At 36.3% G+C, this 57671-nt stretch carries 63 protein-coding genes and 1 riboswitch (2 of these 64 running past the window's edge); of the genes, 49 read left to right on the top strand and 14 right to left on the bottom strand.

What is annotated here, in order from left to right; all coding sequences use genetic code 11:
* From ACFQ4X_RS14805 to ACFQ4X_RS14790, 4 genes are all read left to right on the top strand, one after another.
* On the top strand, nt 1-400 hold the 3' portion of the coding sequence (locus ACFQ4X_RS14805; RefSeq protein ID WP_379836391.1) for a hypothetical protein. 92 nt of this gene lie to the left of the window's left edge; only the last 400 of its 492 coding nucleotides appear in the window; its start codon lies off the left edge, out of view; its stop codon occupies nt 398-400.
* Between the two features lie 87 nt (nt 401-487).
* On the top strand, nt 488-1222 hold the full coding sequence (locus ACFQ4X_RS14800; RefSeq protein ID WP_379836389.1) for a YdcF family protein: 735 nt from the start codon (nt 488-490) through the stop codon (nt 1220-1222).
* Nucleotides 1223-1561: 339 nt separating this feature from the next.
* A complete protein-coding gene (locus ACFQ4X_RS14795; RefSeq protein WP_379836387.1) occupies nt 1562-2446 on the top strand; it encodes an ATP-binding protein in 885 nt (294 codons plus the stop codon).
* Between the two features lie 65 nt (nt 2447-2511).
* Nucleotides 2512-4440 (top strand): nitric oxide reductase activation protein NorD, encoded by a 1929-nt coding sequence (locus tag ACFQ4X_RS14790; RefSeq protein ID WP_379836385.1) that lies wholly within the window; start codon nt 2512-2514, stop codon nt 4438-4440.
* A gap of 54 nt (nt 4441-4494) precedes the next feature.
* On the opposite strand, the gene ACFQ4X_RS14785 is transcribed toward ACFQ4X_RS14790, so the two are convergent.
* Complete coding sequence (locus ACFQ4X_RS14785) at nt 4495-4686, bottom strand: hypothetical protein (RefSeq protein ID WP_379836383.1); 192 nt, start codon at nt 4684-4686, stop codon at nt 4495-4497.
* A 179-nt stretch (nt 4687-4865) separates the two neighbouring features.
* Here ACFQ4X_RS14785 and ACFQ4X_RS14780 point away from each other — a divergent pair, with 179 nt between their 5' ends.
* The gene (locus ACFQ4X_RS14780) at nt 4866-5153 is read left to right on the top strand and encodes a hypothetical protein (protein ID WP_379836379.1); all 288 of its coding nucleotides are present in this window, start codon (nt 4866-4868) and stop codon (nt 5151-5153) included.
* Nucleotides 5154-5313: 160 nt separating this feature from the next.
* Here the strand turns inward: ACFQ4X_RS14780 and ACFQ4X_RS14775 are convergent, their stop codons facing one another.
* The gene (locus tag ACFQ4X_RS14775; protein WP_379836377.1) at nt 5314-5502 is read right to left on the bottom strand and encodes a DUF3899 domain-containing protein; all 189 of its coding nucleotides are present in this window, start codon (nt 5500-5502) and stop codon (nt 5314-5316) included.
* Between the two features lie 120 nt (nt 5503-5622).
* Nucleotides 5623-6798 (bottom strand): S8 family peptidase, encoded by a 1176-nt coding sequence (locus ACFQ4X_RS14770; RefSeq protein ID WP_379836375.1) that lies wholly within the window; start codon nt 6796-6798, stop codon nt 5623-5625.
* Between the two features lie 327 nt (nt 6799-7125).
* On the opposite strand from ACFQ4X_RS14770, the gene ACFQ4X_RS14765 reads away from it, so the two are divergent.
* The 3 genes from ACFQ4X_RS14765 (at nt 7126) to ACFQ4X_RS14755 (ending at nt 8184) form a co-directional block, all read left to right on the top strand.
* Nucleotides 7126-7305 (top strand): hypothetical protein, encoded by a 180-nt coding sequence (locus tag ACFQ4X_RS14765; RefSeq protein WP_379836373.1) that lies wholly within the window; start codon nt 7126-7128, stop codon nt 7303-7305.
* Nucleotides 7306-7374: 69 nt separating this feature from the next.
* Nucleotides 7375-7569 (top strand): hypothetical protein, encoded by a 195-nt coding sequence (locus ACFQ4X_RS14760; RefSeq protein ID WP_379836371.1) that lies wholly within the window; start codon nt 7375-7377, stop codon nt 7567-7569.
* Between the two features lie 114 nt (nt 7570-7683).
* Nucleotides 7684-8184, top strand: coding sequence for a DUF1648 domain-containing protein (locus ACFQ4X_RS14755; protein ID WP_379836369.1), 501 nt, complete (start codon nt 7684-7686; stop codon nt 8182-8184).
* A 42-nt stretch (nt 8185-8226) separates the two neighbouring features.
* Here the strand turns inward: ACFQ4X_RS14755 and ACFQ4X_RS14750 are convergent, their stop codons facing one another.
* Nucleotides 8227-8367 carry a YpzI family protein gene (locus tag ACFQ4X_RS14750; RefSeq protein ID WP_066293612.1) on the bottom strand — a complete coding sequence of 47 codons (141 nt, stop codon included), beginning with the start codon at nt 8365-8367 and terminating at the stop codon, nt 8227-8229.
* A 205-nt stretch (nt 8368-8572) separates the two neighbouring features.
* Between ACFQ4X_RS14750 and ACFQ4X_RS14745 the strand changes: the two genes are divergently transcribed.
* Complete coding sequence (locus tag ACFQ4X_RS14745; protein WP_379836367.1) at nt 8573-9169, top strand: hypothetical protein; 597 nt, start codon at nt 8573-8575, stop codon at nt 9167-9169.
* A 61-nt stretch (nt 9170-9230) separates the two neighbouring features.
* On the opposite strand, the gene ACFQ4X_RS14740 is transcribed toward ACFQ4X_RS14745, so the two are convergent.
* Entirely contained in the window at nt 9231-9410 is a 180-nt protein-coding gene (locus tag ACFQ4X_RS14740) for a DUF2187 domain-containing protein (RefSeq protein WP_077360435.1), read from the bottom strand.
* 189 nt (nt 9411-9599) lie between these two features.
* Between ACFQ4X_RS14740 and ACFQ4X_RS14735 the strand changes: the two genes are divergently transcribed.
* The 5 genes from ACFQ4X_RS14735 to ACFQ4X_RS14715 are packed head-to-tail and all read left to right on the top strand — an operon-like array spanning nt 9600 to nt 13571.
* Nucleotides 9600-10172 carry a biotin transporter BioY gene (locus ACFQ4X_RS14735; protein WP_379836365.1) on the top strand — a complete coding sequence of 191 codons (573 nt, stop codon included), beginning with the start codon at nt 9600-9602 and terminating at the stop codon, nt 10170-10172.
* 40 nt (nt 10173-10212) lie between these two features.
* Nucleotides 10213-11691, top strand: a complete 1479-nt coding sequence (locus ACFQ4X_RS14730) for an AMP-binding protein (RefSeq protein ID WP_379836363.1) — start codon at nt 10213-10215, stop codon at nt 11689-11691.
* Complete coding sequence (locus ACFQ4X_RS14725; protein WP_379836361.1) at nt 11688-12800, top strand: acetyl-CoA C-acyltransferase; 1113 nt, start codon at nt 11688-11690, stop codon at nt 12798-12800. Before ACFQ4X_RS14730 ends, ACFQ4X_RS14725 begins: the two co-directional genes overlap by 4 nt.
* The gene (locus ACFQ4X_RS14720) at nt 12790-13167 is read left to right on the top strand and encodes a hypothetical protein (RefSeq protein WP_379836359.1); all 378 of its coding nucleotides are present in this window, start codon (nt 12790-12792) and stop codon (nt 13165-13167) included. The genes ACFQ4X_RS14725 and ACFQ4X_RS14720 overlap by 11 nt, the downstream gene beginning before the upstream one ends.
* A 2-nt stretch (nt 13168-13169) precedes the next feature.
* Nucleotides 13170-13571, top strand: a complete 402-nt coding sequence (locus ACFQ4X_RS14715; RefSeq protein ID WP_379836357.1) for a MaoC family dehydratase — start codon at nt 13170-13172, stop codon at nt 13569-13571.
* A 110-nt stretch (nt 13572-13681) separates the two neighbouring features.
* Here the strand turns inward: ACFQ4X_RS14715 and ACFQ4X_RS14710 are convergent, their stop codons facing one another.
* Both ACFQ4X_RS14710 and ACFQ4X_RS14705 read right to left on the bottom strand, forming a co-directional pair.
* Nucleotides 13682-13900 carry a DUF2922 domain-containing protein gene (locus ACFQ4X_RS14710; RefSeq protein ID WP_130293295.1) on the bottom strand — a complete coding sequence of 73 codons (219 nt, stop codon included), beginning with the start codon at nt 13898-13900 and terminating at the stop codon, nt 13682-13684.
* A gap of 43 nt (nt 13901-13943) precedes the next feature.
* A complete protein-coding gene (locus ACFQ4X_RS14705; protein ID WP_130293297.1) occupies nt 13944-14162 on the bottom strand; it encodes a DUF1659 domain-containing protein in 219 nt (72 codons plus the stop codon).
* Between the two features lie 352 nt (nt 14163-14514).
* Here ACFQ4X_RS14705 and ACFQ4X_RS14700 point away from each other — a divergent pair, with 352 nt between their 5' ends.
* The 6 genes from ACFQ4X_RS14700 (at nt 14515) to ACFQ4X_RS14675 (ending at nt 21037) form a co-directional block, all read left to right on the top strand.
* Nucleotides 14515-15015: a sigma-70 family RNA polymerase sigma factor gene (locus tag ACFQ4X_RS14700; RefSeq protein ID WP_379836354.1), complete on the top strand. Its 501-nt coding sequence runs from the start codon at nt 14515-14517 to the stop codon at nt 15013-15015.
* Between the two features lie 194 nt (nt 15016-15209).
* Nucleotides 15210-16835, top strand: coding sequence for a hypothetical protein (locus ACFQ4X_RS14695; protein ID WP_379836352.1), 1626 nt, complete (start codon nt 15210-15212; stop codon nt 16833-16835).
* A 286-nt stretch (nt 16836-17121) separates the two neighbouring features.
* The gene (locus tag ACFQ4X_RS14690; RefSeq protein ID WP_379836350.1) at nt 17122-18351 is read left to right on the top strand and encodes an ABC transporter permease; all 1230 of its coding nucleotides are present in this window, start codon (nt 17122-17124) and stop codon (nt 18349-18351) included.
* Nucleotides 18321-19484: an ABC transporter permease gene (locus ACFQ4X_RS14685; RefSeq protein WP_379836348.1), complete on the top strand. Its 1164-nt coding sequence runs from the start codon at nt 18321-18323 to the stop codon at nt 19482-19484. The genes ACFQ4X_RS14690 and ACFQ4X_RS14685 overlap by 31 nt, the downstream gene beginning before the upstream one ends.
* Nucleotides 19481-20194: an ABC transporter ATP-binding protein gene (locus ACFQ4X_RS14680; RefSeq protein WP_379836346.1), complete on the top strand. Its 714-nt coding sequence runs from the start codon at nt 19481-19483 to the stop codon at nt 20192-20194. Before ACFQ4X_RS14685 ends, ACFQ4X_RS14680 begins: the two co-directional genes overlap by 4 nt.
* 189 nt (nt 20195-20383) lie before the next feature.
* Nucleotides 20384-21037, top strand: coding sequence for an NlpC/P60 family protein (locus ACFQ4X_RS14675; RefSeq protein ID WP_379836344.1), 654 nt, complete (start codon nt 20384-20386; stop codon nt 21035-21037).
* Between the two features lie 526 nt (nt 21038-21563).
* Here ACFQ4X_RS14675 and ACFQ4X_RS14670 read toward each other — a convergent pair.
* The 3 genes from ACFQ4X_RS14670 to sinI all read right to left on the bottom strand — a co-directional run bounded on the left by ACFQ4X_RS14670 (nt 21564) and on the right by sinI (nt 23367).
* Nucleotides 21564-22610 (bottom strand): STAS domain-containing protein, encoded by a 1047-nt coding sequence (locus ACFQ4X_RS14670; RefSeq protein WP_379836342.1) that lies wholly within the window; start codon nt 22608-22610, stop codon nt 21564-21566.
* Between the two features lie 203 nt (nt 22611-22813).
* Nucleotides 22814-23134 carry a helix-turn-helix domain-containing protein gene (locus ACFQ4X_RS14665; protein WP_077360406.1) on the bottom strand — a complete coding sequence of 107 codons (321 nt, stop codon included), beginning with the start codon at nt 23132-23134 and terminating at the stop codon, nt 22814-22816.
* Nucleotides 23135-23223: 89 nt separating this feature from the next.
* Entirely contained in the window at nt 23224-23367 is a 144-nt protein-coding gene (gene sinI, locus ACFQ4X_RS14660; RefSeq protein ID WP_245801964.1) for a DNA-binding anti-repressor SinI, read from the bottom strand.
* 31 nt (nt 23368-23398) lie between these two features.
* A riboswitch (cyclic di-GMP riboswitch) is annotated at nt 23399-23485 on the bottom strand.
* Between the two features lie 186 nt (nt 23486-23671).
* Between sinI and ACFQ4X_RS14655 the strand changes: the two genes are divergently transcribed.
* Nucleotides 23672-24643: an NAD(P)H-dependent flavin oxidoreductase gene (locus tag ACFQ4X_RS14655; RefSeq protein ID WP_379836339.1), complete on the top strand. Its 972-nt coding sequence runs from the start codon at nt 23672-23674 to the stop codon at nt 24641-24643.
* An 85-nt stretch (nt 24644-24728) separates the two neighbouring features.
* Here ACFQ4X_RS14655 and ACFQ4X_RS14650 read toward each other — a convergent pair whose 3' ends face one another.
* The 4 genes from ACFQ4X_RS14650 to ACFQ4X_RS14635 all read right to left on the bottom strand — a co-directional run bounded on the left by ACFQ4X_RS14650 (nt 24729) and on the right by ACFQ4X_RS14635 (nt 28360).
* Nucleotides 24729-25967 carry a hypothetical protein gene (locus ACFQ4X_RS14650; protein ID WP_379836337.1) on the bottom strand — a complete coding sequence of 413 codons (1239 nt, stop codon included), beginning with the start codon at nt 25965-25967 and terminating at the stop codon, nt 24729-24731.
* Nucleotides 25967-26524: a sigma-70 family RNA polymerase sigma factor gene (locus tag ACFQ4X_RS14645; RefSeq protein WP_379836335.1), complete on the bottom strand. Its 558-nt coding sequence runs from the start codon at nt 26522-26524 to the stop codon at nt 25967-25969. The genes ACFQ4X_RS14650 and ACFQ4X_RS14645 overlap by 1 nt, the downstream gene beginning before the upstream one ends.
* Nucleotides 26525-26729: 205 nt before the next feature.
* Nucleotides 26730-27827: a hypothetical protein gene (locus ACFQ4X_RS14640; protein WP_379836333.1), complete on the bottom strand. Its 1098-nt coding sequence runs from the start codon at nt 27825-27827 to the stop codon at nt 26730-26732.
* Complete coding sequence (locus ACFQ4X_RS14635; RefSeq protein ID WP_379836331.1) at nt 27812-28360, bottom strand: sigma-70 family RNA polymerase sigma factor; 549 nt, start codon at nt 28358-28360, stop codon at nt 27812-27814. Before ACFQ4X_RS14635 ends, ACFQ4X_RS14640 begins: the two co-directional genes overlap by 16 nt.
* 332 nt (nt 28361-28692) lie before the next feature.
* Between ACFQ4X_RS14635 and ACFQ4X_RS14630 the strand changes: the two genes are divergently transcribed.
* The 28 genes from ACFQ4X_RS14630 to ACFQ4X_RS14495 all read left to right on the top strand — a co-directional run.
* Nucleotides 28693-30663, top strand: a complete 1971-nt coding sequence (locus ACFQ4X_RS14630) for an asparagine synthase-related protein (RefSeq protein ID WP_379836329.1) — start codon at nt 28693-28695, stop codon at nt 30661-30663.
* The gene (locus ACFQ4X_RS14625) at nt 30623-30748 is read left to right on the top strand and encodes a paeninodin family lasso peptide (protein ID WP_379836327.1); all 126 of its coding nucleotides are present in this window, start codon (nt 30623-30625) and stop codon (nt 30746-30748) included. The genes ACFQ4X_RS14630 and ACFQ4X_RS14625 overlap by 41 nt, the downstream gene beginning before the upstream one ends.
* A gap of 90 nt (nt 30749-30838) precedes the next feature.
* A complete protein-coding gene (locus ACFQ4X_RS14620) occupies nt 30839-31756 on the top strand; it encodes an aldolase (RefSeq protein WP_379836325.1) in 918 nt (305 codons plus the stop codon).
* Nucleotides 31757-31769: 13 nt separating this feature from the next.
* On the top strand, nt 31770-32060 hold the full coding sequence (locus ACFQ4X_RS14615) for a lasso peptide biosynthesis PqqD family chaperone (RefSeq protein WP_379836323.1): 291 nt from the start codon (nt 31770-31772) through the stop codon (nt 32058-32060).
* 25 nt (nt 32061-32085) lie between these two features.
* Nucleotides 32086-32538: a lasso peptide biosynthesis B2 protein gene (locus ACFQ4X_RS14610; RefSeq protein WP_379836321.1), complete on the top strand. Its 453-nt coding sequence runs from the start codon at nt 32086-32088 to the stop codon at nt 32536-32538.
* 15 nt (nt 32539-32553) lie between these two features.
* A complete protein-coding gene (locus tag ACFQ4X_RS14605) occupies nt 32554-33744 on the top strand; it encodes a nucleotidyltransferase domain-containing protein (RefSeq protein WP_379836319.1) in 1191 nt (396 codons plus the stop codon).
* Nucleotides 33745-33756: 12 nt separating this feature from the next.
* Entirely contained in the window at nt 33757-35550 is a 1794-nt protein-coding gene (locus tag ACFQ4X_RS14600) for an ABC transporter ATP-binding protein (RefSeq protein WP_379836317.1), read from the top strand.
* Nucleotides 35551-35747: 197 nt separating this feature from the next.
* On the top strand, nt 35748-36482 hold the full coding sequence (locus tag ACFQ4X_RS14595; RefSeq protein WP_379836315.1) for a YveK family protein: 735 nt from the start codon (nt 35748-35750) through the stop codon (nt 36480-36482).
* Nucleotides 36469-37155, top strand: coding sequence for a CpsD/CapB family tyrosine-protein kinase (locus tag ACFQ4X_RS14590; protein WP_379836313.1), 687 nt, complete (start codon nt 36469-36471; stop codon nt 37153-37155). The genes ACFQ4X_RS14595 and ACFQ4X_RS14590 overlap by 14 nt, the downstream gene beginning before the upstream one ends.
* Before the next feature lie 257 nt (nt 37156-37412).
* On the top strand, nt 37413-39239 hold the full coding sequence (locus tag ACFQ4X_RS14585; RefSeq protein ID WP_379836311.1) for a polysaccharide biosynthesis protein: 1827 nt from the start codon (nt 37413-37415) through the stop codon (nt 39237-39239).
* A gap of 15 nt (nt 39240-39254) precedes the next feature.
* Nucleotides 39255-40145 carry a UTP--glucose-1-phosphate uridylyltransferase GalU gene (galU, locus tag ACFQ4X_RS14580; RefSeq protein ID WP_379836309.1) on the top strand — a complete coding sequence of 297 codons (891 nt, stop codon included), beginning with the start codon at nt 39255-39257 and terminating at the stop codon, nt 40143-40145.
* Between the two features lie 56 nt (nt 40146-40201).
* Entirely contained in the window at nt 40202-41362 is a 1161-nt protein-coding gene (locus tag ACFQ4X_RS14575; protein WP_379836307.1) for a glycosyltransferase family 4 protein, read from the top strand.
* Nucleotides 41325-42398: a glycosyltransferase family 2 protein gene (locus ACFQ4X_RS14570; RefSeq protein ID WP_379836305.1), complete on the top strand. Its 1074-nt coding sequence runs from the start codon at nt 41325-41327 to the stop codon at nt 42396-42398. Before ACFQ4X_RS14575 ends, ACFQ4X_RS14570 begins: the two co-directional genes overlap by 38 nt.
* 6 nt (nt 42399-42404) lie before the next feature.
* Complete coding sequence (locus ACFQ4X_RS14565) at nt 42405-43520, top strand: glycosyltransferase family 1 protein (protein WP_379836303.1); 1116 nt, start codon at nt 42405-42407, stop codon at nt 43518-43520.
* A complete protein-coding gene (locus ACFQ4X_RS14560) occupies nt 43517-44422 on the top strand; it encodes a glycosyltransferase family 2 protein (RefSeq protein ID WP_379836301.1) in 906 nt (301 codons plus the stop codon). The genes ACFQ4X_RS14565 and ACFQ4X_RS14560 overlap by 4 nt, the downstream gene beginning before the upstream one ends.
* A 39-nt stretch (nt 44423-44461) precedes the next feature.
* A complete protein-coding gene (locus tag ACFQ4X_RS14555) occupies nt 44462-45523 on the top strand; it encodes an EpsG family protein (protein WP_379836299.1) in 1062 nt (353 codons plus the stop codon).
* A gap of 13 nt (nt 45524-45536) precedes the next feature.
* The gene (locus tag ACFQ4X_RS14550) at nt 45537-46655 is read left to right on the top strand and encodes an acyltransferase family protein (RefSeq protein ID WP_379836297.1); all 1119 of its coding nucleotides are present in this window, start codon (nt 45537-45539) and stop codon (nt 46653-46655) included.
* Nucleotides 46656-46680: 25 nt separating this feature from the next.
* Nucleotides 46681-47838, top strand: a complete 1158-nt coding sequence (locus ACFQ4X_RS14545; protein ID WP_379836295.1) for a glycosyltransferase family 1 protein — start codon at nt 46681-46683, stop codon at nt 47836-47838.
* A complete protein-coding gene (locus ACFQ4X_RS14540; protein WP_379836293.1) occupies nt 47810-48991 on the top strand; it encodes a glycosyltransferase in 1182 nt (393 codons plus the stop codon). The genes ACFQ4X_RS14545 and ACFQ4X_RS14540 overlap by 29 nt, the downstream gene beginning before the upstream one ends.
* A 22-nt stretch (nt 48992-49013) precedes the next feature.
* Entirely contained in the window at nt 49014-50144 is a 1131-nt protein-coding gene (locus tag ACFQ4X_RS14535) for a polysaccharide pyruvyl transferase family protein (RefSeq protein ID WP_379836291.1), read from the top strand.
* Nucleotides 50141-51340 (top strand): glycosyltransferase, encoded by a 1200-nt coding sequence (locus ACFQ4X_RS14530; RefSeq protein WP_379836289.1) that lies wholly within the window; start codon nt 50141-50143, stop codon nt 51338-51340. The genes ACFQ4X_RS14535 and ACFQ4X_RS14530 overlap by 4 nt, the downstream gene beginning before the upstream one ends.
* A gap of 96 nt (nt 51341-51436) precedes the next feature.
* Nucleotides 51437-53221: an ABC transporter ATP-binding protein gene (locus ACFQ4X_RS14525; protein WP_379836287.1), complete on the top strand. Its 1785-nt coding sequence runs from the start codon at nt 51437-51439 to the stop codon at nt 53219-53221.
* A 78-nt stretch (nt 53222-53299) separates the two neighbouring features.
* On the top strand, nt 53300-54349 hold the full coding sequence (galE, locus tag ACFQ4X_RS14520; protein WP_379836285.1) for a UDP-glucose 4-epimerase GalE: 1050 nt from the start codon (nt 53300-53302) through the stop codon (nt 54347-54349).
* A 22-nt stretch (nt 54350-54371) separates the two neighbouring features.
* Nucleotides 54372-54554, top strand: coding sequence for a hypothetical protein (locus tag ACFQ4X_RS14515; RefSeq protein ID WP_379836283.1), 183 nt, complete (start codon nt 54372-54374; stop codon nt 54552-54554).
* Entirely contained in the window at nt 54538-55146 is a 609-nt protein-coding gene (locus ACFQ4X_RS14510) for a sugar transferase (RefSeq protein ID WP_379836281.1), read from the top strand. The genes ACFQ4X_RS14515 and ACFQ4X_RS14510 overlap by 17 nt, the downstream gene beginning before the upstream one ends.
* The gene (locus ACFQ4X_RS14505) at nt 55133-56122 is read left to right on the top strand and encodes an ATP-grasp domain-containing protein (protein WP_379836279.1); all 990 of its coding nucleotides are present in this window, start codon (nt 55133-55135) and stop codon (nt 56120-56122) included. The genes ACFQ4X_RS14510 and ACFQ4X_RS14505 overlap by 14 nt, the downstream gene beginning before the upstream one ends.
* Entirely contained in the window at nt 56112-56813 is a 702-nt protein-coding gene (locus ACFQ4X_RS14500; protein WP_379836277.1) for an HAD family hydrolase, read from the top strand. Before ACFQ4X_RS14505 ends, ACFQ4X_RS14500 begins: the two co-directional genes overlap by 11 nt.
* Nucleotides 56814-56826: 13 nt before the next feature.
* Nucleotides 56827-57671, top strand: partial view of a DegT/DnrJ/EryC1/StrS family aminotransferase gene (locus ACFQ4X_RS14495; protein ID WP_379836275.1) — the 5' portion only. The gene runs 337 nt beyond the window's last position; the window shows 845 of its 1182 coding nt (coding positions 1-845); it begins with the start codon at nt 56827-56829; its stop codon lies beyond the right edge, outside the window.

Raw genomic sequence — 57671 nt, 5'->3', positions numbered from 1 at the left:
TATCGGAACAACTTCGGTATTCGCTGCAAAGCCAGAGCTTGCGGATGCTTTATACACGAAGATTCTTGAATACACGTTTAAAACAGAGATTGATAGTGAGCTTAATAAAGAGAAAGATTCACTATTAAAAAATGTAAGTGCAACGATTAGTGGGATTATTAATAGTACTAACAAAGAGCTAGAAGACAAAAAAGACAAGATTGTTAATGACAAAAAAGCAGAACTTCAACAGCATTACACTGATGAGATTACTAATATTACGGCTAGAAAAAACGAAGCTGTAGAAAAAAAGACAGCTGAAATGGAACTAGACGCAACTAAAACAACAGGTGCGATCAAAACTGATATCACAAATGAAATTGAACAAGAAATTAAAAAAGCCGATATTAATAAAAAATAGTTTTAAAAAGAGCGGAAACTCAAAACTCCGCTCTTTTTCTTTTTCCTTTATACTAGAAATTAGAAACTGACAAACGGAGCCGAATCTATGAAAAAAATTTTTCTATCACTTAGCATTATTTTCTTTGTATATGCCGTTGCGATGCTCGTTCAGACTACCAACATGGACATGGGTCTCGCGGTTTTCTTCTTATTGGGTGCTATGTTTTTTGTCCTTTTTTACAAATATGAACCGGCAATCTATCTTTTTAAAAAGTACAAGAAGACGACTCTAACAACTGTACTAACTCTTTTGCTCTTTGCAGCAACCTTAGAAACTCTTATTCTTGCATCAGCAAACACGGATCCACAGAAGGTTTCTGGAAAAATCGATACCATCCTTGTACTTGGAGGCGGCACGAAGAACAATCGTCCAGGCGCTGTGTTAAAAGGAAGGCTTGATCAAGCTTTAGCATACGCGGAGAACCATCCTGACGTTGCTTTTATCGTAAGCGGCGGTCTTGGGTTCGGTAAAACGACGAGTGAAGGCACCATTATGAAAAATTACTTAATAGAGAACGGAATCCAGCCGGAACGTATAACAATTGAAGAAAAAGCGACGAGTACATACGAAAATCTTTTATATACGAAAGAGATGATACAGCCTGACGATCAAGTGCTGATCGTGACAAGTGATTTTCATCTTTTTCGGACAAAGATGATCGCCAAGCGTGTCGGGATTGAAGCGGAAGGGCTCGGGTCACCGCTTAGGATTTCATCCGTTCCCCAAGCTCATGTGAGAGAATATATGGCGATCATCAAAAGCTACTTCACGGACCGGTAAAAGGAAGTGACTCTTATGAAGACAAATAAGTACCATTGCTGCGCTACATGCGTGAATTTCAAACCTCAGAAAACAGAGCAAGGTATGTACTACTTTTGCTCACGTCTTGGTTATGAAACCAAACCGGATTATAAGTTTAATTGCTGGGAGCCGAAACCACATATTATTAATCTTATGAAAAAGGATGAAGACGTTTAGTTCGTTATAGCGATCTAAGCGTTTTTTAATGAAATTCTGCAGGCTTGCCTTGAAAAAGCTTACAATGTTACATTGTGTAAGGATTTATGTAACGGAATTACTGGAAATACTGTTGATAGATGAAAGAAAGGATTTTTTATAATGAACCTTCAAATCCCGATTGAGATAAAAGAAAAGCTGCAGAATGAGGCGGCTCAAAGAATAGAAAAATTACCGAATGTATATAAAGAATTAATCGGAAAGCCAGGATACACTGCCCCTGACGCTTCGCTCGTGGAAGACGCGGTTATCGCACTTGCATTAGGTAAAAATGTATTGCTGAAAGGGCCGACAGGATCAGGTAAAACAAAGCTTGCAGAATTGCTATCGAATTTATTCGGACAGCCGCTGCACCAGGTAAATGCTTCTGTTGATCTCGATGCTGAAGCCCTTCTTGGCCATAAAACGTTAAGCTACAAAGACGGCAAACAAGAGATTGAGTTCATCCCTGGCCCTGTAACAAAAGCTGCGAACAACGGTCACTTTTTGTACATCGATGAAATCAACATTGCAAAGCCTGAAACACTGCCGATTCTAAACGGTATGCTGGACTACCGCCGTACAATCGCAAATCCGTTTACTGGTGAAGTGGTAAAAGCTGAACCTGGTTTCAATGTGATCGCTGCTATTAACGAAGGATATATCGGAACGGTGCCGTTAAATGAAGCGCTGAAAAATCGTTTCGTTGTAATCGAGGTGCCTTATATCCAAGGAGATACATTGAAAGAAATGCTGAAGAGCCAGTCTCAGCAAAAAGACGAAGAGGTGCTTGAGAAGTTTGTACAGCTTTCGTCAGACCTGATCGGTCAGGCGAAAGCTGGCCATCTGTCTGAGGACGCTGCATCCATCCGCGCATTGCTTGATGCTGCCGACCTCTCTGTCTACTTGCCGGCGAAACGCGCCATCCAGCGTGCCATCGCTGACAAGCTTGAAGACGCCCGCGAACGCGTCCTCGTTTCCAATGTGGCTGCGACGCTGTTTGTGTAAGCTGGGAAATGGGGTCAGACCCCCTACAATTTATTTCCCACGATGATTTTGGAGGTTTCGCCTAGATGAAATTCCTAGTTTTTGCGGATACAAAGATCGATTCTTTTGTTCATATGCAACTGATAGACCTTGCACGTTCCCTTTCAAAGGTGGAAAAGATGGACGTTTCTTTCTCATACCATTCTAACCTTGAGAGAAAGAAGGGCATCACACATGTCAGTCAGTTTTGGAACCCATACCCGCGGGAGATTCAGCTTGAAGGCTGGAAATCCGACGTTTATTTGCGCAGCTATGGCACACAGTTTCATTCTGATGATATCGTGATCTGGGACACGCTCGATGAACTGAAATCACATCCGCACCGTGAGTTCTTAAAACAGATTCTGCTCTTTGCCGAAGACTTCCGTTTAGAACAGATTTGCATAACGGACCGGCCCGGAATGACTCACGCGTTCAAGCTCCGGAAAGAAACGTTCCAGGTGCATTACAACCGTGAATACCGAAAACATATACAGCAAAAGCGCATTCTTGACGCATTATTTTGCCATGTTATTCTTTTAGCGAATAAACGTTTTGTTGCTGTGCCGCCTGATACACAAGCACTTTATCAAGAACTGCGTCCATTGTTTGCACAACTTACAACTGCTGAGTCAACACAAGATATAGCAGCAATCGTAATTCAAATGGGTGATATCACAAAGCAACACCCAGAATTAACAGACATGAAAACGGCATACCGCAGTTTTAGTGATAAACCGAAAATATCGGATATAGAAAATGAGAGCGAAACGTTCGACGACCTAACCCGCAACACGGAAACCAAAACGAAAAAAACGATCAAAAAAGACGACGATAAGGAAGAGAAAAAAGATGAGCAGGAGAAAGAAGAGTATTCCTCCTGGCATGATGAAACGTCTGACCCGCAGGATTCATTTTTACAAATGGACCTTGATCAAGGGACAAATACGGATCTTTTAGGAGAAGCGGCAAGGGAAGCGGATAGTGGTGACGCTGTATTTGGCTCTGTTCAAACGAGCGCTCAAACGACAGATAATAACGACTTCAACAGTCAAAACGAACACGAAGCAGAAACCGACAGCAACCAGACCGGCTCTGATTCTGCGAATCACTACCGATATGGAGAAGTAAACAAAAACGTTACAGAGTATACCCTGCCTGCTAAACCGGCAACACCTGAAGAATTCGCAAAATACCAGCTCTTTGAACAAGAAATCTCACCATTCGTCACACAGCTCAAACAGAATTTCCTAAAAACAATGGAGCATAAACGAACAGCACCAAGGGAAGATCTGCACTTTGGACGACTAGGAAAGAAGCTTACAAGACTTGCAACAGACAAAAACCCGAGAATTTTTAGAAAAAAACAAGAGTCGCAGCATGAACTGGATACGACTTTCACGCTTCTTGTCGACTGTTCAGCATCGATGTTCAACAAGATGGAAGAGACGCAAAAAGGGATCGTTCTTTTTCATGAAACGTTAAAAGCTCTCAGAATTCCACATTCAGTCGTAGGTTTCTGGGAAGATGCAGCTGAAGCGACAACAGACGATCAGCCGAACTATTTTCATGAGGTAATCTCATATAGAAATTCGCTTCATCAGCCAGGGGCATCCATCATGCAGCTCGAGCCTCAGGAAGACAACCGTGACGGATACTCAATCCGCCGGATGGGTGAAGAACTCGCAAAACGCCCGGAGCAGCAAAAAATCCTGCTCGTTTTCTCTGACGGTGAACCAGCAGCTTTTGATTACGAATCCCACGGAGTTCTCGATACGCACGAAGCCGTTACCCGTACACGAAAGCTTGGAATCGAAACAATCGGCATGTTCATCGCGAATGGTGAAATTTCGGAGGAAGAAGAGAAGCTCATGCAGAATATCTACGGTCCGCAAAACGTTGTCGTGCCAAGTGCTGCTGAACTCGTCGACTACCTCATGCCGGTTCTCAGAAAACTTCTTTTCAAATCTATATAAACGTGAAAACGCCCGGTGGTCATCAAGACCAAGGGCGTTTCCTTTATGTAAATATCAATATTCCAAAAGCTTTAACCAAGCAAAAACGACTCCCAAAAATCCTGCATAACTAAAGATTTTGACTGACCACTCTGGTAAGGCTGTTCGAAGCAGGCCTGAAAAAATTCCGACTACAATAAAAGCTGCAAGCAAGATATAGATCGAATAAATATCAAACGGAATTCGAAAAGAAAGCCACTGTTCCATCGCCAAACCTCCCCCTATTCACTTTTATATCGGTCAAAATGCCTATACTTCAAGAAACAATGACGAAAAAACGAAATTATTTTGCTATTAAAAACAGGTATGAAAACTAAATAGGCTATAGCACCGCAACTGGGTAATACGCATATTATATAAAAACCAGTAATGAAGGAGTGAGTGCCTTGAACCAACGTGTTGTTGACGTCATATTAGAAGCTGCAGAAGAAGATTATTTAGCAGGCGTAAAAGACGCAGATACTTTTGCCGCTGAACTCGCATTGTTCGGCTCCACACTGGTTACAGCAGGTGACTTTCTTTCAACGATAAGTGCCGCGATCACACTCAGACAAATTTATATCAACAAAATTCAAAACCAAAAAGAGCAGCAGGAACAAGAAGATCAAATGAAAGACATTCAAGACCAGCTAACTGCACTAAAAAAAGAAATCAAAGCGCTTCGGGGGAAGTGACGAACAGCCTCCGGAGCGTCTTTTTAGTTTTTACATAATTTTCATCTCTTCAAATCAAAATTCGACACATTCTCCGCCGAGTCCTTCTACATATAACGACTATTTTTTCATATAAAAAGTCCTCTTTTAATAAAGAGGACTAATCCAAAAATCTATAGAATCAAGTAAACTCTCTCGAAATACCAAGAACCAATAAAACTACACCAAATATAGCAGTACTGATTAAAAAGAAATACACAATCTTTTCTTCTGCTTCTTTTTCAGTTTGTTTTTTTTCTGCATCAGTAGACTGAACTTGAGTTCCAACTTCCTTACTCTTCTGCTTTTTCTTTTTTCTAAAGCCAAACATATGAATTCCTCCGCTTTTGCACTTAACCTTTTTATCAGTGTTTCAAAAAGCGGAGAATTTTAAACAAAAAGCCCCCGGAAGCATAGGGGGGGATCCTTCCGGAGGCTGTAAAACATCTATTTATTGCTGAACAGCTTTGGCTGCGTTCACACGTCCGTTCTGGAACAGCGTGCCTGTACCAGTAACAGGATCTGCCGTATCTTCAAGTGCCGCGCGAATTTGTGAAGCGTTCTTGCCTTGGGCAGCCAGAAGTCCTGCTACACCCGCAACAACCGGTGATGCCATGGAAGTTCCAGAGAAACTCTCATATTGATTATTTGGTATCGTAGAATAAATATCTACACCAGGTGCTGCAATATCAACCCAAGTACCAAAGTTCGAGAAGGAAGCTTTCTGATCGTTTTGATCAGTAGCAGCTACCGCGATCGCATTCGAGTAATAAGCCGGGTAGCTTGGTAGAGCAACGCCAGAGTTACCTGCAGCTGCAACAACTACTGAACCTTTATTCCAAGCATAGTTAACCGCATCCTGAAGCGTCTGTGATCCGATTGAACCGCCAAGACTTAAATTGATAACTTGAGCACCTTGGTCTGCGGCATATCGGATACCTTGAGCAACATCGTCCAGTGATCCGCTGCCTTCCGCATCCAATACACGAACCGCTAGGATAGAAGCTTTAGGAGCAAGGCCTGCGATTCCAACACCGTTATTCGTGTTAGCCGCAGCGATACCAGCGACGTGTGTACCGTGCTCGTTTTCGTCGATCGGATCGTTATCGTCATCAACAAAATCTGCACCTTTGATTACTTTTCCTGATAAATCAGGGTGATTATAATCAACGCCAGTGTCGATAACCGCGATTTTAACGCTGGATGCACTTTGCGTAGTGTCCCAAGCTTGTTCAGCACTTACTTTTTGAGGAGCGTATTGTTTCGTTTTATAATCAGGATCATTTGGAACATAGCTCGCGTGTAAAGTAGTATTCGGCTCTGCGTACTCTACAGAATCAAGACTTTCAAACTTCTTAACAGCATCTGCTACATTGCCGCTCACCTTTACAACCGTAAAATCTTCAGTTGAATCGACAACCTCACCAAACTTTGAAGCACCATTTTTTGCTGAAGCAGCAGAAACTGAATCTTTATAATGAACGATAATTTCCTGTGGTGCAGCCTGCTGTTTAGCAGCAGATGTAAATGAAGCCTCCTGAACTTCGGGCTCAGCAGCCGAAGCCGGGAGAGCTAAAGATATCAATAATGGTAAAGACGCGGCGCCTGCCACGAAACGCTTTAACATAAAATCACTCCTCTGATGTATTTACCAAGCAAGCTTGGCTGGGTTGCTAAAGGGATTCAACAATTTTCTACAAAACCCTTTAACGTTATCTGAAAATAATGATAATTTACCACGTCACAGTAATGAATGAGTCTATGTGACTATGAATAAAGCGTAACATGTAATACTTAACTATTATCTTAAGATAGAGTTACGATAGTAAACATTACATAACACGAATGTAAAAACTATATCTGAATTTTTTTACAAAGCAGAATGATAGGAAAATGAAAGAAGGTATCGTAAATTGAAAACAAGAAGAAATATATATTAAAAGGAGGCTGAAAAATGGCACGACTGCCTGAAGTTAATGTAGAAGGTACACCTTTTAATAAAGCACTTGCTAATGCTCCGGAAATTCTTGAAGCATTTCAGCAAATGGACAAGGCGCTCAACAATATCCTTGAACCTGAGCTGATGGAAATGCTTCGTTTGCGTTCCGCATCAAACAACGGCTGCGACTACTGACAAAACATGGACTACGGGACTCTGGATGAGTCTTCAAGGCAAACAGCCATGAAAAAAGGCGAAGCAGAATTGTCCGAACGTCACAAATTGGCACTCGAATTAGCCGATCATATCATGGCATATCACGGACAGCTACCGGATGAAATGTACACCAAACTAACGGAACACTTTACACGTGAAGAGATCATTGCGCTCTTTTTCCAAATTGGAAGCAAGAACGGCGCCAACTGGTTTATTATCGCAATGGGGATTGAAAGTAAATAAACGGTGGGGGAGATGGCTTTTAGAGGGGCCATCTTCTTTTATTTGTTGTGAAACTTCCCTTAATAATGAAACTTCATCTGGAAAAAAACGTATAAAAGAAGAGGAGGTGGATGGATGTTTTACGAAAATCGCCCCAAAATAAAAATCCCAAGAACATTTGTTGAGAATATTTTAGATATAGCCGCTATCATTCTTTTTATTGCGGGTGCCGCAAACTTAATCATGCAGTGGAGTTCGATACCTGGAACGGTTCCGATCCATTTTAACGGAGCAGGAGAGCCGGATGGGTGGGGAAGTAAAGTTAATCTTTGGATTTTACTCGTGATAGGTTCCATGATGTGGGTGCTTCTAACGGTCCTTGAAAAATTTCCTCATGTGTATAACTATCTTTTTTTAACCGAAGAGAATGCGGAAAGACAATATAAAAATGCACGGCTGATGCTTAATGTCATTAAAAATGAGGTCCTGCTTTTCTTTATATATATGAGCTGGGTAAGCGGGGAAATAGCAAATGTGAAAAACACATCCCTAAGTATGTGGGATCTGCCTATATTTATCATTACGATAACCGCATCAATTGCATTTTTTATAGTGAGATCGATTAAACTCAAATAAAAACACTTGGGATTTTGAAGGATTCCCAAGTGTTTTTGCTGTTTATTGGTCTTGATGATTACGAGCTCGTGCCTCATCAGGACTTTCCATTTTTGCTGCACCTGAATACTTCAAGCTTTGATCTCGGTCTGACTCAACGCGGCCTGACTCTCTAAGCTTTTTCTCCTGTCTGTCTTTTCCCATTTTAATACCCTCCTTCTTGCATGATTTCCATCTAGTATGCGGAGAAATAGACGTTTTTATGTAGAAACAGTTTCATTCGAATGAACAAGATTTTGCAAGTAATCTTAGCATAGTCATTATTTACCGGCGCATTAGAACGTTTATCATTCATATAAAAGGGAAATCCGTAGTTACAAGAGACTATAATTTTAGAGGAGGAAATAACATGGCACAGAATTTAAATTCTCGAGATATCTATCAGGATGAATTTTACCAAAATGACTTAACACAAAATGATTTATACGAAAACGGACAAAACAGCAAGCTTCTAAAAGGTATAGTAATTGGCGGGCTAGTTGGAGGAGCTTTGGCATTGATTGATTACAATACGAGAACAAAAGTCAAGAATACAGCGGTAGGCTTGAAAGATTCATCAAGCAAAATGATAACAGAGGTCAAACAAAATCCAGGTGAAGTTAAAGATCAAATGATCAGCCAATTCAAAACGGCTTCTAACACACTGAAAGAAGCGATTACGGATGCGCAAAATCTGTATGAGCGTCTGAACAAAGATGTGTTTGGAAACATCAACACATTAAAAGAAATATCGAATGATGTATTCGCCACAACAAAGGAAGCTAGAGGGGACCTTAATAATATTACATCAAAGCTTAAAGATGCCGGGACGGAAATAACGGAAAATCCTTTAGAGACAAGCAAGTCATCGCAAAACGAAAGCTTGAGCAACTACAACACAGGCTTTCCATCGAAAAACGCTAACGATCCTGTTTCCTCAGGATCGAATAAATCGAACAATTATTAAATAATAAGTAAAATAAAAAACAGCCCAATTTATTCACTGGGCTGTTTTCTGTGTATAATATTCAGCTATTCACTACTTGTCTAATATCGTTTAATCGGACTACTTGTTTTGCATCTTCAAAATGTTCTTCGTAGTTTTCTGTTACGGAAAAGTCCACAACAGCGGTGTTGGTTAATAAAGATGTAATTTCTCCTTTTAATCCGTCAAACGTTTCAATGATATCGCCGATTTTAAATTCCATGCCTTTTCCTCCAACTTCATCTTGTTTGTCCTATTTTACCATAATTGTTATAAAATTTCCTTTTATTTATGAAAAACTTCTGTTTGTTAAGCAATTATAGCGAAAACAATTATATATTGCCATTGAAGCGTTTTTAATGTTAACTTAAAATATATATTAGTTAACATAAAAACAACGAGGTGTTTATACATGAAAACAAAAGAGATGACTTATGTAGCATTATTTGCAGCAATCATGATTGTATTAGGGTTCCTACCGCCAATCGTATTACCATTTACGCCAGTGCCGATTACTGCACAAACTCTCGGTGTTATGCTTGCAGGTGTGGTACTTGGTGCCAGACTAGGCGGAATGAGTATGATTGTATTCTTATTAGTGATCGCAGCCGGTGTACCAGGGTTAGCTGGTGGACGAGGCGGTGCAGGAGTTTTTGTAGGACCGAGTGCGGGTTATCTACTTAGCTGGCCATTGTCAGCTTTCCTAATCGGATTATTAATCGAAAAAGCAAGACAGCCACTTCAAGTGTGGAAAGTCTTTTTATACAATTTCGTTGCAGGTATCGTTTTTGTTTACCTTTGCGGTATTCCTGTTGTTGCTTTTGTAATGGACATCAGCCTGGAAACAGCGGCAGTTTCAGGATTAGCATACTTGCCGGGCGATTTAATAAAAGCTGTTATCGCTGCTGTACTTGGTGTTAAAATAAGACAAAGATTATTTAAAAACCAGACCGCTCTTACTCAAAATAGAACGATCAGCCAATAAGATTGCCCTCGGGCAGTCTTTTTCTGTAGGAGGAATTTTTGTGCTTATTTCAGATACAATCAAAAAAAGTGCTCTTCTATATCCCGAAAAAACAGCGGTTCAAATGGGTGAAGAAAGAATTTCCTATCAAGAGTTGAACAAAAACGTTCAAAAGATCGCTGCTTTTTTTATGGAGCAGCCATTTGAAGAATCTCAAGGAAAAGCAGCACTATATCTGCCAAACGGAATTGATTTTCTACAATACTTCTTAGGAGCTATTTCTGCAGGTTGGATTTCCATTCCTCTCGATTTGAAATGGAAAGAAAGCGAACTGAACCAAAGGTTTTCCCAAAGTCAGCCTGATTTGGTTATTACAACAGAAGAATTGCAGAACAAAATTAATCATAAAGGTGCAAAGTTAATTCTGTTATCAGCAATGCATGAATCAACATCAAAAGAAGATTTCACAAGTACCGTGACAGACGAATCTTTGTTTTATATGGGGTTTACTTCAGGTTCAACGGGTATACCTAAATGCTTTGTACGCAACCACCGTTCTTGGGTAAAAAGCTTTGCGTGCAGTAAAGAAGATTTTGGACTAACAGAGAGTGACACAGTACTTGTACCTGGACCACTCGTGCATTCTTTGTTTTTGTATGCAGCCATCAGCACGCTTTATTTGGGCGGAACGGTCAAGCTGCTGCCAAAGTTTTCAGCTGCCCAAACTTTAAAAGAGATTGAGACAGACCAGGTTTCAGCTCTTTATGCTGTCCCTACTATGCTTGCTGCACTTACTAAAGAAATGGATGATCAGCATGACACTCCAAGACTAAAGAAAATTATATCCTCAGGAGCCAAATGGGAACCCGGACTTAAAGATAAGATTAATATTTTATTTCCTAAAACAGAGCTTTTTGAGTTTTACGGTGCGTCTGAATTGAGTTTTGTAAGCTTTATCAATCATCGCGCTGCCATACAAAAGCCTTCATCTGTAGGACGTCCATTTCATAATGTGGAACTTTCCATTCGAAAAGATGGGTACGAAGTTGCAAAAGGTGAAATAGGTACACTTTATGTAAAAAGTGAGATGCTTTTTTCCCATTATCTTAACCGGCCTGATGCGAATAAAGAAGTATGGGACAGTGACGGCTGGTTGACAGTAGGAGACCTGGCCAAGGTAGATGAAGAAGATGATTTGTACATTATTGGACGCAGCAACAATATGATTATCTCAGGAGGACAAAACGTCTATCCTGAAGAAATCGAAAATGTACTCCATTCACTAGATGGTATTGAAGAAGCAGTCGTTTTTGGTGTGACAGATTCTTATTGGGGAGAAAAGGTTACAGCTGCAATCATTGTAAATGAGAATGCAGATCTGGCAGTTCGTGACGTCCAGCGTTTTTGCAGGAAACATCTATCAACATTTAAAGTGCCTAAGCACATCATTATTACTAAAGAATTTCCTTATACGTCCAGCGGAAAAATAGCACGGTCAAAGGTAAAAGAGATTTATAGCCAAGGAGTTTTCAGTTCATGAGAAAAGCTGTTATTATCGATGCCAAACGGACTGTGATCGGAAAAAAGGCTGGTTACTTTAAAGATGTTGGAGCGGAAAAACTAGCGGCTGCTGTCATACAAAATATATTGCAAGAAAATAACGTTCCTCCAGAAATGGTGTCAGATGTAATTTTAGGGAATACAGTTGGTCCTGGCGGCAACCTTGCACGCTTATCTGCTTTAACGGCAGGTTTACCGGAGACCGTTCCGGGTTTTACAGTTGATCGTCAATGCGGTTCTGGACTTGAAGCCGTAAACCTCGCATGTCGTCTCGTCCAAACTGGAGCCGGGGAGATATATTTAGCAGGTGGTACTGAATCTGTGAGTACATCTACGTTTTCAAGAAGAGCTCGTTTTTCTCCCGATTCAATTGGTGATCCTGACATGGGTGTTGGAGCTGAGAACGTGGCTGAAAGATACAGCATAACCCGTGAAATGCAGGATGAATATGCGCTATTAAGCTATAAGCGAACGATTGAATCCATTGAACAAAATCGCTTTAAAAAAGAACTCGTTTCCTATAATGAAGTGCCTACCATCGACGAAGGCATCAAGAGGCTTTCTGTGATCGAAAGAATTATTAAAAGAGCGAAACCTGCATTCAAAGACAACGGAACGGTTACAGCTGCGAATTCGTGCGGTTTGAATGATGGTGCATCTATCGTACTCATCATGAGTGAAGAAAAAGCGAAAGAGCTGCAGCTCGCTCCCAAATTAAAATTTATCGACGCTGTCACTGCAGGTGTCGATCCAAACTTGCCGGGAATCGGTCCAGTTCCAGCTGTAAACACACTTTTACAGCGGATGAACCTTTCTATAAGCGATATTGATGTATTTGAACTGAATGAGGCATTCGCATCCCAAGTTGTCGCGTCCGCTCAAGAACTTGGTATACCGTGGGACAAGCTGAACAAAGGTGGCGGTGCGATTGCATTCGGACATCCTTATGGGGCGTCAGGAGCCATTTTAGTGACTTCACTGCTAAGGGAAATGACGTCACAGGACCGTTTTGGCATAGCCACGTTAGGCATTGGCGGCGGGCTCGGGATCGCGACACTATTTGAAAGGTGTGAGCTATATGAATTTTAAACAGTGGGAAGAGGCAACAACGCTGCCAGTTTCAATTACGGTAACGGAAGAACTCGTTAATGCTTACTATGAAGCGGCTAGCATCTCGAAAAATGCTTCACAGCACGTTCCGCCAGCCCTTCCGATGATTTTTTATCAATATATAAATGTCCCGTGGTTTCAGGAGCAATCATTTATTCACAAAGACCAACTGTTTTATTACAAACATCCTATCTCGATGGGAGATACACTTCAATGTACCGTTTCCTTGATTTCAGTAGTAAAAAGACGTCAATTTCTCGTTTTGCACCAAGAGCTTATTGGCAGAAACGAGCATAAAAACATTGTATTTTCGGCAAAAACAACGCTTCTAAAGGAGGCGGAGTAAAAATGCTTTCTGATTCTATAAAAGCACGTGACACACTCGAGCCTTTACATATAGAAGTAACAGAACAAATGGTAAGAAAATACGGGGAAGTGTCTGGAGACTTCAATCCGATTCATTTTGAAGATAATGCTGCAAAAGAAAAAGGTTTTCCAGCTAAAATCATACATGGGATGCTTTCCATGGCCATCGCATCAAATATCGTGGATCCTTTCTTGGAGGAAGATTATTGGGTAAAATCGTATGAAATGAAATTTAGAGCACCCGTATTCGTTGGGGAGACAGTTACCATCGAAGGAACCATTTCAGCTATAGAAAAAGAGTCAGTGACAATCGATATACGAGTCTCAAGTCCAACTTATCCACAAGTAGCAAAAAGTGAAATCGTGCTTCATGTGTATAAATAGCTATACTTATCCACATAATCAACATTATCCACAACCTAAAAAACCGTCCTCTAACCAATTGGCTAGAAGACGGTTTTTTTTACGGTCGCTGAAGTCACTTATTTTATGAATTAACCTAGGTCGATGTCACTCACTTCACGGTCAACGATACGCGCACCTTTTTTACTCGTATAGCTTCCGCCTGATGAAGTGAAGATGTTTTGGGCGATTACCGTGTCCATAGCAGCGTTAACAGCTGCGGGATCAACCGGCTCAATTGGTGCGTCCAAACGGACTGTCACCGTTTTGTTCTCCTGGTTAAGAAACTGCAATTCAAGTACTTTGGCCATTGAAATCCCTCCTTTCCTCTATATTTTCCTCACACATCAGTCATTACTGCTGAATCGCGAAGGAATCGTTACGTCTGATACCGACTAGCGGATAAATCTGAAGTCCTGCAAGTGCAGTCGCAACGGCTTCGAGCTGGTCTGGAGTCGATGTTGTTTTTACATGTGCGAAGTTTTTGTACTTCATCACCGGTTTGTTGTCTGCGTCTAAACCTCCATCAAGCTCTAAGCGCATTGCGGAATCGATCAATGCTGCTGTAGCCATGTACCTCACCTCCTTTCACTTCATAAGTTCCAGAGAAGGAAAGGAAAGAGCCATCCATATAAAAATTTTTTGAATCACTATTTATCCACAACTGGAGCTGATTTACTCAAAAATGTGACTGGAATTTTTCGTTTATTGAGAATATCACGCCGAAAATGTGTCGTAATTTGTCAGATGATCTTTATTCTGTGGATAACTCAATAAACGATCTCGTAACAATATTTTTCTTCTGATCACGAACAACTTATTACTCTTTAAAAACGCTGCTTTGCTTCCATTCAAATTCAAATTTTATAGTGAGGGTACCGCGGAAATCCCCGAATGTGCGCACATTCCAAAAGGTTGTATTCCCATGAAAGAAATGTCCTTTGAACAAATCGCTTCTATGTACGATCCGCTTATCAAATCACAGATCAGGCTCTACCACTTAACGTCCCAATTCGACCAATACTATCAAGCTGGCTTACTAGGACTCTGGAAAGCTTACGAAACCTTCGATCCTGAAAAAGGACAGTTCTCCTCGTATGCGTACCTGCTTGTCAGGGGCCGTATCCTTCAAGAGCTGAGAGGAGAGGCGAGACGGCAGGAAGCAGAAGAAATCCAGGATCCTCACGATTCGTTGACGTTCCGTACCCTTTCCCATGAAGACACGATTCCATATTTGGAGGATGAAACAATGAATCTATATTTGATGCACCTGACAGAAAACCAGCAGAGGTGGGTGACGCAGCGAGTTTTTCAGATGAAGAGTGAGGCAGAGATAGCTGAGATGTACGGGGTCACGGTGTATGCTGTGAAATCGTGGAGAAAATCAGCAATCAAGAGGCTTCGGACGGTTTTAATTACCAATTAAATTCAGCCTTTCTTACTACGCAATTTGATGGATATAATTCTATAATTAGGGTATAGTAGAAAACTGTGGGTATGAAATTCCTTTATTAACCATCTTTACCAGTAGAGAAATAAGCTGATATTTTTTTAGAATAACAGTGTAATAAGTTGGTAGGGAAAAGCTTATACATTTATTAAGAGGGGGACAACCAAACGATGGAAACTCAAGTTAATCAGAGTACAGGCAGTAAGAAACGTCCGTTGATCATTGGGCTTGCACTTATCGCGATCATCGCGATTGGAGCAACGGCATATGCAATGTTCATCGATCTATCACCGCGTGAACTTTATTTGAAATCAGAACTGAACACGTTCAAAGCGATGAACGAGTCATTTGAAGAGAGCTTTGGAGATGCATTAGCACTTTCAGAAAAGCAAATGGAAGAAGCATATAAGTCTGAAGCACGCGTTGGTGTGGAAATGGATCCGTCCATGTTAGGAGCGGGCGGAATGGAAGCGGCAATGATCGGTTCGATTCTTTCTAACAGTGAGATTAAAATGACAACACAGCACGATCCTAAGAAAGAAGAAGGGTCAGCTGATGTGGCACTTGTTTTGAACAACACAGACCTTGTAAAAGCTGAATTCTACCAAAACAATAAACAAACAGCATTAAGCGTACCTGCTGCTTACGATAAGCACGTATACTTCCCTAATAATAAATTTGGCGATGTAATGCGTAAGTTCGATCCAGCGTACGTTGGAATGGAAAAACTTCAGAACTTCTTTAAAGCGGTTGAAGGCGACTTAAGTGAAGAAGCACGCGATGAAGCGTTCGAAGAGTTTGCGAAGGTTTATGCAGACAGCGTGAAAGACGAAAACGTAACACTAAAAGAAGACGTTGACTTCAAAGGCGAGAAGCTTCGCCAGTTAACGGTTTCTCTTTCTGAAAAAGAAACAAAAACACTTTTGATTAACTTTATTGAAAAAATCGAGAACGACGAAGAAATCATGAATGCTTTAGCTGAGCAATCAGCATTGCAAGGCGGTTTTAATTTCGATATGACTTCAACAGCTCCAATGAGCGAAGAAGATGCGAAAAAAGAAATTGAAAAAATGCTGACTGATGCTAAAAAAGCAATTAATGAAGATCTAGAAATCCCTGGCGGTATGAAACAAGTTGTGATTGTTGACGGCGATGATAAAGTAGTAAGCCGCGACCTTTCAATGAAACTGGGTGCTGAAGGCGAAACAATTCCAATGAACTACAAGGCTGAAAGCTGGACGAAAGGCGATGTAACGAACTCTTCTTGGGTTCTTAACGCAGGTCCTGAAGGCGAAGCATTGCTTGTTGATGTGAAAATGGAAAGCGAGCCAAAAGGCGACGATGGCAAGAAGCGCGACATTAAAGCGAAATTCGAAGTGAACGAAAACGGCACTACTCAAGGTATCGGATTCCATGTAAAAGGTGAAGGCACTGACAAGAAGTCGAACTGGACGGTTCAGCTTGTTCCAGCAGGTGAAGCACCAATGGAACTTCCTGATATGACAATTGAAATCGAGCATAAAGCAGACCAAAATCTAGATAAAGATTATGCGAATCATGATTATAAAGTAACATTAGTAGGAAATGATCCTTCAATGGGTGACATCAATGTTGGCTTGAACATCAAGACGAAAACAACATTTGGCGACAAGCTTAAGTTCCCTGAGTTATCAGAAGATAAAGCTGTTAACGTAGCAGAGATGAGCGACGCTGAAATGATGGGCATGATGTCTGAGATCCAGCGCAACATCGAGCAATTTGTCGGTGAAAACGCTCAAATGTTCCAAGGACTTTAATATATAATAAGAAGGACAGAGATAACTTAAGACAAAGTTGATCTTTGTCCTTTTTTTAAAGGTTCAAACTTAATGCTATCGAACATTTAATGGGTATGCTTCGTTGAATAGATGATTGGAGCGTAAGGTGCGAGACTCCAGCGGGATCAGTGGGACAGGTGAGACTCCTAATGGTGCAAAGCGCCAAGGAGGCTCACCGCCCGCCCCGCGGAAAGCGAGCACCTGGAACGGAAATCAACATCTTCTAATTTTCGAATAAAACTTCTTAAGCGAAAGGAATTATGTTATGAGGCAAACGTTACTCATTGCCCATCTAACGGTAAAATGCTGGCTGAAGCAGCCGATGCCGCTGTTCGCTATGATGCTCTTTCCGCTTTTGCTGCTCGGCATCACGTATCTAGGATTGAAGCCTCTTTTAGACGAGAAAAAGTGGGTTGAGCCCTTTGCTGTCGCAATCGTGGATGAAGATAATACCTTTGAAACGAAATTATTAATGAAACAATATGAAGAATCCGAAGAGTTGCAAGCCGTACTCTCTTTTCAAAAAACAGATGGAAAAACAGCCAGTGAGATGCTGGCGGATAATGAGATTGCTGGAATGGTAATTGTGCCTGACGGGTTTACTCAAGGAATCCGCAGGGGCAAAAACATCCCAGTAACGGTGATTGGTAATCCGGAACGTCCGTTTCAAGCTGAGTTATTACAGCAAGTGATGGTATCGAACGCCAACTTAATCTCTGCGGCGCAAAGCGGAGCGAACGCAGCTTTTCATTATTTGCGAAAAATGGGGCTGAGTTCTGAGGAATTTGCGACTTACCGAGACGCGATTATTACCGATTTTACACTGCAGGCTCTTAACCGAAACAAGATCTACGAAACGGAAACTTTGAGTGCGTTTGGAGGCATTACACCTGTTGAGTTTTACAGCCTTTCAGGTGTACTGATTCTGCTTTTGATCGGTGGTTTGTTTGGTATGAGCTTAACCGCGAGAGGAGAACAGGCCGCATTAAGGGAGCGGCTTTCTCTGCAAGGTGTGCGTTCATCGGTTTTCTTTTTCGGAAACATCATATCGGTATTCATGCTGCTCGTGATTCAAAGTGTTGTATTAACACTGCTTTTTTATAGTGTTACGAAAACGTGGAGCATAGTTGCGACGGTCATTCTATTAGCCTATTGTTTAGCCGTTTCTTCATTGTTTGCCCTTTGTCATGAACTTTTTCAGCGTAACGGTGCAAAATGGGGAGCGGGAATTCTGCTGGTAGTTGGAGTGACAGCAACGAGCGGAAGTGTGTTGCCGTTATCATATTTGCCAGAACTGTGGCGCAGCGTGAGCTTTTTAAACGTACTGCATCACACGCATAATGGATTAGTAGAGACGCTATTTTCAGGTGCGGGCGAATGGAGTTTGGTCGGCACATTAATGGGATTCTCCGTTGTTTTCTGGGTCTTCGGAATCCTGATTATCACAATAAAGAAGAGGTTGCCATGGTCTGGACAATTGCCATTACACGTATAAAATTATTGCTTCAAAGTCCGTGGAGCTGGGTAGGGCTTGTTATCCCTGTACTTTTGCTCGGCTTCTTAGATCTGTCTGTTGAAAAAACGGCAAACGCAACAAAAATCCCTGTTGTGATTGTGGACGAGGACGCATCTGATTATTCCGAGACTGTTATTGAACGTGTGAGCGAGAATCCAGCTGTTGCAATTAGAGTCGTTGATCAAGAAGAGGCGCGAAACGAAATTGAGACTCAAAAAGCAGCTATCGGATTTTTGATACCAGAAGGATTTATGGAACGCATTCAAGAAAATGATGAAGACGAACTCGTGACGATGTGGCTTTCAACCGGAACCCTGTCACATGGGTTGGTCCGCGAAATTTTTGCGAGTGAAGTGAAGCGTTTATCGAGTAATTCTTACGGTGCAAATACGGTCTTAAAAACATATGGGAAAAGCGAAAAGCTGGACGCGAAAGAGCAGGCTTCCGTTTGGAAAGACGCTTGGGCATACAGTGATAAACATTGGAACCCGGTACCCCTTATGACTGTCGATTATAAGGTCGGTGCTACAAAAGAAAAAGCTCAATCCGTTGATGATCAAGCAGTATCGATTTACGTACCTGGAATGCTAGTGATGCTTATGCTGTTCAGCTTTTTATGGAACAGCTGGCCGATTAAAGACCGGGATTCAGGAATGCGCTCACGGGTGCCCTATTCAGTTGGGGGATTTACGGTTTATTGGGGAGGAAACGCGCTAGGTGTACTAATTCTTCAGCTCGAACTCCTGGTGTTGTTGGCCGGTTTTGGCTGGTGGAAAGGTGAAATAGTGGTGAATGCCTCAACGATTGTAGCATTGCTAGGATATATACTATTTTTAAATGCCTTGTCACTTTTGTTTGCTTATTTTGTTCATTCCAACCGAACGTGGCAAGCTGTAACACTCTTTGTCGTACTCGCAACATCGCTTTTAAGCGGAACTTTTTTCCCGAGTGACGAACTTTCGAGTCTTTTAGAAAAAGCAGCGCAATGGACGCCGCAATATTGGATCATCTCAGCTTTAAACCAAGAGACGCTCATGATTCCATTGGTGTTTGTCGGAATCAGCATCCTCTTATACGGACTTTCAACAATGAAGGCAGGTGACAACGCTTGATCATAGCAGAAAATCTATCAAAAAAGTTTGGACGTAAAGAAGTACTTAAAGATATAAACTTTTGTATCCAAAAAGGGGAAACTGTCGGCGTTGTTGGCCCAAACGGTGCAGGGAAGTCCACGCTTCTTAAAATTATGGCCACGATCATGAAAGGCACAAATGGTTCCGTTCAGGTCGATGGAATGGATACTAAAAAAGAGACGAAAAAGATACGTGAAAAGATCGGTTATGTACCGCAGGAGATTGCGGTGTACCACGAACTGACAGCACGCGAGAATCTTCGCTTTTTTGCGAAACTAGCTAAAAATTCTTCTGAGGAAAAATGGATGAGAAGGTGTGAGGAGTGGAAGCTGGCTGAGCATCTTGATAAAAAAGTGAAGCACCTATCCGGTGGAAACCAGCGTAAGCTCAACATCTTGATCGCCTTGCTGCATAATCCGGACATCCTGATCCTGGACGAACCGACAGTTGGGATTGATATTTCAGCAAAACAGGAAATCGTGAACGACCTAAGGCACCTCGGAAGTGAAGGGAAGACAATTCTATATTCCAGCCATGATGCACAAGAACTTGAAACACTATGCACTTCTTTCTTAATTTTAAAAGAAGGAGAACTGCTCTTTTACGGTTCGAAGCAAAAAGTAAGGCAGTTTGGGTCAGTAACACAGTCCAAGAATTTTGCGGAGACGCTTGGTGAGATAGTAGGGTAATAGATGCATGAAAGGATAACTTCAATGAGGTTATTCTTTTTTTGTTTGCTCTTAAAGATGAAACGACATCTTTTGACAAGATGGACAATATGCCTATTTTTCGTAATTGAAGCGTAAAACACAACCCTCTTTTTCTATAGTAGGATAATAATAGATTACTTGGAAAATAAAAGGGGTTAGGGATATATTATGAAAAAATGGATTACAACTACGGTTTTAGGATCGGCTTTATTATTATCACCAGTACAAGCTTTTGCAAATATCGGAGATCAGACGCTTCGTCCAACAATGACTCATTCAGATGTAAAAACACTTCAAACAATATTACGCGATAAGGGTTATTTTACATATAGCGGATCGACGACTACTTATTATGGCTCTTATACAAAGAGTGCCGTTGTTAGCTTCCAGCGTGCTAAAGGATTAACAGCTGATGGAATAGCTGGACGCACCACATTCAACAAACTAGGAGTCTATAACGTTAACAATTCCTACTTAGTAGATTATGCAAAGCGTTTTGTAGGAACGCCTTACAAGTGGGGCGGGACAACTCCTGACGGTTTCGATTGCTCTGGCTATATCAATTATGTATTTAAAAACTCTCACAGCATTTACTTGCCAAGAACAGTAAAAGATATGTGGGCGAACACAGGATATAAAGTGTACAGTCAAGCTGTTGGAGATCTAGTATTCTTTGAAACGTACGAGCCAGGTGCATCTCATATGGGAATCTACATTGGGAACGGTAAGTTCATCCACGCTGGTTCATCAACAGGTGTAACAATCTCTGAGATGGATAACAGCTATTGGAAGCCTCGTTATATTGGAACGAAACGTCTGTAACATAGTAAAGAAAAAGGAGACCGATGACTTCGGTCTCCTTTTTTTTAACAGAACAAGATTTTTGCCCAAGGATCGCAGCAGTGATGACGCTTTTTCTTTTTGACCTTTTTGCACTTCAAGACTTCAGAGCTAGAAGATGAAGAAGAAGAAGAGGAAGAAGATTCGCATTTGAAGTCATGCTTTTTCTTCTTGTCGTGCTTTTTCTTCTTGTCATGCTTTTTCTCTTTCTTGAACTTGCAGTGGTCGAAATCTCCACACTTGTAACACATAAAAAATTTCACCTCACTGGAATGATACCGATTTCCTGTATCAGGCTTCGGTTTCTCTATATAGTATGTAGGTGGAGACAAGTTGCATAGACGAATGTTGGGGTTTGAAAAAATTGGGGACATATGGGGACAGACCCGGGACAGTCCCCAAACAAATACATATTCTCTATTTTTGTTCATCCTGAGGGGACGCAGATACAATATAATCACAAAAAAGCCACGCCATTATCAAAATGGTGTGGCTTTCGTTTATTTTTTTAAGGTTGATTCGGTTCTTGTATAAACATCCCTTCTTTTGCAAAGGCAAAATGAATCGCATGCTTTAAGTTTCTAAAATAAGTGCTATCACCTAGTGAGTATTGATGCTTCGTTACTTCCATGCTCAACTCTGGTGAAATACCTACAAGTAGCGTCTCCATTCCAAACAAGCGGGCAGATGAGACGAGTTTATTTAACATATCAATCATCTCTGAATCAATCGACTTGATACCCGTCAAATCTAAGATCACAAACTTCGCTCTATGCTGCGGCAGCGATGTAAGTGTATGTTCTAACATATCTTTAGAACGCAATTCGTTATATTTACCGATTAATGGGATAACAACAATATGATCGGTTACCGGAATAATCGGGGATGAAATTTCTCTTATTAAATCAGTAAGCTCTCTTGTACGGTTTTCAACCATTGCTTCAAGTTTCATGATTTCATTTTGTTCTTCACGCTGAACCAGATCACGAATATTATCGCTCGGTGTAATATCTGTCTCTGTAATCTTTATTTTTAATAAATCAGGTATGGAGTCATCCTCTTGAACTTCATACCACATATGCGTGTCAAACAACCCAGTGAAAACACCAGCCCAGTGTCCAGGTAAGAAGCGTCCCATACGCTGGCTACCTTGTGCCTTTTTCACCTTTGTTTCCCAGCTATTTGAGATTGTAATGACTGCTTCTTTCTTTTCTATATTTACATCGATAAACGTTTTACCCCAGCCGGCTGTTACATAAATATTCGGCAGGGCTTCTATCGACTTTTTAATATCGCCAATCGTATTCTTATAAAAATCACTTACAACCAATCCGGTACGATAGCCTGCCGTTTCAAAAACAAGGTCAGCTGTACCTTCGCCAGTAATCTCTTCAATGGAATCCAGGAAAACTTTAAACGCTGAATCGATCCAAAACAGCATGACGTCTCCACCTTCAAATTGGAAGACTCCCTTAGAAGTGTCCCATTCAAAAGAAGAACCATTTACATCTACACTTTTTTGAGTATTAAATAATTCATTCGGCGTTTTATTCATCAACAAATCCTCCATAGGCTCAAAAAATACAAACACCCTTTTCTTTTACCCTTAATAGTCTTGCGTAAAACATAAGTTTTTCGACATGGGGACGGACCCGGGTCTGTCCCCAAAAAAAGACAAACCCCTTCTTTGTTCTTTCCACGAAGACATCCTGAAAAACCAAATAAAAAACCACCAGATCTCATTATCTGGTGGATAGTCTAATTTTGTTTATTCTTCCATTTATTAAACTCTAAAAACTCTTTAAATTGTTCTTTGCTTACACCGGATCCCATGGCTTCTTTAACAAGATCAGCCCATTCTTGGTCCAGGTTTTGAGTGTCAACTTCAGGTTTAATTAAGTGATCTACAGAAATATTCAAAACATCCGCAATCTTCTCGAGAAGCTGAATTGATGGGTTTTGTTGAATATTACGCTCTAAAGCACTTATATAAGATTTAGCTACCCCTGCTTTATCAGCTAAAGCCGTAATGGAGAGCCTTTTTTCAGTGCGGTATTTTTTTACTCGTTCACCAATCATATCTGTTATCCCCATTTTAGTAGTAATTTGATACCATTATATCTTTCTACAACAGGGAAGTAAATAAATACATCAGATTACTTTAACTCTTATTTCTTTAATTCATACATTTTTTCTAACATAAGCTGGGGGTTTTTAAATATTTCTATTAATTCATCTTTAGTGAAACCTTGGTCTCTAGCTTCTTTAATTAGTTCAATCCACTCGTGATCCAACGCTATGTAATTTTCCACCAAAAAATCCCTCCAGAAATTATGTAGTAATTCAGGTAACCCGGCGATCTTAGCTTATATAGCCTTAGACCCGTGGCTTTGCGCCCATATCTTTCGAAAATGTTTGCCCTTGTCCGAAGGTTTTAGGTCAATTCTCCTAACCTGTATTGATTATATCCAAGCTATTTAGAAAATGTTGTCAGAAAATGGCTGTAATGTAAATGTAATATTAAAAGTTTGGATTAACCCCTATAAAAGTAAAAAAGGGATTGCAAGGGCATTTGTTGAAAAAGTTATGGTGAAAAAGTAGAGAGGATGATTTACTTTGAATAGCAAGTTGCCTATGAAATTGTCGAATCAACTCAGTTTACCTGTCATTAATGCACCGATGTTTTTAGTATCAAGTCCTGATATGGTTATTGAAAGCTGCAAAAACGGAATTATCGGTACGTTTCCTTTATTAAATGCAAGAACATCGGAACTTTTAGAAAACTGGATGATTCGTATATCAGATGAACTTACACAAGTTCAACAATCAGATCCGAACGCCAAAATAGCTCCTTGGGGCGTAAACTTAATCGTTCATCGCACCAATAAACGTTTTGAGGAAGACATGGAGCTAATTAAAAAATACGAACCGCCTATCGTCATCACGTCTCTTGGAAACCCAAGCGATGTAGCAAAAATCGTTCACGGTTACGGGGGACTTGTTTTTTCTGATGTTATTTCATTGGACCATGCACGAAAAGCTGCAAAAACAGGCATAGATGGCCTTATTCTTGTATGCAGCGGTGCAGGAGGACATGGCGGGACACTCAATCCATTTGCCTTCTTAAAAGCTGTTAAAGAGTTTTGGGATGGAATTACGATTCTGGCAGGTGCTATATCAACAGGAGAAGAAATCTTGGCTGCTAAAATCCTTGGAGCAGACCTGGTCTATATGGGTACACGTTTTATCGCCACAGAAGAATCATCTGCAAGTGAAGAATATAGACAGATGCTGATTGAGGCCAGTTTAGAAGATCTCATCTATACGGATGCAATAAGCGGAATCAAAGGAAATTATCTATTACCATCCTTAAAAAGAGCGGGCTATGATGTGGAAAACATGCTGAAGAAAGATTCTGTCGACCTCTCATTTTCAGAATCAAAAGCAAAAGCCTGGAAAGATATCTGGTCTGCTGGACAGGGAGTAGGAAGTGTTAAGAAAATTTCAAGAGTTAAAGATGTTGTAGACGAACTCACATTAGAATATAAAAATGCCCTTCAATCACAAGAATTCTTAGAAGTAAATTAAACCAAATTAAGGAAAATGGCATTCTTTTAAAACTAAATCCCCCAAATTCACTAGAGATAAACGTGAATTTAGGGGATTTGTTTTTTTATTGATAGATTTCTAGATTCTCCTCATATTGAAGAGTTACTTCATAATTATTATCCATATCAAGTACAATGAGCATTTGTTGGGACACATCTTTATAGAAGAATTTGACGTTTGGCTTTTCTGAATAAGGTGTTCCCAGCTTAGATATCCAATTTTCCACATAAGCTCTATCCGGTGTTACATACCTTATTGATATAACTTTTCCGGCTTTACCTGGTTTGTCAAATTCCATCGATAAAACACTATTAGTCAAAGTGGATTTAATATTCCATTCTCCAGTGATGCTCGAATGATACCCCATGTCGCTGTAATTATCATATGGGCCAATTGTGTGAAGAATCTGCTCTAATGTTTTTCCAAGTGTTATTTCTTTGATATAAAAATTCGAAGCCTTACTAAGAACATCTATCGTTGTAAATGGTGTTCTTTTTTTACCATATTTCTTTTCCAACTCTGCAAGGGATTCTTTTGTTGTTTGATTTTCTTGATTAGCAGGTTCATCTTCCATTGTTTCTGTTTTATCGTCCTCTTTAGCTGTTTCCGATTGGTCTGCAGGTTGCTCATTTTGGTCAGCAATTTCCGTCGTTTCATCAGGTTTTGTTGCTGGAGCTGCGAAATCAACGTTATTTATTACAAAAGAGACAAGTGTTTTTGTACCACTAAAAATTACGATTTCGAAAGCATCCTTAAACGTATTTTCATCTACGATTCCTAAGTTAAGTTTAAGATTTTTTTTGAATGAATAAGATTCATCTGGCTTTAAAATACGATTGGGAGGTATGTCCAGACTTATGCTACTCGTACCTAAGTCGTTAGCCACGTCATCATTTAAAACATTCACTTTAACTTGGAAAGGCTCACTATCAAAATCAGTAGGATTCATAATTGTCCCTTGAATGGAGAGTTCTCGTTTTTCAACATCATACGTAACTAGACTTGATCCTTGTGTAAATTCTTGAGCATACCGAATGTCAGGTTTATTTTCTTTCTCAATCTCCATAGTGGTTTCAGGTGTTAAATAGTTATCAATCACTGTATAAGAAGTCAAGATCACACCAGCAAAAAGTGCAGCAGTTAAAAGTCTAGGTACAATATTTTTTTTCCTTCTATTGATACGGGTAGGTGATGTATTTTTAATAGCCGATAAAATATTTTGCTCATCTTTTTCAGTGAAGACCGGTGTATTGGACATTTCCTGATCGATGATTCGATTTAAATGCTTAAGACGATTCTCCATTACCTTTCACCTCCAAGCTGAAGGTATTGATCCTGCAGCAGCTTCCTTGCACGACTCAAGCGAGTTTTGACAGTCGATTCGTTCATAGAAAGAAGCTCGCATATTTCACGAATAGAAAAATCTTTATAGTAATGTAGTAAAATGATTTCGCGATATTTAATAGGAAGCGAGAGTACAGCTTGGTAGAGAAGCTGGTCTTCGCTGTCAGAAATGACACCAACTTCCGCAGAGTGAGCACTGTCTTTTTGGTCATTTGAAAACTTGTCTGTGAATGCAAGTTTTCGGTAGCTCCAGCTCTTTAAAAAATCCTTAGAGCGATTAATAGCGATTGAGTAAATCCAGCTTCGTACAGCTGAATCTCCCCGAAACGTACCTAGCTTAGTATATAGTGATACAAAAACATCCTGTGTAATATCTTCAGCTGATTGCCAGTTCTTCACGAACGTATAAACAAGACGTTTTATTTCTTCCCCATAAGTTTTCATCAGGAAAACGATCGCTTCATCGTTGCTCATCCCTGAGATGCTAACGTTTTCCTTTAACCCCTGATTCCTCACTTAACAACCCCCTGACAATTGCTTTTCCGAAAGTAAGACGAAGCAATCGTACCACAAGTTTCATTATTATAGAATATGAGTATAATTTTACCACTAAATTGTCGGGGGTCAGTCCCCACCCAAATACAAACACCACGTTTTCCCACCTCAGGAGGACACGCGCAAAATAAAAGCTGGCTTAGATAAGCCAGCTTTTACTCAATCTTTACTCTATTCCTCCATCATCTTCTCTATCTTCTTTGACAGTGCCATCTGGAAAAACACGATATGTGTACTTAAACCCATACTCTAGTAGGTTATAAAAACTAAAACTGTTTACTTTTAAGTTTTCATTCCATTCCACAAACAAAATGGTGTCAACAGTACCGTCTAGTAATCCTTTGTCATCGATAGCATCAGGGAGTTTATTTTCCGTAGAAAAAGCGTACCCAGGATCTGCTCCTATATCGAACCGCCAGAAGTTCTCATTACCTTTTGCACCCTCAACGGCTGTATATTTTTCACCGAATAGCGTAATTACTTCTTTTTGAGTCATTCCCAGCTTAAGATTCTTTTTAATTTCTTCTACTTTCATACTTTCTTCAACAGGAGTTTCACTTTTTTCTATAACGTGAATTTCTTCGATTACATGTGTTTTGACCACTTTATCATCTACGATAAAAGCAAGTTGTACCTTGTTCTCTAAGTCTTCTTTTGTTACATCTTTTAAAAGCGGCACTTCCTGTGTGAACTGAAAGACTTCGTCGTGCTGTGTGTTTGCATATCTGGCATCCTTAAAATAAAACGATAACTCTTTTATAGCACCCTCTAAATTAGGGTTTAGTATATTCGCTTTTACTGCGAATTGAGGACTTTCTTTTTCAGCAAGGTTGATAAAACCACCCCATATCTTCAAGGTGCCTGCTTCCTTATTAATCTCGACGCCGCCATTTGGATGAGTGAAATATGCATCATAAGTGTGTTCTTCAGATTTCTCTTCCTTAACCTCTCTTTCATCCGCAATCTTTTCGTTATCTTTCATATCTTTGACTTCTTTCATTTCTGGATCTTTCTTATCTTGAAAGGCCTGTTGTTTAGGCTGAAAGAATTCATCTAAGTAGGTGTAGGAGACCAGCAATAGTCCAGCAAATAACGCTACAGTCAGCAAAGCAGGGACAAACGATCTTCTCCTCCTCAATACAGGTCGTTTCTTTTGTTCATGAATTTTACGTAAAATGTACTGTTCATCCTTTTCATTAAACACAGATTCTGTAGACATTTGTTCATCTATAATTTTATTTAAGCGATTCATATGATCTCCCATGAAATGTAACCTCCTAAAGTTTCAAGGGATTTTTGCAGCAGCTTTTTTCCATCCTTAACGAGATGTTCTACTTTTGATAGCCGGATCTTTAAAATATGACCAGTTTCTGCTAAAGAAAACTGACAATAATAGTGGAGGATAATCGCTTCACGATATTTGATAGGTAAGTTCAAAATCGCTTTATACAATAATTGATCTTCTGACACGTCATCATTATTACGAGTGTGTAATTTTGATTTCCCTCTCAACACTTGCTTACGAAAAGTCCAGCTACCTAAGTACTCTTTCGTTTTTTTGATCATAATCGTATAAATCCAGGTCCGTACCGCTATATCTTCAACAAGCCGAAATCTATCAAGCTCAGCATAAGCTGTTACAAAAACGTCTTGTGTTATCGTTTCTGCCTGCTGCCAGTTCTGAACAAGCATATATACAACACGTTTAATTTCTTCTCCATACCTTCTCATTAAGTAGATGATGGCATCGTCACGATCATCAATACTTATAGAATCTCGGAACCCTTCATTTTTCACGAAAGCTAGCCTCCTTGTGATGCACATCCGATAGTAAGACGAAGCAAGTGGGAAAGTGGTTTCATAAATTAAAGTAGGAGATACATCAATATTATTAATCACCCATAATTGTATTTCATGCAGAAAAAATGCAGAAAGTATATAAGGTTAATTCTTTATAAAGAACATTAAAACGCAAATGAAAACGATAATTCAGTGACCTTAAATCAGAAATAAATAATTAAATAACAAAAAAATCTTTTGACTTTTAAAAAGTAAGGTGTTATTTTAAGAATAGATTTTGTTCTTTATAACGAACAAAATAAAAAGATAACATCTAAGGCGGTAATGTAATGAGTGCTATTGCGGGAATCTATAATTTTAATGACGAACAACCTGTTTTTCTATATGGGAAATTAATGATGGATTATTATAGCCAATTTCCTGTTGATAGCGTAGATACTTACTATAGAGAAAATTTATTTTTTGGCTGTCATGCTCAATGGATAATGCCAGAAGAAATTAATAAGAAAAAGACATTTTATGATTATGAAAAAAGGGTAGCCATTACATCTGATGCCATGCTAGATAATCGAGATGAGTTGTTTAATAAATTGAACATTCACCAATCCATGCGCAGGGATATAACCGATAACGAAATCATATTACTTGCTTACTGTATGTGGAAGGATGAAATGCCAAAACATTTAAATGGTGAGTTTGCTTTTATGATTTGGGATGAAAAAGAAGATTGTCTTTTTGGAGCCAGAGATTTTTCGGGTAAAAGAACTTTTTACTATTATCATGATGATCAAAGGATCGCGTTCTCTACTCTCTTAAATCCATTATTAAAGTTACCTTATATTTCTAATGAACTTAATAAATATTGGTTAGCGGAATTTTTGACTATAGAACATATGAACGATGTAGCAAATCCAAATATTACAGTTTACAAATATATAAATTCAGTTCCACCTTCACACACGATTAAGGTAAAGAACGGGAAAGTATCGTTATCACGTTATTTTGATATTTTAAATAACAAGCAGCTAAAGCTTAAGAATAACGATGAATATATAGAAGCCTTTCAAGATGTGTTTTCGACCGCTGTAAACTCCAGGCTTCGAACTTTTAAAAAAATAGGATCTGAATTAAGCGGAGGGTTGGACTCAGGTTCAGTTGTAAGCTTTGCTTCTAAATCATTAAAACAAATGAACAAATCGTTAACTACTTTTAGTGCAATTCCTATTCCAGAGTTTAAAGGCTGGAATTATAAAAACAGAATACCAGACGAAAGTGATTATGTTAAATCAACTGTAGAGTATGTAGGTAATATTACGGATAACTATTTAGCATTTAGAGGGCGTAATCCATATTCTGAAATTGATGATTGGCTGAATATTATGGAGATGCCATATAGGTTTTTTGAAAACTCTGTATGGATAAAAGGCATTTATGAACATGCTCAATCAGAAGGTGTAGGAATATTGTTAAATGGTCATAGAGGAAATTATACCATTTCTTGGGGTCCTGAATTAAAATATTATGCTAGTTTAATGAAAAACATGAGGTGGATAAAATTAAATAATGAGCTTAATCTCTATTCAAAAAATTTAAATGTAAAAAAATCAAAAATACTTAAAGAAGTAAGAAAAAGAGCGTTTCCAATTTTTTTCAAACAAAATGATAGCTTAGACATTATTCCTGAGGTTATTAGTGAAGAATTAGCAGATAAAACAAAAATATTTGAAAGTCTAAGAGAGCGGGGACTATATCAAGTGGACTTTTCAAATATAGATATCCATAATCTTAGGAAGCATCATTTTGAGAGTTTAAATTATTGGAATATCACGGGAACTACAGGAACTAAACTGTCCTTAAATTATTCTTTACGACCACACGACCCTACAAATGATTTACGTGTTGTGCAATTTTGCCTATCTGTTCCGATTGAACAATATATTACAAAAGGACTTGGCAGAGGGCTCATCCGAAGGGCTACTAAGGGTTACTTACCTGATAAGGTTCGTTTAAACCAGCGGTTCAGAGGGATTCAGGGGGTTGATGTTATTCAACGTATGTCTGTTCAATGGGAATCATTTATAGAAGAGGTTGATAACATGTGTTCTGATCCTATAGCTGAGGAGTTTTTAAATACAGAAGTTTTGAAAGTTGCAAAAAAAAATATAAGGAAAGATGATGCTTTTAATCCGAGTTTCAGTAATTTAACAAAAAGTATTATTTTTTACCGGTTTTTAAAAAATTTGAAAGGGGGTGAACATTATGAAAAAAGTATGGCAGGAACCAATTTTAGAAGTACTTGATATTAATATGACAATGGCTGGTCCGGGGAAAAGAATGAAAGATTTGGTGCAACAAGATCCAGATGAAGATGTTCATTATAGCTAAAAGGAATTTTTTACTTAATTATTAAATGTATAAGACCCTTATACCAATAATTCAGTATAAGGGTCTTCACCTTAAAATAGGTGAAAGGAAGTGGCAGGGTTGAATGTAATAAAACAAATACACCAATACAAATCCTTTGGTTTAAACATCACTAGTGAGATTTCCTTCCCGGAATTATATGAAATTAGCTTTGATGGTGAAGGAGATTTATTTATTGAAGTCGGTGAGTTAACTGAAGTGTTTACTGAAAAAGCGGCACCAAATAAACGAGTTGTTGTAGAAGAAAATTTAGTTTTATTTCAGGTGCCGAATTTGGCCATATTTTGTATTCGTGGTGGGAATTCAATTGTATTTTCACCTTTTCCGAATTCCGACCAAGACAAAATAAGGCTTTATTTGCTAGGAACATGTATGGGTACTATATTGCTGCAGAAAAAAACACTATGTTTACATGGGAGTGCAATAGCTATTGATGGAAAAGCTTATGCATTTGTAGGAGAATCAGGAGTTGGAAAATCGACTTTGGCTACAGCTTTTATTATGCGGGACTTTCAACTGATAAGTGATGATGTAATTGCGATAAATTTCGATGAACAAAATAGACCTTTTATTATGCCTTCATATCCTCAACAAAAACTTTGGGAACAAAGTTTAAATGAGTTTGGTTTAGATTCAAAAAGATACTTCCCGCTTTTTGAACGAGAGACAAAATTTGCAGTACCCGTTGATAATCCTATCAAAGTTCCAATCCTACTTGCGGGTGTAATTGAATTAAACGTGATAGAAAGTGATAGCATTCAATATGAAAAAATAGAGGGACTGAATAAAATTGCAACCCTTTTTCAACATACATACCGTAGCTCGTTTATTAATCGGTTAGAGCTATCAGATTGGCATTTTAAAGAAACCATAAAACTATTGAAATGCGTACAAATAAGTAAATTAGGAAGACCTAAAAATCAGTTTACTGCTCATGAATTAGTTTCATTGATTTTAAAACATATTTAAGGAGGACAAACACATGCAAAAAGTATTAACCATCTCAAAACAGTCTGTCATTCAACAAAAACAAGAAAATATTATAAGTGATATGGACGGGGAAACCGTAATGATGAGCATCCAGAACGGGAAATATTACAATTTAGGAGTTATTGGAGGAACGATCTGGAACAAATTAATAGATCCAATATCTTTTGAACACCTTATTGATGATTTGATATCTGAATTTGAGATTGAAAAAAATGAATGTGAAAGTCAAGTAATCTCTTTTCTTGAATTATTGTATGAAGAGAATCTAGTTGTTCTTTTATAAAAATTATAACGCTAGGTGTGAACAAATGAGGTTATTGCATTTTTTACGGACGTTCTACTCATTGAATCGTGGAATGAAGCTTTTATTAATGGAGGCATATTTAGAATTGGGATACGCTCGTTTAATAAAGTTGCTTCCTATGGCTAAGACTTCGAATTCATTAGGTGTTTATATGGGTGAAACAACTTATATTACAAATGAATCAGATGAATTCCTATTAATAAAGATTTCGGAAGCCATTCATATTATGAGTCGTCATACCTTTTGGGAAAGTCAATGTATGGTAAAAGCACTAGCTGGAATGAGGATGCTCAATAAACGTAGAATTGAGTGCACCATTTATTTTGGAACCGGTAAAGATCAATATGGAAAAATGTGCGCACATGCATGGTTAAGAAGTGGTTCTTTATATATTTCTGGAGCAGAAGAAATGGACAGATTTACGATAGTGGGTAAATTTGCAAAAACCGTTCAATAAAGAAGGTGGCGTAAAATGGAATGTTCGAAAACGCTTAATTTTACTAATCTATCTAAGGAATTAAAACTTCAGGTGGAACTGTTAAAATTAGATAGCTTGATTAATTTAAATATAGATTTGTTTACAAAAATTGACTGGAATGAATTTATAGCATTAACCATACACCACCGCACATTTTGTACTCTTTATAAAAAAGTAAAACATTTGAATGGTAAGTACATTCCTGATTTTGCAATACATAAATTAGAAATGCTGTATAAAAAAAATATTTATAAAATGCTACATCTATCCACTGAGATGGAGAAAGTCAATAAATTGATGATAAAAGAAGATATTAAGTTTCTTCTGTTAAAAGGTCCTGCTCTGGCTAAAGAATTATATGGAGATATTTCCCTTAGAACTTCTTGTGATATAGATTTCTTGGTTCCGATAGAAGAATTAGAAAGAATAGATACACTGTTGCAAAATGAAGGTTACGTAAAAAATGATTATTTCCGCAGTATCTTGAATGACTGGAAGTGGCGGAATCATCATGTGACCTATTTTCACCCCTCAAAAGAAGTGAAACTTGAAGTTCACTGGAGATTAAATCCTGGACCTGCAAGTGAACCTTCATTTAACGAGTTATGGGAAAGAAGAAAGATCAGTAAATTAACATCAACCCCTTTATATCTTTTGGGCAATGAGGATCTTTTCCTGTTTTTAGCTTCGCATGGAGCAAGACATGGGTGGTCCAGGTTAAGATGGCTGTTGGATATTAATCAAATAATGAAAAAAGATAACATAAATATTGAAAAGCTAAAGAAGGTAGCAGAAAAACACAACTATACACACTTATTGGGTCAGTCAATCAGGTTAACCTCTGAATTATTCGATACTCAAATAATAAAAAACCTATTGCCTTTTAATAATAATAAACGGGTGACAAGTTTAGCCAGGCTGGCAATTTTTTATTTAGAAAGAAAAGTTAACCTACATACTTATCCTGTTCCCAAAGACATATCACAGTATCACAAAAATTATTTATTCTCCATAAAATCACCTATACAAAAGCTGTTTTTTGTGATGAGTTTCTTCTATCCCTATCCAGAAGATCAAGATATTTTACCGCTGCCTAAACGATTACACTTTTTATATTTTCCTCTAAGACCATTTATTTGGTTATGGAATAAGGCAGCGCGGATTCGTTCTCAAGTCATACAATAAGGGGTATCTAATTTGAGTAATCTGTTATTTCTTGCTAAGCATATTTTTCGATTTACAGGTAATATACTTATTATTAATCTTCTGGGAACGGTATTAGTGAGTCTCTTAGAAGGAATAGGTTTATTCCTTCTACTTCCGATGCTTCAACTGAGTAATGTAATGAATGTAGCAGAAAAATCTATTTTTTCAAACCTCTATTTTTTATTTGAAAAAGCACCAGATTTTTATGGTCTATTAATTATTTTTGGACTTTACATTTTATTAGTTATAGGGCATTCATTATTACGTCGGTATCTAACATTACAAAATGTGAAAATGCTCGTCAGCTATATTAACTACATTAGAATAACGACATATAAAGGGTTATTAGAAGCAAATTGGTCTTTTTTAATGCAAAGAAGAAAATCTGACTTTATTAACGCTCTTACAGACGATTTAAATCGAGTTGCAGGCAGTACAAACCTTCTTTTTCAGCTTACAACATCCATTGTATTTACTATCGTACAATTATTGATAGCTTTTATGTTGTCGTTTAAAATCACACTATTCGCATTAAGTGCTGGTTGCATTCTTGCTTATTTTTCAAAAAAATCATTAAAAGATTCAAAAATTTTAGGTTTGAAAAAATCTGAACTAGCAAAACAATATATAGGTGGCTTAACAGATAATTTTAATGGAATAAAAGATATAAAGAGTAATAATTTAGAAACATCCAGTTATATATGGTTGAAAAAATGGACAGAACGGTATGAACAGGAGCAGTTACAGTTTAGTAAACTTATTCATAACTCTCAAATGCTTTACCAAATTATATCAGCCTCTTTAATTGCGGTTCTTATATTTTTTTCTATTATTTTATTTAAAGCCCAGTCAGGGCACCTTTTGCTGATTATTCTTATTTTTACAAGGATATGGCCAAAACTAATTGCCATACAAAATAATTTACAACAGCTTGCTTCTAATATTCCATCCATTCATTCTCTTTTACAATTACAAGAAGCCAGTAAAATGGCCAATGAACTGCAAGATATAAGCAATGAAACTAGTGGAAAACCTTTTACTATTCAGCGGAATATTGAGTGTAACAGCCTAAGTTTTAAATATGCTAAAGGGTCAGAATATGCTCTTCAAAATATCCATTTAGAAATTAAAGCAAATGAGATGACGGCAGTTGTGGGACGATCAGGTGCGGGTAAAAGTACTTTGGTAGATATTTTGATGGGACTAATGCAACCAAGTGAAGGTCAAATTTTAATAGATGGGGAAGCTGTAACAAAAGAAAATTTATTACCGCTAAGAAAAGCGATCAGCTATGTTCCGCAAGAACCATTTTTGTTTAATGGAAGTATCAGGGATAATTTATTGATGGTACATCCAAAAGCAACGGAAGATGAGCTGCGGGAAGCCTTGGAGTTCTCCGCCGCAGATTTTGTATTTAAATTACCACAAGGTCTTGAAACTTTTATTGGCGATCGAGGAGTAAGACTTTCTGGAGGAGAAAGGCAAAGAATTGTATTAGCACGGGCAATATTGAGAAAACCATCTATCTTAATATTAGATGAGGCTACAAGTGCACTTGATTCTGAGAATGAAGGGAAAATACAAGAAGCTTTAGAAAAATTAAAAGGGAAGATGACGATCATTGTCATTGCTCATCGATTATCAACGATTCGTAATGCAGATCAAATCATTGTTTTAGAAAATGGCAAGATCATTCAAAACGGAAACTATAAAAAGCTTGCTAAAGAAAAACAAAAGACATTCAGTAATTTACTTGAAAAGCAATTGGCTTCAAATAGTAAATAAAATGTCTAATTTTTCAAATGTAGGGTTGACTTGTTCTTTATATAGAACTATACTCATAGTAATAAATACTGAATATTACGTCATTTTGTCGATTAAAGTGACTTTTATGGAGTTGTATATTTTTTTTACTCATTTGGTTCTTTATTTAGAACGTTTTAATAAGATGAGATGAAGTCATATTGAATAAGGTGGTTATTATGACGGATCAAAATGCAAGTATGACTAAAGGTAAGACAAAGGTAAAAGAGATCGATTTAAAAGAGATATTTATCATTCTTAAAAGAAGACTATGGATTATTGTTTTATGTGCAATGATCATTACTGTACTTGGCGGATTATATCATAAATATACAACCACGTATTTGTATCAATCCTCCACTCGTCTTTTAATAAAAGCCAGTCCAGACCAGATGAAAACATTACTGGTTATGGCGAAAGATCCTGCCATTATGGAAAGGGTAATTTCAAATTTAAATCTACCTAGATCTCCTGAGGGATTAGCGTCTCAGATTTCAGTTAACAGTATCGGTGATTCTCAGGTTGTTTTAATTTCGGTAGTGGATAGTAACTCAACAAATGCAGCTTTGATTGCAAATAATACTGCTGAAATTTTTAAAGAAGAGATCGCAAAAATCCTGAACTTTAAAGATATACAGTTATTAAAAGAAGCAAAAGAAAACTCTTATCCAATCAATGATAATAAGGTTCGTTTTTTATTGATATCTATGATCATGGGAATTGTTGTCGGTATTGGATATGTGTTTTTCTTAAATTCTCTCGATGAAACGGTAAAAAACGAAGAAGAAATAGAAGAATTAACTGGATTGCCTGTGATCGGGAACATATCAAAAATTACAAAGAAAAATCTCAAGACAGATGTTCACATAAATGAAGAAGTCAAAGTTAGAGGTGAAACAGTTGGGATTCAATAAAAGAAATCCTGTAGCAGCTAAAATGAGAAGTTTGCTCTCCTATACCAATCCCTTTTCTAGTATTGCTGAACAATATAGAAGTACACGTACAAATCTATATTTTCTTACAAAAAAAAGCGGAAAGAAGATATTGCTGTTTACTTCTCCCAAAACAGGAGCAGGTAAAACGACTACCCTTATTAATCTTGCAATATCGATGGTGAAAGGCAATGAAAAAGTATTAATCATCGATGCCAACTTTAGAAACCCTTCTATTCATACTCTTCTTAAATTACATAACAGAACAGGGTTAATAGACGTATTAAAAGAGATTCATCCTTTTGAAAATGTGGTTCATCAAACGTATATAGAAGGCTTAGATGTTTTAACAAGCGGTGATACACGTACAAGCGCACTAGAGGAATTGGGAACAGATAGAATGACAGATTTGTTGAATACCATTTCAGCAAATTATGACACGGTCCTAATTGACGCTCCTTCTATACTTGAAGCTGCTGAAGCAAGATTTCTAGCAAGTAAAAGTGACGGTGTAATTTTAATTACAAACAAATATGTCACAAAAATTGAAGAAATAGCTAAAACTCAAAAGGCATTAGAAGTTGCTAAAGCAACTATCATTGGTGTCGTTTTAAATGAAAAGAACAATTCATTTCTAGAAGAATATTTTTTTTAACACCTTGTTCTTTATTTAGAACAAAAAGTAATTTAAAAAGAATTTCGGTGATGTCTGCTTATCGTTAACAATGCAGGCACTCGATCATGCTGTGGGTAGTTTTACCTTAGACGCCAGTCGTCGATGGTGTGATGTGAGGGCGGGTTGAATGCCCATTATTATTTAAAGTTTTTAAACATGCACACTTATTTTACAAGAGTGTATCTTTAAACACTTTAACAAACGAAACCACATTTTAAAAGGAAAGGGGGAGAAAGATGACATACAAGCAAAGGATGTCATTATTTTTACTCATTGATTCATGTATTGTTGTGACCGCAGTATATTTTAGTCTTTTCTTAGTAAGCGCAGATTTGCATGTTATTACATCCAGTGTTTCTTTAAGCGCCATGACACTTATAGTTAGTCATCATTTTTTTGCTCTGCGTTTAAATTTATACAAAAAAGTTTGGGAGTACGCAAGTGTTGGGGAGTTAATCATCATATTTAATGTAGTCACTTGTTCAATCATCATAACAGGCATTTTTCAACAGTTTGTATTGAAAGAAACGCAATTTCGTTTATTGTTAGTCACTTGGCTGCTCCATATGCTTTTAATTGGGGGGTCACGTTTTTGTTGGAGGCTTTACCGAGATTCACTTAATAAAAGGTTGGATCATAGAAAGAGAACGTTAATTATTGGTGCCGGATCAGCAGGAACGATGGTGGCTAGACAACTATTGAAAAATAAAGAATCTTATCTCTTGCCAGTCGGGTTTATTGATGACGACACAAAAAAACATCAGCTTGATATCTTTAGTATTCCTGTTCTAGGCGGAGTAAGACAAATAGAAAAAATTGTTCAAGAGTCTAATATTGAAAACATTGTAATTGCTATTCCTTCTTTAAGTAAAAGAGAGTTAAATACGATTTTTCAAGAATGTGCAAAAACAAAGGCAAAAACGAAAATCCTGCCCATGCTTGAAGACTTAGTAACCGGAAAAGTATCTGTGAACCAGTTTAGAGATGTTCGTGTCGAAGATCTCCTTGGAAGAGACCCTGTGGAATTGGATTTAGAAATAATCTCAGATAATATTTCTGACAAAATTGTATTGGTAACAGGTGCTGGAGGTTCGATAGGTTCAGAGATTTGCCGGCAAATTTCAAAATTTAGCCCAAAACAATTGATACTTTTAGGTCACGGTGAAAATAGTATCTATACCATAGAAATGAATTTAAAAGAACTTTTTAGAGATAGCAGCATCCAGTTTATAACCGAGATCGCTGAGTTGCAGGATGCAAAAAAGATGATGGATGTGATGAGTACATATCAGCCTGATGTAGTTTATCATGCAGCCGCACATAAGCACGTGCCTTTAATGGAACGGAATCCGGAAGAAGCTGTTAAAAATAACATAATTGGAACTTTAAATGTAGCTACCGCAGCCAGTTGGAGCGGTGTAAATACGTTTGTCATGATATCTTCCGATAAAGCGGTCAATCCAACGAGCGTGATGGGTGCTACAAAAAGATTAGCCGAAATGATCATCCAAGATTTAAACAATAAAAGTGATACTAAATTTGTAGCTGTTCGTTTCGGAAATGTATTAGGCAGCAGGGGAAGCGTAATACCACATTTTAAGAAGCAAATCGAAAAAGGTGGACCCGTAACGGTTACACACCCTGACATGGTCCGCTATTTTATGACGATTCCAGAGGCTTCGCGTCTGGTCATACAGGCTGGAGCATTAGCAAAAGGTGGAGAGATCTTTGTATTAGACATGGGAGAACCTGTGAAAATTGTAGATCTTGCCACAAACCTTATTAAATTATCCGGTTATTCTAATGAAGAAATTGGTATTGAATTCTCAGGTATTCGACCAGGTGAAAAATTATATGAAGAATTATTGGAGAAAACAGAAATACACGACAAACAAATCTATCCTAAAATTTATATTGGAAAAACCTCGCAATTATATATGGAAGAGGTTGAAGAATTAATCACCTCCTTACAAGAAATGAATAAGGAAGAAATTCGAGCAAAACTCTTAGAATTAGCAAATAAACGTGAAGTATCTGAATCGTTAATGACCTTATCAAGTTAAAAAGGAGCCCACATAATGAAAGTGAAAAAAGCGATAATTCCAGCTGCAGGTCTTGGAACAAGATTTTTACCAGCCACAAAAGCTATGCCAAAGGAAATGCTGCCGATCGTAGATAAGCCCACGATCCAATATATTGTAGAAGAAGCGGTTCAATCGGGTATAGAGGATATTATTATCGTTACTGGTAAAGGAAAAAGAGCGATTGAAGACCATTTTGATCATTCGTTTGAACTAGAACAAAATTTACTTGAAAAAGGGAAGCTGGAATTACTTGAGGAAGTTCAGAAATCATCAAAACTCGTTGATATCCACTATATTAGACAAAAAGAACCAAGAGGATTAGGTCATGCGATTTGGTGTGCACGTAAATTTATCGGCAATGAACCATTTGCTGTTTTACTTGGTGATGATATTGTAAAGGCTCAAACACCTTGTTTACAGCAAATGATAGAACAATATGATAGATACCGGTCTTCCATAATTGGTGTACAACAAGTACCTGACAATCAAGTCTCTAGATACGGTATCATCGATGGTCAAAATTTAACTGATCGTTTGTACACTGTCAGCCATTTAGTTGAAAAACCAAAACAACTTGAAGCGCCATCCAATATTGCCATCATGGGGAGATATATTTTAAATCCACGAATTTTTGACTTATTAGAAAATCAAAAGCCAGGTGCGGGTGGAGAAATTCAATTAACAGATGCAATCGCAGAACTAAACCACTTTGAAGCGGTATATGCTTATAATTTTGAAGGAACCAGATATGATGTAGGAGAAAAGCTGGGTTTTATCCAAACAACGATAGATTTTGCTCTTCAACGTGAGGAATTAAAATATGATTTGTTAGATTACTTTTCAAATATTATCGATCAGGAAAAAACTAAGTTAATAAACAAATAAAAAGAAGGTGAATTCAACTCACCTTCTTTTTTATTGAATGAAGGGGCGGAGAGCGGATGAAAAAGGTACTGTTTTGTGCAACTGTTGACTACCACTTTAAAGCTTTTCATATACCAGTATTAAAATGGTTTAAAGAACAAGGATGGGAAGTCCATGTTGCTGCTTCAGGATCAATAAACTTGCCTTACGTAGATAAAAAATATAATATCCCTATTCATCGATCACCACTTCATAAACAAAACATTGTTGCTTATCGCTCACTTAAATTAATTTTAGATAAAAATAATTACAACATCGTACACTGCCATACACCAATGGGTGGTGTACTAACTAGATTAGCGTCCAGAAGTGAAAGGAAAAAAGGTACCAAAGTTTTTTATACAGCACATGGGTTTCATTTTTGTCAGGAATCACCCATGTTGAACTGGCTAATTTATTATCCGATTGAAAAGATGTTATCTTCTTTTACGGACTGTCTGATTACAATTAATAATGAAGATTATAGCTTAGCTAATGAACACAACTTTAAAGCCAGGCTGATTGAACATGTTCATGGTGTAGGAGTTGATACAACGGTATTTAAACCTGTACCCATTGAAGAGAAGAAAATTTTAAAGAGAAAACTTGGCTTTAAAGAAGATGATTTCCTTATGTTTTATGCTGCCGAATTTAATCGGAATAAAAATCAGCAAATGTTAATCCGAACATTAGCCCTAGTAAAAAAGGAACTACCAAAAGCACGGCTTCTTCTAGCAGGTAAAGGTCCTTTATTAGAAGATTGTAAGAAACTTGCTGAAAAACTTGAGGTTCATCATCATAGTTCTTTCTTAGGGTTTAGAGAAGAAATTCATGAAATACTACCAGCATGTGATCTAGCGGTTGCATCTAGTCTGCGAGAAGGACTTCCCGTAAATATTATGGAGGCGATGGCTTGCGGTCTACCAATTATAGCTACTATAAACCGAGGTCATTCAGAGCTTGTGAAAAATAATATCAATGGCTACCTGGTTCCTATAGAAAATCATGACATGATGAGCAAGAAAATAATCGATTTAGCCAACTCAAATAATAGAGAAAATATGGGGAATGCAAGCAGAAAAGAAGTTCAATTATATTCATTGAACAATGTTAGCTCAGAGCTGCAAAATTTGTATCAAACTTTTATGGCGGAGGGTCAAAATGAAGCCGAAAGTGAGTATCATCGTTCCTATCTATAACATGGAAAAATACTTGAAAAGATGTTTGGAAAGCTTAGTTAACCAATCATTAACTGAAATTGAAATAATTCTTGTGAATGATGGTTCAACAGATAAAAGTGCCGCTATTATTACCGAGTTTGAAAAGAGTGATTCTAGAATAAAAGTCCTTCATAAAGAAAATGAAGGTGTTTCTAGTGCTCGTAATGAAGGTATAAAAATGGCTTTTGGAGAATACATCGGGTTTGTAGATCCTGATGACTGGGTTAACCATCATATGTACAAAAAACTCTATGAAGAAACACAAGAAAACTATGTAGATATCGTAATGTGCAGTTATATAAGGGAAACAGATAAGTTTTCAAAAGAAAAGAAATATAATTTACCTGAAAAAGTAGTGTTCGATACAGCTGGAATTAAGTCAAACGTTTTAAGACGTCTTATTGGACCATATAAAGAGGAAATTGCATACCCAGAAATGTTAGACGCTTGGGGAACAGTATGGTCCAAAATATATCGGTCCGAATTAATTAAGGATAATTTCATAACGTTTACTGATCTAAATGAGATAGGAACAAATGAAGATTCCTTATTTAATATTGAGTCATTCTATTACGCAAATTCTTTTGTTTTTGTAAACTATCCTTATTATCATTACTGGAAATCGAATCATTCATCTGTTACTTCTACATATAAACCAAAATTGAAAGAACAATGGATGAACTTATATAAAAAAATAGAAGACTTTATTCAAGAAAAAAAGCTTGGAAAAGAATTTCAAAATGCTTTACATAACCGTATCTGTTTAGGGACACTTGGTTTAGGTTTAAATACCATTAGTAAATCAAATCCATCTTCCATATTTAATAAATTAAGTTTAATTAATAATTTTTTATCTGAAAAAAAGATACAGCGTTCATTTAAACAATTTGAGTTAACTCATCTACCAATTGTTTGGAGAGCGTTTTATTTTTGCGCAAAAATGAGATTTACATGGGTTTTTTATTTTATGTTAATGTCACTGGAATGGCTTAGAACATCAGTTAGATTGAGGTGAACCTGATTGAAACCAGAACGTATATTACAAGTGGTTACCATTATGAACCGCGGCGGTCTTGAAACCATGTTAATGAATTATTATCGGAAGCTAGATCCTAATCTCATTCAGTTCGATTTTATGGTTCACCGTATTGAAGAAGGCCATTATGATAAAGAAATCACAAAATTAGGCGGAAGAATTTATAGAATGCCTCAAATAAGACCGGGGAATTATAGAAGATACTTTGGATTACTAGAACAATTCTTTATGGAACATCCCGAATATAAAGTGGTTCATTCTCACATAAATGAAAATAGCAGCTTTGTATTAAGAGCTGCCAAAAAAGCAGGTGTTCCTTGCAGAATTGCTCATAGCCATCTAAGTGATTTAGGTCTAGATATGAAACTACCTTTTCGACTATATGCAAGAAGTACAATGAAGGATAACCCTAGTCACTATTTTGCATGTTCCACTAATGCAGGAGAATGGCTTTTCGGAAAACAAAAAGCAACACAAGTCAAAGTTTTGAATAATGCTGTAAATGCTGAAGAGTTTTCATTTAATCAAGATAATAGAGAGAGATTTAGACAAGAACTGGGCATGAGAGATGATCAATTGGTAATCGGACATATTGGAAGGTTTAATAAACAAAAGAATCATAGTTTTCTTATTGATATTTTTCATAATATTAAAGGAAAATGCCCTGATGCTATGTTGGTTTTAGTCGGTGATGGAAATTTAAGACTTTCAATGGAGAAAAAAGTTAAAGAACTTGGTTTAGCATCAAACGTAAGGTTTTTAGGAGTTCGTTCAGATATATCCACAGTAATGCATGGTATAGACCTGTTTCTTTTCCCATCGCTGTTTGAAGGGTTACCGGTTGTTCTTATCGAGGCACAAGCTGCAGGACTTTCATGTATTGTCTCAGATTCTATTACAAAAGAAAGCGATATAACAGGAAGAGTTAAATTTATTAACCTTAAAGAGTCTGCTGAAGCATGGGCAGATCAAATTCTATCACAATCTTATCAGCACGCTGATACGAAAGCATTATTAAGAGAGTCTGGTTATGATACTGCTACAATGGCAAAATGGCTTTCGGATTATTACATGGAAAACTACAAAACAGGAGTAAGATGATGAATAAAAGTAATCTTCCCTTAATTACCGTTTTTACGCCAACTTATAACCGGGCATATACTCTTCATCTATGTTATGAAAGTTTAAAGCGGCAAACATGTAAAGACTTTACATGGCTTATCATCGATGATGGATCAACAGATCAAACACAAAAATTAGTTGATAGCTGGATCGATGAAGACACAGTGCCTATTCGTTATGTTTATCAGGAAAACCAAGGTATGCACGGTGCACACAATACAGCTTATGAGTTAATTGAGACAGAACTAAATATGTGCATTGATTCTGATGATTATTTAGCGGATGATGCAATTGAAAAAGTGTCTGGTTTTTGGAGAAAGTATGGAACAGCTGCACATGCTGGCATCGTTGGACTAGATGCTAAACAAAGTGGAGAAATTATCGGTTCTAAAATGCCAGAATCTATAAAGGAAGCAAGTCTAACAGATTTATATGAAAAACATAAGGTTAAAGGGGATAAAAAACTAGTATATCGTACAGAAATCACAAAACAATTTCCTCCGTACCCATTGTTTCCGGAAGAAAAATATTGTCCGTTAAGTTATAAATATATACTTATCGATCAAGAGTACCCATTGTTAATTTTAAATGAGGTTCTTTGTCATGTGGAATATCTCAACGATGGCTCTAGTCTTAACATGATGAAACAATATAAAAGAAACCCACGTGGATTTGCATTCTTCAGAAAAACAGCCATTAAGTACGCACCTACATTTAAAGGAAGATTTCGCGAATCCGTACATTATGTATCTAGTTCTTTATTATCAAAAAATCATATGTTTTTAGTAGAATCACCAAAGAAAATTACTACAACTCTAGCTACTCCTATTGGTTTTATTCTCTTCGTTTATATTAGGTACACCAATAGATCATCATTGTAAAAATAAGCTAAGCTTTATTGTAGTGAGAGGGTAATAAAAATGACTATTTTATGGATTAACTTAGCATTTGTGTATGTATTTTCACTTTTCGCTCGATATTTTTCATCTGAAAGCAGTTCACTTAATAATGTAAAACCTAATCAAGTGTTAGTTTTACTATGTGGTTTCACATTAGTTCTTGTATCTGGTCTAAGAAATAATATAGGTGATACATATTACTATAAACATTCTTATGAAATGAATACTCTTTCTTGGGGTAATGTGGATTTTAGTGGGGACTTTGGATTTAATATTTTTCAAATGATTCTACAAAAAATTTCTGATAATTCTCAAATCCTTATATTTACTACAGCTTTAATTACAAATTCACTTATAGTATTCATCTTATACAAATACTCTCGCTTATTTGAATTGAGTTTGTATATATACATTACTAGTGGATTGTTTCTAGTTTCAATGAATGGTATTAGACAATTCATGGCTGCATCAATTATCTTTGCTGCAACAAAATATATTTTTAATGGTAATTGGAAAACATATTTTTTTATTATTATATTAGCATCTACAATACATCAAAGTGCACTTATACTTCTCCCAATATATTTTATAGTTAGAAATAAGGCTTGGTCTAAATTTACTTATTTATTAATATTTTTATCTTTGTTTATTGTAGCTGGATATAATCAGTTTTCTCAAATATTGTTTGCTTCATTAGAGGATACACAATATGGTCATTATCAAAGCTTCTCTGAAGGTGGTGCAAATATACTAAGGGTATTGGTAAGCGCTGTACCTATAGTTCTAGCTTATATGGGGAGAGAAAAGTTAAGAGAGATCTTTCCCAAAAGTGATTATATTGTAAATCTATCAATTGTCGGATTACTCTTTTTAATTGTTTCTACACAAAATTGGATTTTTGCTAGATTTACAATTTATTTTGGATTATATCAACTTATATTAATTTCTTGGGTTGTAAAGATATTTAGGAAGCAAGATGAAAAATTTATATATTATTTGATAGTGCTTTTTTATTTCTTATTTTATTTTTATGAATGTGTAATAATCTTTGGAACAGAGTATCAAAGTAATTATCTTGGATAAAGGGGTTGAAAAAATGACATTTAATAATGCGAGAGAAGGATTAATTAAACTAAACTCTTTAACCTCTTTTAGATTTATTGCCGCATTATTGGTTTATTTTTACCATGTTGGGATAGCGAAAGAATTTCAAACAGGATATTTAGGGGTCAGCTTTTTTTTTATGTTATCGGGGTTTATATTGGTTTATAACTATAAAGAAAAATTAATTAAGTTAGATCCATATCAGTTAAAAAGATTTTATATAGCCAGAGTTGCTAAAATATATCCTATTCATTTTCTAACATTCCTTTTAGCTATTCCTTATTACTTTTTTATACCACTTAAGCATGAACCTTTTCTATATGTCTTCCAAGCTATAACAAATTTATTATTAATTCATAGCTTTATTCCTTTTGGGAATGTATCTTTTAATGGAGTTTCATGGAGTTTGTCGGATGAGATGTTTTTTTATCTATTGTTTCCATTTATTGTTTTCTATTGGATGAAAGTATCATTTATAAAATTAGTAAAACTATTTGTGTTTATATGGATCATGACTATTTTATTAGCTCTTTATATTCCAAATGAAACTAATTTCTCCCAATGGTTTTTTTATTTTTTTCCTGGCATTAGAATCGTTGAGTTTATAGGAGGAATGATTTTAGGCGGCATTTTTTTAAAAGTAAAAAATATATCAAATGTATCTTTTTTCTTATTTTCATTTTTGGAATTTTTTTCTATATTATTGTTTGTTGGAATTGTATTAATCTCTCCTCAGTTTTCACAAAATTTACGATACGGATTAATGACTATTCCAGCAATACTATTCATAATTTTTGTTTTTGCATTCCAAAAGGGAATTTTATCAAAGTTTTTATCCCTGAAACTATTCGTTTATCTAGGTGAAATAAGTTTTTCTTTCTATATGGTTCATAATTTATTTTTATCTTATATTTTATTTTTATGGAAACCGAATATAGATCCAATTGTTACAATTAGCGTCTGCTTCTTACTATCAATTTCAACAAGTTCTTTGTTGTTTCATTTGTTTGAAGAACCTATGAGAAAAAAAACAAAAAAGATACTTGCAGAGAGATTAATGAATAGAGAAAAGCGAAAAATTACTAATACTCAAACAAAAGCTATAACCTAATTAGGACATAAAAAAGGAGAAAGAAATGAATATCGGTGAACCTTTAAAAATTCTCCACGTTGTTGGGGCTATGAATAGAGCTGGAACAGAAACGATGTTAATGAATATTTATAGAAACATTAACCGCAATAAAGTACAATTTGATTTCATTTCATATAGTCAACAAAATGCTCATTATGATGAAGAAATAATAAGTATGGGTGGGAGAGTGATAAAGTTATCTAAGACACAATCAATATTTGAACTTTATCAGGCCATAAAGAAATATGGACCTTATCATGCTGTCCATTCTCATACTTTGTTTCATTGTGGCATTGCAAGTATAGCTGCCCTGTTAGCAGGGGTGAAAGTTAGGATATCCCATGCTCATACCACTTTAGATAATAGTAGTAGTTTAATAAGAAAGAGTTACATTAAATTCATGCGGTTTATTATAAAAAACTTCTCGACGAATTTACTAGCATGCAGTAAAGGAGCGGGGAGTTATTTGTTTGGAGAAAAAACTATTAATAAAAAAAAGTACTCATACTTTCCTAACGTAGTAGATTACAGTGAATTCTTGCAGATCCCTAATATTGAAGTTGAGAAATTTAAAGTTATAGAAGGATTAGATAATGATTTAATAATTGGTCATATTGGCCGATTTATAGAAGCTAAAAATCATACCTTTTTATTAGACATTTTAAAATATGTAATAAAAAAAGAGCCTAACATAAAATTATTATTAGTTGGAGATGGAGATCTTAGAGAGCTGATAGAAGAAAAGGCTAAGCAAGATGGTATTTATGAAAATATTAGATTTGTTGGTGTGAAAGAAAACATCTCTACCATGTTGCATAGCATGGATATATTTGTTTTCCCTTCACTATACGAAGGCTTAGGGATGGTCTTGTTGGAAGCACAAGCAAGTGGTATTCCTTGCATAGTATCTGAAGCTATACAACCTGAAGCTGATTTGCACCTCGGTTTAATTTCAAAATTATTATTAGCTGATGGAGCTGAGGTGTGGGGAAATAAGATTTTAGAAATGGCTAATAAAAAGGAAAAGGATGTATCAAAAATTGTTATGAGATTTAAACAAAATGGTTATTCGTTATCTGAAGGAATTTCAATATTAACAAGAATTTATAAATCTAATAACCGGGGAGAAGGATATGAAAAATCTGTTGATAGCCTCGTATGATATGGAAGTAGGAGGTGTTGAAAGGAGCTTAATTAGTCTATTAAATAACTTTGATTACAAAAATTACAAGGTTGATTTAATGTTATATAGCCATACCGGTGAATTTATGAGCTTTCTACCAACACAAACAAACCTACTTCCAGAATCAAGTGTATATAAAACTTTTCGTATGTCCGTGGGTGAAATTATTAAAACAGGAAAAATAACATTAGGTATGGCAAGGATATTGGCAAAATATCGTGCGGATTTGAGTACATCCGAAGAAAATGGATATAAACAAATGCAGTATATGTGGAAATATTCACTGCCGTTTTTACCAAAACTTGAAAAAAGGTACGATGTAGCAATTAGCTATTTATGGCCTCATTATTTTGTTGCTGAAAAAGTAAAAGCCAAAACAAAAATAGCCTGGATTCACACGGATTTTTCAAAAGTTCATACAGATAAAACATTGGATTTTTATATGTGGGATAAATATGATTACATTATCGCGGTGTCAGAGGATTGCAGAAAATCATTTGTTCATATGTATCCTCTTTTGAAAAAGAAAGTAACAGTTATGGAAAACATCACCTCTCCGGAATTTGTTCAAGCAATGTCTGGAGAAGAGGTTGAAAATGTTATGAAGTACGACCAAAGGTTTAAAGTAATCACTGTGGCAAGATTCTCCCATGCCAAGGGACTTGATAATGCCATTAAAGCCTTAAAAGTATTAAAGGACAGAGGATATGACGATATAGCTTGGTATGTCATTGGCTATGGTGGTGATGAAAAAATGTTAAAAGATTTAATTAAGCAAAATAATTTAGAAGATCAATTTATTCTTATAGGAAAAAAGATAAATCCATATCCATATATGAAAAAGGCGGATTTATACGTGCAACCATCCAGGTATGAAGGAAAGGCTGTAACAGTAGGAGAGGCTCAAATTCTTTCGAAACCGGTATTGGTAACCAACTATCCAACTGCAAAAAGCCAAGTCCGTAATGGATTTGACGGATTAATATGCGAATTATCAATTGAGGGAATTGCTGATGGAATAGAGAAATTTTACAAAGACGATGAATTAACAAAAGTATTTGCTGCTAATTGTAAGAAATCAAACTATAAAAACAATGAAGAACTAAATAAATTATATTCATTAATGAGATAATTTCAATGAAATGAGGAGCTTTATGAAAATTTGCACAATAACATGTCATGATGTATATAATCATGGTGCCTCATTACAGGCATACGCATTAATGACTTATTTAGAGAGATGTGGACATGAAGTGGAAATAATAGATTATAAACCAGATTATTTATCTAATCATTATAATTTATTAAGCGTTGATAATCCAAAATGGGATAAAAATTTATTAACAAAATTAATTTACTTAGCTTTAAAGATGCCGGTAAAGATTCCTAGTTTAATAAGAAAAAAAGCTTTTGATCAGTTTACTTCCAAATATTTAAAATTAACAAAAATACGATACAGTTCGAATGAGGAATTAAAGAAAAATCCTCCTTATGCAAACGCATATCTGTGTGGAAGTGATCAGATCTGGAATAGTCTCCATCAAAATGGAAAAGACCCTGCATTCTATTTAGATTTTGTACCCCCGGGAAAATTAAAGGCATCTTACGCAGCTAGTTTTGCAACTGATACATTAGTGGACGAAATATTACCATTTGTAAAGAAGAAAGTCGAACGACTAGATGGTATAGGTGTTAGAGAGAAAAGTGGGGTTGAAATCTTAAAACGTCTTGATATAATAAATGCGGTTTCTGTTGTTGACCCTGTACTACTACTAGATAAAAAAGATTGGAATATTTTAGGGGGAGAAAAATTTGTTGAAAAATATATTCTTATTTATGATTTTGATAACAGTGACTTAATAAGAAAGCTGACATTGGAAATAGCAAATGAATGTGGATATAAAATATATACCATTAATCCTGGAAAAATAAACTATGCAGATAGATATTTTAAATTTGTTGGTCCAGAAACATTCATTTCATTAATAAGAGATGCGGCATTTGTAATATCAAACTCGTATCACGCAGCTGTTTTTTCAATTATTTACCAAAAAAAATTTGCCATTGTTAACAGAAAGGAATCAATAAATACGAGAATGCGGGATTTTTTAAGCGACTTGAAACTAAACCAAAGATTAGTGGATGAAGACTATAACTTAAATGAGATTTTAAAAATGGTTAATTACAGTAAAAGTGTAGAGCTTTTAAATGAAAAAATTATTTTTTCTATGAAATACTTGGATGAAACCTTACTCTCTAATGTTAAAGTGAGGAATGTCTTATGAAGAAGAAATTATTATTTGTAATTGATTCTTTAAATAGCGGAGGAGCTGAAAAAAGTCTCGTTTCATTGCTCACTTTATTTGATTATAAAAAATATGAAGTAGATTTATTGATGTTCTCAAACAAGGGGTTATTTGTATGCTCACTCCCCAGGGAAGTAAACATTTTAGAAGTACCCTATATAATTACGACTCAGCAAAATCAAATAAAATATTTACTAAAAAATAAAAAATTTAAAGAGTTATTTATAAGAGTGGGGATGTCATTTTCACTTAGAAATCCTTTTCAAAATAAACAATTGCATGCTGCCCAGATATCCTGGAAATGGTTATCAAAAGGATTTGATAAAGTTAATGTGAATTATGATGTAGCTATAGCATATAGTCAAGGGACTCCAACATATTTTGTAGCAGAGAAAGTGCAAGCTATTAAAAAATTTTGCTGGGTAAATACGGATTATAAAATTGCTCCATATAATAAGCAATTTGATGAAAAATATTATATGAAGTATGACAATGTTATTGCTGTTTCAGACTATAACAAAAGAGTCTTTATAGAAGAAATGCCCATTGCCAAAGAAAAAACATCTGTTGTATATGATATTGTTTCTCCTAGTATGATCAAATCTATGTCAGCCCAATCTGGAGGTTTTAAAGATAACTTTAAAGGATTAAGAATTTTAACTATAGGAAGGTTAGTTGATGTAAAAGGGTATGATTTAGCAATAGAGGCTTGTTATAAATTGAAACAGGAAGGTTATGAATTTAAATGGTACGCTATTGGTGAAGGCAAGCTAAAAAGTAAGTTGGAAAATATGATAAAAAGTTATAGTTTAGAGGAGACTTTTGTATTCTTAGGTACTCAAGAAAATCCTTATACTTTTATTAAAGACTGTGATATATATGTTCAACCATCTAGATATGAGGGATTCGGTCTCGCAATTGCAGAAGCAAGGATATTACAAAAGCCAATCATAGCGACGGATTTTCCGGTAATTTACAATCAACTTAAAAATAGAAAAACAGGCTTGATCGTTAATATGAACGCCTCAGCTCTTTACGAAGGAATTAAAGAAATATTGACAAATAACAAATTAAAGAATGAAATTTGTTCAAATTTGAAAAAAGAACAAGCAGGAACTGAAAGGGAAATCGAAAAAGTCTATTCTTTAATTGAAAATGGTAGTTTAAATAAATAACTATTAAAGGTGATTAATTTATCAAGAGAACAATGGAGAGGGACTATGGTAAAATTGCTGTTAAGGTAGTTTAAAAATGTTTAAAAGGGTGAGTAAATGAAGGATACAACTTTGAAATTATTAATGTTGTTTAATAAAAAGGAAAAGAAAAAGTTATTAGTTTTATTTTTTTTGATGATAATGGCGGCTTTATTTGAAACAGTAGGAATAGGGATAATTGTTCCGTTTGTTGCACTGGTAACAACCCCTTCTTTAATACAAGAACAAGAAGTTTTATCTTACATATATAAATTATTTAACTTTCAATCCACTTTAGCATTTACCATATTCGCTGTTATATTATTAATTTTAATTTTTGTGATTAAAAACGTTTATTTACTTTTCTTTAACTATTCACAAATAAGAATTGTATTAAATCAGCAAGTTAAATTATCTAGAAGGTTATTTGAAGAATATTTAACAAAACCATATACTTTTCATTTACAAAGAAATACAGCAGATTTACTGAGAAATGTAAATGATGAAGTACCCAAAGTATTTCAAGGAATAATTATTTCAGTTTTTCAGCTTATTACTGAAATATTAGTTACGTCTAGTATATTAATTTTATTATTAGTGACAGCACCTGAGGCAACAATTACTTCTGCCATATTATTAGGTGTAAGTTTATTATTGTTCTTTAAATTTTTTCGCAAAAAAATTACAGATTTGGGTAACGAATTACAAAAAGTAAGTGGTGCGATGAATAAATGGGTAAATCAAGGCTTAGGAGCAAGTAAGGAAGTTAAAGTATCAGGAAAAGAAGGGTTTTTCATCAATTCTTATACACATTACAGCCAAATTAGAGCAAATAATTCTCTATATATTAAGATGTTAGATCAAGTCCCAAGACTTTTTATTGAAACATTATTAGTATTAATCGTACTTATTACAATGTTAATAATTGTTTTTCAAGAAACAAGCACTTCACAACTGGTTTCCACAATGGCTCTATTTACAATGGCTGCTTTTCGACTTATGCCATCAATTACACGGATCATTGCATTAATTACTATCATAAGATACAACCATCCTGCACTAAAAGTGATTTATGAGGATCTTTTTATGAACAAAGAAAATTATTCAAGCAATAAAATTGATGATTCATTTTTAAGAATTATTAACAAAGATGAAAGAACATTTAGAGATTCAATAAAGTTAAATGAGGTTTCTTTTCGCTATCCCAATCAAAAGGATTATTCTATAAAGAATATATCATTAACCATTCCAATTGGAAATTCTGTAGCTCTGATTGGTGAATCAGGTGCTGGAAAAACGACGATTGTTGACATTATACTTGGACTTTTCAAACCGGAAAAAGGTAAGGTTTTAATTGATAACAAAAATTTATATGAACAAAAGTCATTATGGCAGCAGAAAATAGGATATATTCCCCAATCTATCTTTTTATCAGATGATACGATTCGCAGAAATGTTGCTTTTGGATTAGATAGTGATCAAATTGATGATGAAGCTGTTTGGAGAGCATTAGAGCAAGCACAATTAAAAGAATTTGTTGAATCGCTTCCTAATCACCTGGAAACAGAAGTAGGGGAAAGAGGAGTAAGACTTTCTGGTGGCCAGCGTCAACGTATAGGAATTGCACGTGCTTTGTATCATAATCCCGAAATTTTATTTATGGATGAAGCAACCTCTGCATTGGATAATGAAACAGAAAAAGAGATTATGAAGGCAATTGATGGATTGAAAGGTGAAAAGACTCTGATCATTATTGCCCATAGACTCAGTACAATTGAAAACTGTGATATTGTTTTTAAAATTAATAACGGCAAACTAGTATCTATTGATAATAGAGCTGCAAAGAAAGCGATAGTTCATTAAGTAAATAGTTTTAATAACTGTATCTAAAATAATTTAGATGCTTTTTTTATGTCCAAAAAACTCAAGGAGGAATTCAATTTGGCAATTCTAATCACTGGCGGTGCAGGTTATATCGGTAGTCATACATGTGTAGAGTTATTAAATGCGGGTTATGAGTTAGTTGTACTGGATAACTTTTCAAACAGTAAGCCAGAAGTGTTAAGAAGAATAAAGGAGATTACAGGTAAGGACTTTACTTTTTATGAATCAGATCTTCTTAATGTAGATGCGATTGAATCTATCTTCTCCCAGCATGACATCAATGCTGTCATTCATTTCGCAGGATACAAAGCAGTCGGCGAGTCAGTTAGTGAGCCGCTTAAATATTATCACAACAATATTACCGGAACACTGAACCTTTGTGATGCGATGAGTAGGCATGGAGTATATGATTTAGTTTTTAGTTCCTCCGCAACCGTTTATGGTGTACCAAAACAAGTTCCGATAACTGAAGATTCCCCATTAGGAGCAACAAACCCCTATGGACGTACAAAGCAGATGATCGAAGAAATTTTGCGTGATCTGCATGTGTCTGATAATAGGTGGAGTGTTGCTCTTTTGCGTTATTTCAACCCAATTGGTGCTCATGAGAGCGGAAAGATTGGCGAAGATCCAAACGGAATTCCAAACAATCTAATGCCATATATCTCGCAAGTGGCTGCGGGCAAACTTGAGCAACTTAATGTGTTTGGAGATGACTATGAAACTCTTGATGGGACGGGAGTCAGAGACTATATTCACGTTGTAGATCTGGCAAAAGGCCATTTAAAAGCTCTTGAAAGTGTCCTGTTAACAACCGGAGTTGATGCATACAATTTAGGAACTGGTTTTGGTCACAGTGTCCTTGAAATGGTGGATGCGTTTGAACAGGCATCTGGACAAAAAATTCCTTTTGTAATAAAAGAACGTCGACCTGGAGATGTTGATAGTTGCTTTGCAGATACACGAAAAGCAAACCAGAAGTTAAATTGGGCTGCAGAGAAAACATTAACGAATATGTGTAAAGATGCATGGAATTGGCAGTCTAATAATCCAACTGGATACACAGAAGCAAATGATCTCGTAACAAGCATACAAATAGCACCATAAGTAAAGAAGTGAGGGGTAAGTAGTGAGTCTGTTTAATAAATTAACACAAGACCAATTGAAAAACATTTTAATGGACGTACAACAAAAGGGTGAAAACCTCCAGATCCATGACGCACAAGAAATGATCAATGAAATTAAAAAGCAGATTATGGCTTCTCTAAATCAAGATTACTGGGAGATTGAAAGATATGAAGAGAGCGTTTGATGTTCTTTGTGCAGCGGGTTTAATACTAGTATTATTAGCTGTTATTGGAATTGTTGCCATTCTAGTAAAAAGAAAACTAGGTTCTCCGGTCATCTTCAAACAAGAGAGACCTGGTCTTCATGCAAAACCGTTTTATCTTTATAAATTTCGAACGATGACTGATCAAAAAGACAGTTTAGGAAATCTACTGCCAGATGAAGTTCGGTTAACGGCTTTTGGCCAGTTCTTAAGAAACTATAGTCTAGATGAGCTGCCACAGCTATGGAATGTCCTTAAAGGTGATATTAGTCTTGTGGGACCGCGTCCGTTGTTGATGAGTTACTTGGAACTATATACAAAAGAACAAATGAAGCGACATGATGTAAAACCAGGTATTACAGGATGGGCGCAAGTAAACGGAAGAAACGCAATTTCTTGGGATGAGAAATTTAGACTAGATGTTTGGTATGCACAAAACCACAGTATTTTACTAGATTTAAAGATATTATTACTCACCATTAGAAAAGTATTTAAGACTGAAGGGATAAAACATGCTAATCATGCAACGATGCCAGTCTATAAGGGGAGCTTAACAGAATATGAAAAAATGTGATGCTAATATTTTATTTACGAGTTCAGGCCGAAGAGTTTCCTTAATTAATATGTTTAGAGATTATTTCATTGATAAAAGCATGACGGGCAAAATTATTACGGCTGATAATAAAAATAATGCACCAACAACATTCTTTAGTGATAGACATTATATTGTATCAAGAGTTACTGATTCAAAATATCTAAATGAGTTAATTAATATTTGTAAGAAAGAAAATATAAAACTATTAATACCGTTGATTGATACTGAATTAACGATTTTATCTAAAAACAGAAAAATATTTGAGGAACTGGGTGTAAAGGTTTTGGTTTCTAGCAATCAATTAAATGAAATAGCCTATGACAAAATAGAAACGTATAAGTTTTTTTCTGAGAATAACATAATTACACCAAAAGTTTATAGTGACGAGGAATTAAATAATAATGATTTTCGCTTCCCTCTCCTTATAAAGCCACGGAACGGCAGTTCAAGTATCGGTGTTACGAAAGTAAATAACTTAAATGAATTACTATTTTTTAAAAACTATATACAAAATGCAATGGTTCAGGAATTTGTTAAAGGTGAGGAATATACCATAGATGTAATGGTAGATATCCAGGGGAATATTAAGACAATCGTCCCACGTTTGCGTATAGAAACAAGAGCTGGAGAGGTAAGTAAAGGTGTTACTAGAAAAGACTCTTCAATAATAAATGCAGTTGAAGATGTGATGAAGAAGCTTCCAGGAGCGGTGGGCTGTATCACACTGCAATGTTTTAAAAAGGAAGATGGAGAAATCACGTTTATTGAGATTAATCCTCGTTTTGGAGGAGGTGTACCTTTAGCAATAAAAGCAGGTGCAAATTTTCCAAAATGGACAATTGATTTGATTGATGAAACTGTTTTTAATAAAACAGATCTTTCATGGCAGGAAGGTTTAACAATGCTTAGGTACGATGAGGCTGTATTTACGGAGAAATTAGAGTATGCCAATTAAAGCTGTAGTTTTCGATATGGATGATACTTTATTTAAAGAAGCGGATTATGTCTTAAGTGGTTTTTTAGCTGTAGATAAGTGGCTTAAGGAAACAATAGGACTAAGTGGTTTTTATCAGCATGCAGTAGAGCTCTTTAGTAAAGGGGAACGAAAGTACATTTTTAATCAGGTTTTAGAATCATTAAAGGTAAGGTGCAACAAGAATTTTATATGCCAGTTAATAGATGTTTATAGAAATCACACACCTATTATTTCTCTTTTTGAGGATGCAAAATACGTATTAAACAACTTACAAGATTCTATTAAAATAGGTCTAATAACGGACGGGTATTTATCCTCTCAAAAACAAAAATTTGATGCATTAGGAATTCATGAAAAATTCGACACAGTTATCTTTACAGATGAACTAGGCAGGGAGCATTGGAAACCCAATCCTCTTCCTTATGAACAGGCATGTTTGAAATTGGAGTGTTTACATTCTGAATGTATTTATATTGGTGATAATGTAAACAAAGATTTTGTAACTGCAAAAAAACTTGGATGGTTAACAGTTCATATAAACAGAAATGAAGGAATCTATAAAAAAGCAAAAGTTTCATATGAGTATGAAGCAGATTATCAAATTAATAACATGAAAGAACTATTTAATATTGAAAAATTAAAACACTTGTTTAAATTACAAGTTGTTTAAAGGGGGTTATCACATGCCACATCATTCAACCAAAAAGAGAATTTTTCTTTCCACACCGCACATGAGTGGAAACGAACAGAAGTATGTTGAACAAGCGTTTAAAACAAATTGGATCGCGCCACTCGGTCCAAATGTTGATGCTTTTGAAAAAGAATTAGCTGCATATGTTGGAGCAAGTGAAGGTGTTGCGTTGAGTTCAGGAACCGCAGCCATTCATCTTGCTCTTTCTTTATTAGGCGTGGGAAAAGGAGACATTGTCTTTTGTTCGAGTCTTACGTTTGTGGCAAGTGCTAACCCTATCCTTTATCAAGGTGCTGAGCCTGTATTTATCGACTCAGAACCAGAAACGTGGAACATGTCACCCCAAGCCCTGGAAAAAGCATTTAAAGTAGCAACACTAAACGGAAAGCTGCCAAAAGCAGTCATTGTTGTAAATCTATATGGTCAAAGTGCAAAAATGGATGAGATCCTTGCCATTTGTAACGGATATAATGTTCCGATTATAGAGGATGCAGCAGAATCACTAGGTTCTTTATACAAAGGAAAGCCAAGCGGGACTTTCGGAAAGTTTGGTATTTACTCATTTAATGGTAACAAAATTATAACGACTTCTGGAGGCGGTATGCTGGTTTCTGTGGATACTGAGGCAATAAACAAAGCGCGTTTCTTATCCACACAAGCACGGGATGAAGCCATTCATTATCAGCATAGCCAGATGGGATACAACTACCGGATGAGCAATATCCTTGCTGGAGTTGGCCGAGGTCAGCTAGAGGTTTTGGAGCAGAGGGTAATGGCAAAAAGAGATGTATTCGATTTTTATTATGAAGAGTTAGCTGAATTACCAGGCTTAAACTT

Source organism: Fictibacillus halophilus (assembly GCF_042680145.1).
GTDB lineage: Bacteria > Bacillota > Bacilli > Bacillales > Fictibacillaceae > Fictibacillus > Fictibacillus halophilus_A.
Note: the sequence above shows the minus strand (reverse complement) of the source record. Positions and strands in the feature narration are given on the sequence as shown.

Excerpts from the sequence above, each read along its gene's own strand:
- ACFQ4X_RS14595 (WP_379836315.1), top strand. The coding sequence starts at position 35,748 with ATGACGGATCAAAATGCAAGTATGACTAAAGGTAAGACAAAGGTAAAA.
- ACFQ4X_RS14735 (WP_379836365.1), top strand. The coding sequence starts at position 9,600 with ATGAAAACAAAAGAGATGACTTATGTAGCATTATTTGCAGCAATCATG.
- ACFQ4X_RS14525 (WP_379836287.1), top strand. The coding sequence starts at position 51,437 with ATGAAGGATACAACTTTGAAATTATTAATGTTGTTTAATAAAAAGGAA.
- ACFQ4X_RS14640 (WP_379836333.1), bottom strand. The coding sequence starts at position 27,827 with ATGGGAGATCATATGAATCGCTTAAATAAAATTATAGATGAACAAATG.
- ACFQ4X_RS14690 (WP_379836350.1), top strand. The coding sequence starts at position 17,122 with ATGAGGCAAACGTTACTCATTGCCCATCTAACGGTAAAATGCTGGCTG.
- ACFQ4X_RS14670 (WP_379836342.1), bottom strand. The coding sequence starts at position 22,610 with ATGAATAAAACGCCGAATGAATTATTTAATACTCAAAAAAGTGTAGAT.
- ACFQ4X_RS14530 (WP_379836289.1), top strand. The coding sequence starts at position 50,141 with ATGAAGAAGAAATTATTATTTGTAATTGATTCTTTAAATAGCGGAGGA.
- ACFQ4X_RS14750 (WP_066293612.1), bottom strand. The coding sequence starts at position 8,367 with ATGGGAAAAGACAGACAGGAGAAAAAGCTTAGAGAGTCAGGCCGCGTT.
- ACFQ4X_RS14725 (WP_379836361.1), top strand. The coding sequence starts at position 11,688 with ATGAGAAAAGCTGTTATTATCGATGCCAAACGGACTGTGATCGGAAAA.
- ACFQ4X_RS14550 (WP_379836297.1), top strand. The coding sequence starts at position 45,537 with ATGACATTTAATAATGCGAGAGAAGGATTAATTAAACTAAACTCTTTA.
- ACFQ4X_RS14675 (WP_379836344.1), top strand. The coding sequence starts at position 20,384 with ATGAAAAAATGGATTACAACTACGGTTTTAGGATCGGCTTTATTATTA.
- ACFQ4X_RS14505 (WP_379836279.1), top strand. The coding sequence starts at position 55,133 with ATGAAAAAATGTGATGCTAATATTTTATTTACGAGTTCAGGCCGAAGA.
- ACFQ4X_RS14625 (WP_379836327.1), top strand. The coding sequence starts at position 30,623 with ATGAAAAAAGTATGGCAGGAACCAATTTTAGAAGTACTTGATATTAAT.
- ACFQ4X_RS14785 (WP_379836383.1), bottom strand. The coding sequence starts at position 4,686 with ATGGAACAGTGGCTTTCTTTTCGAATTCCGTTTGATATTTATTCGATC.
- ACFQ4X_RS14555 (WP_379836299.1), top strand. The coding sequence starts at position 44,462 with ATGACTATTTTATGGATTAACTTAGCATTTGTGTATGTATTTTCACTT.
- ACFQ4X_RS14650 (WP_379836337.1), bottom strand. The coding sequence starts at position 25,967 with ATGGAGAATCGTCTTAAGCATTTAAATCGAATCATCGATCAGGAAATG.
- ACFQ4X_RS14790 (WP_379836385.1), top strand. The coding sequence starts at position 2,512 with ATGAAATTCCTAGTTTTTGCGGATACAAAGATCGATTCTTTTGTTCAT.
- ACFQ4X_RS14610 (WP_379836321.1), top strand. The coding sequence starts at position 32,086 with ATGAGGTTATTGCATTTTTTACGGACGTTCTACTCATTGAATCGTGGA.
- ACFQ4X_RS14575 (WP_379836307.1), top strand. The coding sequence starts at position 40,202 with ATGAAAAAGGTACTGTTTTGTGCAACTGTTGACTACCACTTTAAAGCT.
- ACFQ4X_RS14695 (WP_379836352.1), top strand. The coding sequence starts at position 15,210 with ATGGAAACTCAAGTTAATCAGAGTACAGGCAGTAAGAAACGTCCGTTG.
- ACFQ4X_RS14755 (WP_379836369.1), top strand. The coding sequence starts at position 7,684 with ATGTTTTACGAAAATCGCCCCAAAATAAAAATCCCAAGAACATTTGTT.
- ACFQ4X_RS14630 (WP_379836329.1), top strand. The coding sequence starts at position 28,693 with ATGAGTGCTATTGCGGGAATCTATAATTTTAATGACGAACAACCTGTT.
- galU (WP_379836309.1), top strand. The coding sequence starts at position 39,255 with ATGAAAGTGAAAAAAGCGATAATTCCAGCTGCAGGTCTTGGAACAAGA.
- ACFQ4X_RS14605 (WP_379836319.1), top strand. The coding sequence starts at position 32,554 with ATGGAATGTTCGAAAACGCTTAATTTTACTAATCTATCTAAGGAATTA.
- ACFQ4X_RS14775 (WP_379836377.1), bottom strand. The coding sequence starts at position 5,502 with ATGTTTGGCTTTAGAAAAAAGAAAAAGCAGAAGAGTAAGGAAGTTGGA.
- ACFQ4X_RS14560 (WP_379836301.1), top strand. The coding sequence starts at position 43,517 with ATGATGAATAAAAGTAATCTTCCCTTAATTACCGTTTTTACGCCAACT.
- ACFQ4X_RS14700 (WP_379836354.1), top strand. The coding sequence starts at position 14,515 with ATGAAAGAAATGTCCTTTGAACAAATCGCTTCTATGTACGATCCGCTT.
- ACFQ4X_RS14740 (WP_077360435.1), bottom strand. The coding sequence starts at position 9,410 with ATGGAATTTAAAATCGGCGATATCATTGAAACGTTTGACGGATTAAAA.
- ACFQ4X_RS14500 (WP_379836277.1), top strand. The coding sequence starts at position 56,112 with ATGCCAATTAAAGCTGTAGTTTTCGATATGGATGATACTTTATTTAAA.
- ACFQ4X_RS14570 (WP_379836305.1), top strand. The coding sequence starts at position 41,325 with ATGAAGCCGAAAGTGAGTATCATCGTTCCTATCTATAACATGGAAAAA.
- ACFQ4X_RS14545 (WP_379836295.1), top strand. The coding sequence starts at position 46,681 with ATGAATATCGGTGAACCTTTAAAAATTCTCCACGTTGTTGGGGCTATG.
- ACFQ4X_RS14535 (WP_379836291.1), top strand. The coding sequence starts at position 49,014 with ATGAAAATTTGCACAATAACATGTCATGATGTATATAATCATGGTGCC.
- ACFQ4X_RS14705 (WP_130293297.1), bottom strand. The coding sequence starts at position 14,162 with ATGGCTACAGCAGCATTGATCGATTCCGCAATGCGCTTAGAGCTTGAT.
- ACFQ4X_RS14795 (WP_379836387.1), top strand. The coding sequence starts at position 1,562 with ATGAACCTTCAAATCCCGATTGAGATAAAAGAAAAGCTGCAGAATGAG.
- ACFQ4X_RS14715 (WP_379836357.1), top strand. The coding sequence starts at position 13,170 with ATGCTTTCTGATTCTATAAAAGCACGTGACACACTCGAGCCTTTACAT.
- ACFQ4X_RS14745 (WP_379836367.1), top strand. The coding sequence starts at position 8,573 with ATGGCACAGAATTTAAATTCTCGAGATATCTATCAGGATGAATTTTAC.
- ACFQ4X_RS14665 (WP_077360406.1), bottom strand. The coding sequence starts at position 23,134 with ATGATTGGTGAACGAGTAAAAAAATACCGCACTGAAAAAAGGCTCTCC.
- ACFQ4X_RS14770 (WP_379836375.1), bottom strand. The coding sequence starts at position 6,798 with ATGTTAAAGCGTTTCGTGGCAGGCGCCGCGTCTTTACCATTATTGATA.
- ACFQ4X_RS14510 (WP_379836281.1), top strand. The coding sequence starts at position 54,538 with ATGAAGAGAGCGTTTGATGTTCTTTGTGCAGCGGGTTTAATACTAGTA.
- ACFQ4X_RS14710 (WP_130293295.1), bottom strand. The coding sequence starts at position 13,900 with ATGGCCAAAGTACTTGAATTGCAGTTTCTTAACCAGGAGAACAAAACG.
- ACFQ4X_RS14540 (WP_379836293.1), top strand. The coding sequence starts at position 47,810 with ATGAAAAATCTGTTGATAGCCTCGTATGATATGGAAGTAGGAGGTGTT.
- ACFQ4X_RS14685 (WP_379836348.1), top strand. The coding sequence starts at position 18,321 with ATGGTCTGGACAATTGCCATTACACGTATAAAATTATTGCTTCAAAGT.
- ACFQ4X_RS14585 (WP_379836311.1), top strand. The coding sequence starts at position 37,413 with ATGACATACAAGCAAAGGATGTCATTATTTTTACTCATTGATTCATGT.
- ACFQ4X_RS14615 (WP_379836323.1), top strand. The coding sequence starts at position 31,770 with ATGCAAAAAGTATTAACCATCTCAAAACAGTCTGTCATTCAACAAAAA.
- ACFQ4X_RS14800 (WP_379836389.1), top strand. The coding sequence starts at position 488 with ATGAAAAAAATTTTTCTATCACTTAGCATTATTTTCTTTGTATATGCC.
- ACFQ4X_RS14765 (WP_379836373.1), top strand. The coding sequence starts at position 7,126 with ATGGCACGACTGCCTGAAGTTAATGTAGAAGGTACACCTTTTAATAAA.
- ACFQ4X_RS14720 (WP_379836359.1), top strand. The coding sequence starts at position 12,790 with ATGAATTTTAAACAGTGGGAAGAGGCAACAACGCTGCCAGTTTCAATT.